The sequence below is a fragment of the Kribbella sp. NPDC050241 genome, assembly GCF_044459685.1.
Lineage (GTDB): Bacteria > Actinomycetota > Actinomycetes > Propionibacteriales > Kribbellaceae > Kribbella.
Map to the genome: position 1 here is coordinate 1 of NZ_JBITJE010000019.1, position 57,490 is coordinate 57,490.

Consider the following 57,490-nt stretch of genomic DNA (forward strand, 5'->3'; position numbering starts at 1 on the left):
AACGACCGATCACACCCGTTCGCCTGGACCAAGACCGCCGACCAGATCCTCAAGAAAGCCAACCGTCAGAAGACCTCAGACGCGCGGCACTAGGGTGACCTTCGTGTCGGTGTATGACGAACTGGAACGGCTGCTGCTCACCGGGTCCTGGGGTGAACTGGTGCCATATCTGCACGCCCCGGCCACCAGCCGAACCGGCAAGGAAACTCGGGCGTGGTACCGGTCGCGTCGGGCTCACTGGACCGCGGAAGTCCACTATCCCGAGTTCGATCTCGCCGCCTGTCTCCGCGCCCTCGCGGTCGGGCTGGCGAAGCCGGAGCAGGCGGCGAGGTGGCTGTCGAAGCTCGCTGCGGACTGGCGTGCCGGTCCCGCTGACGAGTTGCTGGTGGAGCTCGCTTCCCGTCGCGGCCGGGACTGGCGTGTGGCATTCCTCGAGACCGCGTCCACGGTGGCGAAGGGCGACGGGTTCCGTTCTGCGTGGATCGCACGGCTCGCGCGGCCGCTGATCGCGGCCGGTCTGGCCGAGCTGCCCACCGGCCCGGCCTTTGCCAGGTCCTGGGCCGAACTGCACGCGATGGCAGCGTCGGAGATGAGGTGGGCGTTGTGGCGGCGAGAGCGCCACGACGGTACGCCGGAACCGCTGCCCACCGGGTCACTCGTCGAGGAGTTGCGCGCTGACCCGGTCTTGCCGGACGCTCTGTCGGCCGCGCTGGCCGGCCCCGGCGTGATCGGGATTCTGGAGGGGCACGCCGTACCGTCGTGGGAGCTCGGTCCGGCCGTCGCCGAGCTGGTCGCCGAGGGCCACCTCGACCGGTCCCGCATTCTGGCCGACGCCTTTGTCGCATTGACTCGCCTGGACACTCCCAGCACCCAGAAGGGCATCGCGAAGCTGCTGGCAGCACTCGACCTGAAAGGTCCGGACCTCGCCGAGCGCATGCCGTTGGTCCAGGGGTTGCTGGCGACCAGCCACGGATCGGTGACCGCCGTGCTGTTGCCCGCAGCGGTCGAAACCGCCCACGCCGACGATCTCCCCGACCTCGCGGCCACGATCTTCGCGCGCCCGGAGAAGGCCCAGAAGACCGTGCTGCTCAAGGCGTTGACGGGGCCGCACGCGGTCGACCGGTGGGGATCCGACGCGGTGACGATCGCGCTCAAGGTCGCGGCCGACGTACCCGACCAGGCGTTCGCGGACCGAGCCACCAAAGCGCTTATCGCACTCGGAGTCGCCCACGAAGCCGACGCAGAGGCTCCGCTGTCTGAGCTGTGGGCCGCTCCCCTGCCGGTCGACGACACTGGGCCTGCCGCCAAGATCGAGCCGGATGAGCCTGGGCTGGCCACTGCTCTCTCCCGGATCATCAGGTCAACCACGGCCGCGGATGGCGCGGTCTTCTGGGACGCGATCGTCCGCTGGTCTGCCAGATCACCGCAAGAGGTGCGCTACTGGGCCTGGTCCGCAAACCAGAGCCTCGGCGACGGAGTGCGCCCGCCGTCGGCTCTGTGGGCGGTGGTCACAGCGGCCGAGGTGACCGCGAAGACCCACCAGACCCTATGCGGCAAGATCGCGAACGGCGTACCCGCGCCGACCGACTGGGAGATCGCCGGCCCGTCTCTGACCGGCGCGGTCCACGAGATCTTCGCGAGCGAGACAATCCTGAGACTCGGCACGATCCCGTACCTGCTGAGCACGCCGACACAATGGAACGGCCTACTCTCCTTCGACACGCTCGTGGACCGTCTCAAAGGCTACGGCCGTACGTCGGCAGGCCCGACGGATCTCTTCCTCGCACTACTCCGCCTCGAACCCACTCCACCCGAACGCACGACCCAACTCGACGGATTGTCACTCGACCTGTGGTCCCCGGGATCCAAGTGGCGTACGGCGAAACACACCGAAGACGCGGTCGACCTGGTGCGACAGTGGATCGAAGGCGGCGGACTCCCGAAGCTCGTGACTCGACATGACGGAGCATCCGTGACCGTCGAACCGGTCCGGCTTCCGATCGACATCAGCCTCATCCCAGGCATCCCGGCCGGGCTCGTCGCCGGTCACACGAGCGGTACCCATCGCGAGTACTACGAGTGGGCGATCAGGGCCGAAACCGGATTCGGGATCGTCCCGGCCTGGCCGGATCTGTTGGCCGCCAAGACGCAGACGCAGTACGACCAAGCCGCGCGGCGCCCACCTCGCTGGTTGCCGATGATGGCGCACGCACCCGGTCCCGGCCTCGCTGTCCAGCATGACATCGCGGCCACGCTGTGCCACGCCGACGAGGATCGACGGCTGCTCGCCGTGGAAGCAGCGCTGGCGCTGATGGGCCGTGGCCGGTGGGACAGCACGGCGTACACCGAGTGCTGTCTGCACCTCCTCACTGACGGCGTACTGCGTCTCGGTCGCCTTGGCCACTCGTGGGAGCAGCTGATTCTCGCGGGTGGGCTGCAACCACTCTGGCCGACCGCGACGACCGTGCTCGGCAAAGCTTCGGTGCTCGAGCGGAAGCCCGCTGGGCTGGCCGAATTGTTCGGCGTACTGCGTCGCTACGTCAGCGCGGTCCCCGATCCACAGATCCCCGAATCCGTTCTGGAGCTGGCAGCATCGAAGGGTAGTAGCAAGGCACGGGTGGAGGCAGCCGCCTTTGTGGCAGCAGCCGCACAGGGAGAAGGCAGAGCGTGACGATCGAGGCCGGTTATCGCACTGATTCGACGCTCGTACGGCGTACCGATCGCAGCGCACTGCTGGAACTCGAGACAGCGCTCGGTGCGACTCCCGCCGGACTCGTCGAGCAGCCGCGGTTCTTCAGCGGAATGCTGGCGCGGCCGGACGTGACCGCGGCCGGCATCCTGGCGGTCGCCGACGTGGCCAACAGCCGGTATTTCGACGCGGGTCTCGTCCACCGCCTCAGCAACCTCGATCCCGTGGTCACCGCCTCGGGCGACCGGTTGCGGTTCGAGGCGTTCTCACTCTGCAACGGAGTCCATGCCCGGCTCGATCTGCTTGCCGACGGCATCGACTCGGGCGAGGTCGCGCACGGGACCACCAACGTGGACATCAACCAGCCGCTGCGCACCGCACTCGCCGGAGTCGGCGGCGCCGAGCTCGTCCACCTCGACGTCGGAACCGAAGGCCTCTCGGTGGCGACGCTCGACGAGACCCACCACGAACGGAAGGTCGACCTCCCGGACCGATGGATCAGGGGCTTCGCCGAGACGCCCGTGCTCGCCGCACGGATGACGCAGCGGGCCGAGCTCGCCGGACCGGCGGCGGCTCGATGGCTCGCCTCACTGCCCAAGTCTGCGCCGGGTCCGTCGTACCACCTGCTCCCGGCGCCAGGCGGATTGCGACAGTCGACCCGACCATCAGGTGGGTCCGTGCATCTCGCCGGAGCCGCGCGGCTCGCAGCGTCGGCGCGGGTCGCGCGCTTCACGCACCGCCTGCGCGTGTTCGGTTCCGACGATCACGCCAGCGCGTGGGTGTTCGAACTGCCGGGCGTGCGGTTGACGCTGCTTCTTTCCCCGGAACCCTACCGAGGCTTCTCGGGTGAAGGCGGCCTGCTGACCACCTTGACGGCGTCTTCGGCCGGGTCCGCTGCCGCCCGCCTACTCGAACATCTCGCCTGGCAGCCGGTCATCGATCGCGATCAGCTGGCGGCGACGACGGACCTTCCCCTCGCGGACGTCGACGCGGGCATCGGCTACCTGGCCGTGTCCGGCAAGGTGGGCTACGACCTCCACGAGAACACCTGGTTCCATCGCGAGTTGCCGTGGAACAGCGAACGGATCGAGCGTGACAACCCTCGACTGAAAGACGCCCGCCAACTACTGCAGGACCGAGCGGTCACACCATCCGCCGACGGTTGGTCGATCACCTCCGGCAACCACCGCCACTGGGTCAAGGGCGATCCCTACACCTGCACCTGTCTGTGGTGGGCCAGGTACCACGGCCAACGCGGCCCCTGCAAACACGTTTTGGCAGTCACCCTGTACGTCCAGGCACAGCACTAGCAGGTCCCTCGGTACGGACGGTCGCCGAACGACTAGGCCCATTCCGTGGGGTCAGGTCGCGACCGGCCATGGTGCAGGCTTGGGCGAGGATGCGCTGGGTGCTGGTATCCCAGTGGCAGACCCTCCGTCGGGCCGCGAGTCCCGAGTCGGTCAAGTTCGGCTTGCGGATGCAAAGAGACCCATTGGTCCGGGGACGTGCTGAGGGTCCTGGTTGACGAATTGGGTCGCGAGCTCGTCGAGTGCGCGGCTGAGTTCTGGGTCCTCGGCGCCCCAGTCTGCGAGCTCGTCGGCCAACCACGCTTTGAGCGCGGTGACCAGCTTCTGCACCTCGAGCGCGCCAGCTTCGGTGACGGCGAGCTGGCCATCGTGCCTGGTGAGGTATCCGTTGGCGGCAGCCGTTTCGAACGCCGGCGCGAGGACCTCAGGTGGCAGGTGATACAGCGTGGCGATCTCCGCAAGCGTAGTGGTTCTGCCGAGCCTGGATCGCAGGTAGACCTGGCCGACGCTCCAGCCGTCAGACGCGCCGAACGATGCCGCTGAACGTTCTCTGACCTTGGGCAGCTCGGTGCGCCCCTTGTTTCGGACGAGGCGCGCGATCGCGGCCTGCAGCTGTTGGTTGGCGTCTGCTGCCTCGGGCACGCCAAAGCCTTCGCCGACGTCGGGTGCTGTGTCGCGGGCCGTGCCGCGCAGCGGTGTCTGCTTGAGGAAGAGCGCGACCACGAAGGCGATGAGGGCCACCGGTATCGCAGCCCGGAACACGACGTGGATGGCATGGGCGTACGCATCGACGATCGGCGCGATCTGCGCGTCCGGGTAGGCGTGAAGGGCTTGCGGGCTGGTCACCGCGGCTGGGTCGACTCCTGGTGAAGCGGCGACCGCTGCGGGCAGCCTGTCGTTGAGGACATTCGAGTAGACCGCCCCGAAGACTGCGGCGCCGAAGGAGCTGCCCAGCGTGCGGAAGAAGGTGACTCCGGAAGTGCCGACGCCGAGGTCTTGGTAGGCGACAGTGCTCTGCACCACGATCGTCAGGATCTGCATGCTCATGCCGATGCCGATGCCGAGCACCAGCATGGCGACGGCCAGCTGCCAGTACGGAGTATCCGCACCGACGCGGGACAGCAGGAACATACCGAGCGTAATGACGGCGGTGCCGACGACCGGGAAGATCTTGTACTGACCGGTCCTGCCCACCACAGTGCCGGAGACCATCGACATCACCAGCAAGCCGGCGACCAATGGCAGGGTCTGCAGGCCGGAATCGGTGGCAGACACGCCATTGACGTACTGCAGGTAGGTCGGCAAGAACGTGATCGCGCCGAGCATGGCGAACCCGACGATGAAGGACAGGATGACGCAGACGACGAAGACCGAGGATCGGAACAGCCGCAACGGGAGGATCGGGTCGGCTGCTCGGCCCTCCACGAGCACGAAGATCGCCAAGGAGACCAGGGAGCCGATGATCATGGCGATGATGGTCAGCGAGCTCCAGGGGTACTCGGTGCCACCCCAGGACAGAGCGAGGGTCAGACCGGCCGCGCCGATGGACACGAACACGATGCCGAGGTAGTCGATCACCGGATGCAGGCCCGGGCGGATACTCGGCATGGTGAAGGCGGCCAGGACAATAACGACGATGCCGACCGGCACATTGACGTAGAACGCCCACCGCCAGGACAGGTGATCTGTGAACAGGCCGCCGAGCAGCGGGCCGACCACCGTCGTGACTCCGAACACGGCGCCCAACGCGCCCTGGTACTTGCCGCGTTCACGCAGTGGGATGACGTCGGCGATGACCGCCATCGAGGTGACCATCAACAACCCAGCAGCGAAGCCTTGCACGGCACGCCAGGCGATCAGCCACTGCATGCCCTGCGCGAGCCCGCACAGTGCTGAAGCGACGACGAATGTCGCGGCAGCGACCTGGAACACCCGCTTGCGGCCGAACTGGTCACCGAACTTGCCGGCCAGCACGGTCGCGATGGTGTCGGCGAGCAGGTAGGACGAGACCACCCAGGACAGGTGCCCGGCCCCACCGAGGTCGCTCACGATCGACGGCAGTGCGGTCGACACGATCGTTTGATCGAGCGCCGCCAGCAGCATCCCGAGCGCCACCGTGATGAAGACCAAGAGCATCGTCCGCCGCTCGACCGTCCCCGGCCCTGCCGCCGACTGCGGCGCGGACTGCGTCTGTTCGACCGCCATGCGCACTCCAGGAGGATGGCTTCGGCGCGACGATCGCCGCACAGAGCACTCTATGAGCGCCTCAGACCACCGGCAAGGGTCGCGACAACGAGCCTCCGCCGCGGACTGGTCGGCGTCGCACCGGGGTTGGCCTCACAGAGTCGCCCGCTCATCGACCCCGCTCCGGACCGCTTCTTCACACAGAGGGGAGTCATGTGTGCCGCCGTCATCGGCGCGGTCGGCACGGTGATGGGCCGGAGTTCGGCGGCGGAGATCTGTTGTGTAGGCCCGTTCGCAGGCCGGACCGGTTAGGCTCCGGCTTAGGGAGCCGGGCGCAAGATGCTTTCGAGGAAAGTACCGCCCCTGGCTTTGCTGGACACCAAAGGGGGATCGCATGACGGAGCCGTCCGCTGGCTGGCAGCTCGACGCCATCACGTACTCCGGGGGCACGCAGGACGGGCCGCGCGCCAACGTGAGGCTCTCCCGGGCCGGGGAACAGGTACACGCTGAGGGTTCTGGCACCGGGCTCATCGACGCGGTGTGCCATTCGATCTCGCAGGCGACGGGAGTAGAGGCGCGGGTAGTCGCGTTCCGGGCGTACTCAGTCGGCCCGGGCAGCGAGGCTGTCGGAGAGGTCGAGCTCGAGGTGGAGCTGCCGGGCCGCAGGGTTGCAGTACGGGCGTCGTCCACGGATGTCGTCGAGGCCGCCGGGATTGCCCTCGTCGCGGCCCTCAACCAGTACAACGCGAAGCGGCTGGCACGAGGCTGAGTCCGATGAGATGACCGTGGTCCGATGAGCGCGAGCGCCCGCCGCGCCGCGGGTTCCGTCGCCCGCTGCGGTCGGTGATCCCAGGACTGTGACTCGTCGGTACCGGCGGAATGCGCAGAAGCGGTTGTCCGTCTCAGCGCCGACCAATAGCTCCGTTCTGCAGCAAGACGAGCGCCTCGGGAAGCGCATCTACGTTGTTCACGAAGTGAAGCTGGAGGTGAAGGTTGACGCGACTGCGGGGAACGAATGGGAATCACGATCGGCGTCGTCGCCCAACTGGTCTGCCAGATGCTCTGCCAGTGTCCGCTGTACGAGTTGCCGATTCCGGGCACCATCACGAACCGCATGAAAGCTCGCCCAACTCCCGAGGTCGAATCTTGCGCGCTATTCCGCACCTGTATCAGCCAGCTCCGCGAGTACGTGCGCATGGCAGGTAGCCGGCGTACCCCAGCAACCCAGCCGGCGCCCGCGCAACCCGGCAAGCCGAGCCAGCAGATGTCCAGGTGCCAATCACCTCGGTGCATCGCCCGGCCCATGTAGACGACGGCGGCGTACGCCGGATCGTCACGATGACCCTTCAGATTGACGATGGTGGTGGGCGACATAGTCATCGTCAAGCCAGAGCAGTGCAGCAGCCAGTTCAAATCTTGAACTGGCCTCCACTAAGCAGGAGAGATCTGCGCAAGAGCGCTGCGATTGAACGCATACCGAAGAAACCAGTGCTGTACCTGGCGTTGTACGGCGCGGTCGCCGTGCACCGTGACTCCGGCGCGCTGCCGCAACTGTGACCAGGTCAGCTCGCCAAGCCACCAGCGGGTGATATCGGCGGTCGGCGCCGTGAGCCAGAGGCTCACCGGCGCTCCGGTGTCCTCCCGACACAGGTTGACGTTCGTCTTGGACAGATGCAGCCAGAAGTACCGGTCGCGCGGTGATCGGTCGGTGAACTCGAGCGCGAGGACCACGGTGCGCTCGGGCAGAGCATCGACGTCGACTCTGCGTTGCATGTCCCACGTGAGCGCCGCGGTATCGAGATCATCATCGGACAAGGCAGCGCTCTCGGTTGTCATCGCCCAGCGGGCCAGTTCGCGGACCACCGGGGCGAGGGTTAGCCCGGATTCAGTGAGCTGGTAGAGCCGGTCGGACAGGTTGACGATGCCAGCGGTGCGAAGCGAGCGCAATCTGCTGGTCAGCGTGGCAGGCGGGATGCGGGGGATGCCGCGACGGATGTCGCTGAACGTGACCGGCCCGGAGAGCATTTCGCGCACGATCAGCAGGGTCCACCGCTCGCCGACCACATCCAGTGCTCGTCCGACCGCGCAGAACTGCCCATACCCGTTCATCGCTCCAGGCTACCGACACTGGGCGTCCGCATCGATGTCCGACCAGAAGGCCAGCTCGCCTGCAGTCCGCCATCCGTGACCGGCAGTCGCACCTTCTTCAATGCGTCGTCGACTCGGAACCCCGTGATCGCGACCCGGTTGATTTCCTTGCATGTGGCAACGAAAAATCTCCTGTGCATGGTGCGCCTCAGTGGGAGTCGCCGTATCAAATTCCTTTGCTGCGAAGTAGCTGCGGGTCCGAGGTCCTGCAGGTTTCGGCTGATCGCCGTACGTCGAGATGCCGATCAGCAGCTGAGGATGTCCGCAAGCTCTGTCAGGCTGCTCACTGCGAGGTCACACGTTGTGTCGGTTGCGCGGTCCGCGGTTCGGTCCGGTCCCTTTTCTTTTGGTCGTTCAAGGAAGGCAGTGCGTAGTCCTGCTCGCCGTGCCCCGTCGATGTCCCATGTGTGTGCGGCAACCATCAGCATCTGCTCAGGGCGGACCGCGAGAAGGTCGGCTGCTGCCCGATAGACATGCTCCTGCGGCTTGTAGGACTGGAACATCTCGGCCGACAGGACGCAGTCGAACGGTAGGTCGGCGCCCTTGAGCAGGCGCACCAGGAGAGCCAAGCCACCGTTGGACAGAGCCACGACCGTGAATCGGCGGCGAAGCCGGGCCAAGCCGTCGACGACATCCGGCCACGGTGTCAGGTGGTGCCATGCCAAAACCAGGTCTCGGCGGGCTGTGTCGTCGAAGTCGTCGCCGACGTCGTGGACCTCGAGAAGGTCGTCGAGAGCTTCCCGATGCAGCGCGTCGAGGTTCCGCCACGGCTGATCACCGCTGCTGATCGCATCCAGGGCCGGGAGGTAGCGATCTCGCCACTCGTCGGTGAAGCGGCCCGGCGACACCTTGGCGTTCGTTCGGCCGGCGATCTGCGCGACTTGCTCTGCAACACTGGTGCGCCAGTCCACGGTGGTGCCGAAAATGTCCAGCGCTATGACCGAGACACCAGACAGGTCTGCGTTCGCGGCGTAGGCGCTCATTTGCTCAAGTATTTCATGCCCGTGTCACACATCACCGTGACGATCGTCGAGTTCGGGGGAAGCCGTTCGGCCATGCGCAGTGCGACGAGGACGTTGGCTCCGGTCGACGTACCTGCGAACAGCCCTTCCTCCCGCGCGAGCCGCACCGCCATGGCCGATGCCTCCTCTGTCGACAGCAGCTCGATCGTGTCGGCCACTTCGTCGTGCCACAACGGTACGACGAAGCCGGCACCGACGCCGTCGATCTTGTGCGCGCCGGTCGGACGACCGGACAGGACAGCGGACTCGGTCGGTTCGATCGCGACGACGGCGATCGAACTGTCGTACTTCCGCAGCCGCTCGGCGTTGCCCCGCAGCGAGGCCCCGGTGCCGACGATCTGCACGAATGCGTCCAGCTCACCGTCAGTCTGTGCCCAGATTTCGTCCGCCATGGTGTGGTATGCCCGCAACTGGTCGGTGTTGTTCAGCTGATCGGTCCAGAAGCCGCCGTTGTCTGCCGTGATGATCCGGGCCGCTTCGATCATGTCACGCGTGAGTTTTTCCGTCATGCGGCCGTGATCGCTGGCGATCACGTGTACGTCGGCGCCGAGCGCCCGCATGTGGGCGAGTTTCTCGGCGGCGAAAGCGTCAGAGGTCACGATGTCGAGGTGGTATCCCTTGACAGCGCAGACCAGAGCCAGCGAGACACCTGTGCTGCCACCGGTGTACTCGACCACCCTGCCGTCCGGCTGCAGCCTGCCGTCGGCTTCCGCGGCCTCGATCATCGCGAGCGCCATCCGGTCCTTGATGCTTCCGGTGGGATTGCTGTCCTCCAGCTTGAGCAGGATCCGAGATCCGTTGCGCGGTCCGAGCCGACGCAGGGGTAGCAACGCGGTATTGCCGATTCGATCCAGAACGGTACGGGGCGCGGGATCTGACCTGTGCATGTCCGCAAGTGTCGACCTGTGAGCAGCGAACGTGCAGTTCAAAGTTTGAAGCACGCAAGTGGCGGGCGCGGACGTAACGTGCGGTTCGTCGTGCCGGTGAACCACTGTTGGGAGGATCAGTGATCATGGGAGCTGGAGAGCTGATATCGCCGGAGCCGACGGTTCAGGCCACAAGAGTCTCGTCTGGCTCTTGGGAACCTCTTCACGCGGGCATCCTTGCACATACCACGGAGGGCGCCGCGCTGTGTTTCCTGACCTTCTGTCAGGAGGGATTCCGCGTGATCGGCCCGCATCTCCATCCCGATGTGACCCTTGACTGTATCGCGATGGGACGCAGCCTCCCCGCCTGGGACCGTGGCGACTACGCCTCGATCCGGCCGGTGCTGGCGCAGAGCGTCGACCGGCTCGCTCGTGCCGGGGCGGACTTCTTCGTCTGCCCGTGCAACACGGCCCACCTGGCGCTGGAAGAGCCCGGCACAGAACTGGTGTTGCCCGGTCTGCACATTGCGGACGTCGTAGCCGATCGAGCGATGCGTGACGGGCGGCAGGTTGTCGGTGTCTTAGGCACGAAACTGACTATGGATGGCTCGATCTACCGGCGGGCGCTTGCAGACCGAGGACTAGGTTATGTCGTCCCGCCGTCGGATCAGCGCGAACAAATTGACCGGATCATCTATGAGGAGTTGGTGAACGGAGTCATCTCCGAGGCGTCCCGCGATGAGTGCCGGCAGGTGATCGAGGGGCTGGCGAAGCAGGGCTGTGATGTCGTGGCGATGGCCTGCACGGAGATCCCGTTGCTGATCACCGAGGACATCTCGTCGCTGCCCCTGCTCGACTCCACCAGGTTGCTTGGAGTCGCGGCCTTCGACATCGCCATCGGTCGGCAATCAATGCCTTTATGGCGCGGCGGGCCAGTACCGAAACATAGTCGATGAGCCCCCATGTCCCGACGCCCGACTGACTGAGCCCGTAGTTCCAGAAGGAGCTGACCTGGACTGTTCGGCAACAAGCTGTCCGCGCGCTGGAAGTCAATGGAGGCTGTGGACGATTTCCACAGTCCACCGGCACCCTGGAGTGGCACGATGGCGGCGTGCTTGTGTCCGATGCACTGGGCGGTAGCGACGAGGCTATGGGCTTGGCGGTTGCCCACGCGCTGGTGCGGCGTGCGTCCGTCGGCGAGGTGACGGAAGCGTTGCGGGTCTACCGGCCGGCGAAGCCGGTTCTGGTCTTCGGCCGACGCGATACGCTCCATCCCGGCTTCCGGGCCGCGGTGCGATCTGCCCGCTCAGCCGGTTTCGAGCCCTTGGTGCGCCGTGGGCGGCCGTCCAGTTGCCTACACCTCGGCGTCCCTGGTTGTTGACCACGTCAAGTCTGAGGGCATGGCGTCGGAGGGGCTGGAGACCCGCTTCAAGGAATTCGGAGCCATGTATGCCGAGGTGCTTCGAGAGTTGGGTATTGATGCACGAGTGGGGGCGGTGCCGGGTGAATATTGCCCTGGTGCCCACAGCGTCAATGCTCGCGGTCTGGTGAAGCTGGTGGGTACGGGACAGCGAATCGTTCGTGATGCCTGGCTATTCAGCGCGCTGATCGTGGTAGGTGACGACGCGAGGATCCAACCGCTGTTGGCGGATGTCTACCGCCACCTCGGGTTGCCGTTCGAAGTCGCATCGGTCGGGTCACTGTCGGGGGAGGTGCCGGGTCTGGATGTCGAAACCGTAGAGCGTCGGATCCTTGATGCGTACGCCGTGAAGGCACAGCTCGAGCCGTCAGCCCTGGACCAGGTCACCTGGGAGCTGGCGCTATCGCTAGTCATCGATCACAGGATCGGCCACATCCGCTGACCTGCGGCGCTGCTCGCGACCGTTCCCCTGCTCCGTCGCTGCTCGTGGGACGTTGGCAAGTGGCGATCAGCGCTGCGAGTCGATGAGGACAAAACCGCAGGTCAGAGGGCAGATCGGGGTGGAAGGCCGGTCTGCCCTCGCCTATACCCGGAAGATCCTCGACATCTTGGTGGGAGCAGCACACAGCGATTAGTTCTCAAACGAGGTCGCGGTCGTCGAAGGCTTGTTGCAGGGCTTCGGCTGCGGCGGGGTCTGCAGGTCGCCCTTTACTAACCTCTTTGCCAACTGATTGTCGGGCCGATCTGCCAGATTGTGCGTGTTGTCGCCCGAAACTTCTTTAATTCTTGGGCATTCGCCGCTCTGTGGTCGCTCGTCGCTGCTGCTCGACTCCTGACATCGCCCGTTGAAAGCCGACCCGTAAGTCGCACCGGATCTCCGTCGTGCGCTGCGGCTGGCTAGCCCACAGGTGACGGTTACGTGTCAAGCGCGTTCGGGTCGCCAGTCCCTCTGCACGGGCAATCGGCTTCGCTTGGTCTATCCGGCCGCGTCCGCTGCAGCGCGGAGTGTCGTAGCGTTCGCGCTTCGTGCAACGATCGCCGCCGTGTCTGGTCAGTGATCACGTGCCGTTGGTTCGGACAGCAACTCGATTCGGCGGAGGCTGCGTCTGGGCAAATACAAGTGACTAACCAGTATGAAGACAGGGGCAACGGCGAACAGCAGGTACCACGGCGAGTCGGCCACGCTCTGGATCACGCTGGCGGTCAGCACGAGCAGCGCCGTGCCGATGCGGACAGGCCTGGGCATCTGTCCGTCCTGCCGCAGTTGGTGAGTGGCGATTCGCAGAGCGGCCGCCCGGACCTCTGGATCCTCGGGGATTGGACCGCTCGCGGCAGCGCGATACGCGGACTTCCACGTTTCGGTCGGGATGTCGCCCGCGACCGCGCGCATCTGGCGCTGCTCTTTGTCGAACAAGAACGCCATGGGGATGCCGAAGGCGACGCTCAGGATGAGCCCACTGACGAGGGTCTCTGCCCAGCTCGAACCGTCGTTCTTGATGAAGATCCCCATACCAGCTCCGAAGCCGGTCCCCATGATCAGGGCTACAACCCACTTCGGGGCGGCCGAGAGGTTGTTACGCACCTGCTCATCATGACCCACAACGCCGCGCTCTTGCTGCGTGGCGCGCGCCGGCCGGCGCCTCGCCCACGAGGTATGAGCTTGAACTCCCTTGGTTCATGGGGGTTCACCTGTCTCCGATTGAGCGTCGAGTCACTGACTTGCGACCTGCTCGAACGGCTTCGGCCGTGGGTGAACTGCAACCAGCCGTGCAACCACGTCCTACCAGTTGCGGACTCGGTGTGGAGACGTTGGCAGGCGTCATCCAAGTGCAGTCGCTGGCTCATGTCGACCGCCCTGGTTGTCCTGGGTGCCGCACACCGCGGCTAGTGGTTCGTGATGCTGCCCGTTGAATCCCGAACCGTAGATCGTGCCGAACCGTCGTACTGGTGGGGTGGTCGGCCGAGCGATGGTTGACACTTACGTGTCAGCGTGGCGGGAACTCTCGCGGGCTCTGATGAAGGTGAAGACGAAGCAGCCGATTGCGAAAAGAGCGAACGGCCCGCTGTTTACAGCCAAGTTGCTCGCAAAGGATTGTCCGTTGTTCAGCTGGTCCGTGGGCATGCTCACGAGTAAGTCGCCTGGGTCGATTGTGACCTGGACGGGCTGCCCGACCTTGGTGCCGAGCTGGTTGCTCGCGGCGAAGTCGACATCGACTAGCCGGCCATCTGGCAGAGCGGCGCGAACCTCTAGCGACTCGTCTGACCTGTTGTACTCGAGGACTTCGGTCACGGTGGCCGTGACCTGTTGGCCTCTGGCTCTGAGCACTGATCGATCGCTGTACTCGTCTACGACGTTGATCATGAATGCACCGGCCAATGCGAGGGCTGCAACCCCGAGGAACACCGGGACCATCCATCTGCGCCGGGGAACTCGGAGCGACCATTTCATGAGACCAAGTGTGGCCGATCCTACGGCGACCCGCGTCACGGACTTACGCCTACGTCTGAACTACGCGGGCAGCCCTCCGCGTCACGCTGGTAGCCTGACCTCTTCCATCCCGTGGGCGGGGTCGCATTGATGGCCTGCGCGGGACGGCGCTCATTCCCTTACCTACAAGGCGTTTTCGCCTTCCTGGTTGTTGTGAGTTGGACCCGCTTCAAGACCGTTGTTACGTCTGGTTCGCTCCCAAAATCCTCCCACGGCGGTAGGCGGTCCGGTGGCCTGCCAACGCCTCGGCCAACATGCCGACTCATCGGGCGAACGTCTCATGCGGGCTACGCCCAGAAGCGACGCCACACCTCGCGCTTCATCTCGGCGAGGGCATCGATAACGTCCTGCTCAGTCTCGGCATTCTCGGCGACCCCGAGTACCCGACCAACATCTGGCCACGAGGCGCCCGCGCGAGCCTCACGGATCGCCTCACCAAGCGCCTTGTCGACAGCTATTGACGCTCGACAACACTCGCGTACAGCCTCTAGCGGCTCTTGGTGCCAGGGACCACGCTGCCGGAGCCGAAGCCGTTCACCGTGCCCCGACAGCCGCAGACGGGGGGCTTGTGCCAACACGGAGACCACCTCCTCGTTGAACTCCTTCGAGGATAGCGCGCAACGCCTCTCCTCGACCGCGGTTGACGGTTACGTGTCAACCAAGCGGGCAGACCTCCCGCATCGCCTCGATAGCTGCCGACCTTCGGTTCGGTGCGGTGCGGGTCAAGGGTCGAAGATCCCGGAGGTACGCCGTCGGCCCCCTTGACGCGTGCCGTGCCGGACCGCACTCCCCCATGATTGCTAGCGGGGCGATGCGGGAAACCACCTGCAGACGGGTGCATGGATCAGCCGGGGGCGGCCGATCGAAGATCTGGATCGCGTTGCCGGCAGGCGAGTTGGTCGCCTCGTAGACAACGACCTGCGCGCCGGTGGTTGGTGTCGGCGCCTGGGCGTTGACGATACCGGCGCTGCCGGTGGCGGCAGCCGCGACCGCAAGGATGGACTCCGCTCTGGACTTCACCGGCAAGGCGATCGGGGCTACCGGCTCGGATCGCAAGATCGGCCGGGCAGTTGCCAGCGAGTTCGCCGCCCGCGGCGTGAACGTCGTCGTCAAGCCCACGACCCCGACACCGCAGGCCTTCCACGCGAGGAAGGCCTGCGGTCACCGGGTGCGTCGGCGGTGCATTACGGATTGCGTGACAATCGGTCAGTACACCTTCGGCGGCGGATCGGCGACGCGAGTCGCGGCCTATCCAGCGAACGCAACGGAGTCGAACTGGTTGATTGCCGACTGGGTCACGTCGTGCGAGGTGGAGAAGATTCCTGCGTCCTGCTGCGCCGCGGCCGAGGTAAGGGTTACCGGTGCGCCGATCGGCACGTAGTTCTGGCCGTCGTAGGAGTAGGAGGCGCTGAACGACGTTCCGGAGCGGCTGAGCCGCACCCAAACCGGACGGTAGTTGTCGGTACTCGCGCGAGCGTCGGTGTCCAGGTAGCCGTCGCCGTTGGAGTCCCACTCGAACACGACACCGTTGCGAGCGGTGACCGCGACGACGGCATAGCCGGCCGAGGCTCCCGCCTTCGTCATGTCGTTGCGGACCATGACTCCGGACTTGGCCCAGACGTTGGCGTCGTTGACCGAAACGACCCGGGCGGAAACGCTCGACTGCGGTGCGAGCGAGCCGGCCCGGTAGATCGAACCGAACTGGTCGTCGTGCTGACCGCCGGCGCCCCAGACGTCGGCGCCGGCCGCTGCGATCCCGAAGGCTCCGCCGCTCTGGCCGAAGTACGAGCTGACAGCGGACGTCCCGGCGGTGGCCAGTCCGGGTGCGACGGCCGCGTCGACCGGGCAGCCGCTGAAACCGAACTGGTTCGCGTTGAGCGACGTCCGGTACTGCGGTGCGACGCCGGCAGCGCAGATCACGTCACGCGCGCCCGCGGGCCAGTTGGCGCCGCTGATCTTCACGTTGTTGATCAGCTGGTTGTTGTGTGCGGCGGCGTTGGGCGTGGAGGCGCCACCGGAGTTGTACCAGTTGTTCTGGATGACGTTGTCGCTGGTGTTGTTCCGCAGGCTGGAGGCGTTGGTGAACACGAACGAACCGCCCTGGACCACGTTGTTCTCGTACGTCATCGAGCGTGATCCCTCGTCGAGGTACAGGCCGACACCCGAGATGTTGAACAGGTAGTTCTTGCTGACCACCGTGCCGGGGCTCGCCGACAGGTTGTAGACCGATCCGCCGTCGGCGAAGCGCGCCTTCGTGTTGTGCACGAGGTTGCCCTCGACCTGGTTGTCCTTGAGCGTGGTCGGTGTCGTGTACAGGCTGTTCCAGTTGTAGTAGCCGCGGTCGACGTAGTCGTTCGACCCGCCGGCGTCGTTGATGCCCCAGCCGTAGCCGGTGTCGATGCCGTCGTACGGGACGTTGGAGACCTCGTTGTGGAGGATCCTGGCACCGGTGACGTAGGTGCTGAGGATGCCGCTGTTGTCCTTGTAGTCCACCCCGACCCGGTTGATCGTGTTGTTCTCGATCAGGATGTCCCGGTTGGTCATCCGCGGGTCGCTGGGGTGGTGTGCGTCGGGCAGTACGCCGCCGACCGCGACGCCGTGGCCGCTGTTCTCGGTGAACTGGTTGCCGACCACATCGATGTCGCTCGCTCCGAGCCCGAGTCCGGTCACGGTTGCGTTGGCATCGTTCCCGATCCCCAAGGCCGACTGGCCGAGGTTGGTGAACGTGTTCGCGGTGAAGGAGACACGGCTGGCGGCCGACACCTGCACCGCAGCCGGCTCCTGGAACCACGAGGTGCGTGCCCGCTCGAACATCTCGCAGCCGCGCGAGCAACTCGTGAACGCGTCGGCGGGGCGGTAGTCGTAGGCGCCCTTGATGAACAGTCCGTTCTGCTGGTCGGCGTACCCGTCGACCGACGGGCCGAGCCACGACGTCCCGGAGAACTGGATGCCCTCGAACGCGAGTCCGGTGACCGGCTTGTCGTAGGTGCCGCCAATGCTGATCAGGGACTGCAGCCGGGGGAGTTCCACGTCCAGCTGGTTCGGGTCCACGCCGGCGGCCGGCTTGTAGTAGAGCTTTCCGCCGGTCGGGTCGATGTACCACTGACCGACCTGGGTGAGGAAGCTCAGCGAGTTGTCGAGGTACCAGGACGGCCCGGCGAGGAACGACCTCTGGACCGTGTCCCAGCCCCAGGTGTTGTTGTTCCAGGCCGGCTGCGCCATCGTGATCTCGGTCGGGCTGATGCTCTGGACCGGCGAGTACCGGTTGGTGAAGTCCCCCAGTGATTCGAACTCGATCCGGCTCTGGTCGGGAAGCGTGGCGAGATAGCTGAGGGCGGGATTCTTGATGGTGATCCCCGTCGCCGTCGGGGTGACGTCCGCGTTGGCGAGGCGGATGGAGGCGCGCGGAGCGATCACGCCGTTCACGTACAGCTGACGGGTGTCCAGGCCGCTCGGGGTGTCGGCCACCCAGATCCCGGGGCCGGCGTCGGACTTGGACCAGCCGGTGACCTTGGACGCTCCCGTGATGACCGGGTGAGCGCCGGGCGCGGCGGTCCAGTGGATGGTATGGTCGCCGCCGCCGTCGTCGGCTCCGAACCGGAGCGGGGCGTCGAGGCGATAGTTGCCGTCAGCAAGTTGAATGGTGACGTCGCCGTGCTTCACGGCCGGGCGGATCACCTTCTGCGCCCGCTGCAGCGAGCACGGCTTCGCCTGGCTGCAGTGGGCGGAGTCCTTGCCGTCCGGCGCTGCGTAGTAGACCGTCGCGGGCGCGGCCTGCGCACTCACCGGGCTGAGCGCCGCGGCGATGACGGCGCCGGCGCCGAGCAGTGCGAGGACGGCCGCCCTGCGGCGTCTGGACGTGGTCATCGAGCGTCGCGATTCAGACCTCAATGTCATGTTCGATCGCTTCCTGTTCTAGGGGGCGTCGATACCCCGGAACAGAGTTAGCATACGTATGATGTTTGCGACAAGAGGTCGTACACCGTGGATGTGCTCAGCTCGTCCGGGCCGGATCTGGGGCGAGACCGCTCGAGTGCAGCTCCTCCCACAGCGATTCCGGGATCTCCTCCCGGTACCTCTTCGCCGTACTGCGCACGTGCTCCTCGGTGCGCATGCCGGTTACCACCGAGACGACCGCGGGATGACGTAGGGGGTATTGGACGGCGGCCGCGGGAAGGCTCACCCCGTGCCGTCCGCAGACCTCGGCGTCGCGGGTGGCCCGCTCGACGACGGCTCTCGGCGCCTGTCCGTAATCGAAGTGCGCGGAGCTGTCCACGGTCGCCGTGCTGAGCAGACCGGAGTTGTAGACCGCTGCGGCGACCACGCCGACGCCACGCTCGAGGGCAACAGGCAGCAGATCGTCCAGAGCTGACTGGTCGAGGACTGTGAGCCGCCCGGCGACCATGACGACATCGATGTCCGTCTGCCGGACGAACTCGGCCGGCATCGCCGACTGGTTCATGCCGGCGCCGATGGCGCCGACGACGCCCTGATCCCGTAGCTCCATCAGGGCTGCGATTCCGCTGGACGAGGCCTCCGCCCAGTGGTCGTCCGGATCATGCAGGTAGGCGATGTCGAGCCGGTCCGTGCCGAGGCGCGCGAGTGATTGCTCCACGGAACGGAGGATCCCGTCGCGACTGAAGTCCCAGACCCGCCGCTTCGTCGCAGGTACGACGAACCCGTCGTCGTCGAGCCGATCGGCCGTCTCCGGGCTCTCCATCAGCAGGCGCCCCACCTTCGACGAGACGAGGACATCGGCGTCGGTGTCGTCCAGGGCCTGTCCGAGCCGGCGTTCGGAAAGACCCAGGCCGTAGTGCGGTGCGGTGTCGAAGTAGCGGATCCCCTCTTCGAGTGCGGCCTTGACGGCGCGCGTCGATCGCTCGTCGGTCGTTTCCGTGAACAGGTTGCCGAACTGGGCGGCGCCCAGGCCCAGCTCTGTGAGGTGGTGGCCGGTGCGCAGGCTACGGGTCGGCATCGGCGGCGTCGATGCGCCGGGCAGTTGGTCGTTGTGCATGGACGCGGAGTGTATCGCGTTTCAGCATACGTATTATGTTTGCGTGGATTCTGGGTTAGGCTGCGCAAGCCCGTCGGCCGGTCCGGCCGCGGCGCCGAGCGGGAAGGAAGTGAGAGCGATGTTGGCCGTGAACTATGTGGGCGCCCGGACGATGGCGGTCGAGGAGCGCGAACCCGCCGAGCTTCGTCCGGGGGAGGTCCGGATCGCCGTGGCGTACGTCGGCATCTGTGGCACCGACCTGCACGTGTTCCACGGTGACATGGACGGCCGCGTCAGCAAGCCGGCAACCATCGGGCACGAGATGTCGGGCACGATCGTCGACCTGGGCCCCGGTATCGATGGCTGGTCGATCGGTGACGCGGTGACCGTCATGCCGCTCGTCTGGGACGGCACGTGTCCCGCCTGCCGGGCCGGGAACGAGCACATCTGCCAGCACCTGGACTTCATCGGCATCGACAGCCCTGGCGCCCTCCAGCAGTACTGGAACGTCCCGGCGTCGACGCTGGTGCGACTGCCGTCCGGGGTCTCGCTGCGAGACGCCGCGCTCGTGGAGCCGGTCGCAGTCGCGGTTCACGACGTACGCCGGTCGGAGCTCGGGGCCGGCGACAAGGCCGTCGTCATCGGAGCCGGCCCCATCGGGGTGTTGATCGCGACCGTTGCTGTCGCGTTCGGCGCCGAGGTCGTGATCGCTGAGATCGATCCGGCTCGCAGGGCTACCGCCGCTCGGCTGGGACTCGCGACGCTGGATCCCTCGTCCGTCGATCAGGCCGCCTGGGTGGAGGAGTGGACGGATGGCGCAGGCGCGGACGTCGTGTTCGAGGTCTCGGGCTCTGCCGCCGCAGTTCAGGGCGCCACTGATCTGGTCAAGGTCCGCGGGACTCTCGTTGTGGTCGCCATCCATCCGCAACCCCGCCCGCTGGACCTCCATCGGGTGTTCTGGCGGGAGCTGCGGATCCTCGGTGCGCGGGTCTACCAGCGACAGGACTTCGAACTCGCCGCCGAACTCATTGCCGAGGGCACCATACCGACGGAGCAGCTGGTGACCGGCATCGTGCCGCTGACCGAGGTCCAGTCGGCGTTCGGTGTCCTCGAAGCAGGGCAGGCGATGAAGCTGCTCGTCGAGCTGAGCGCGTCATGAGTCCGTTCGATCTGACCGGACGCCTCGCTGTGGTGACCGGCGCGAAGCGCGGGATCGGGTTCGCTGTCGCCGAGGCTCTGGCTGCCGCCGGTGCCGACATCGTCGGGGTGTCGGCCACTCTCGACCCCGCGTCGTCGGTGATCGGAGACCGCGTACGCCGGCTCGGCCGCGACTTCTCCGGGTACCGCGTGGACTTCGCACACCGCACAGCGGTGATCGAGTTCGCCGAATCGCTTGCAGCGGCCGATCGGCAGGTGGACATCCTGGTCAACAATGCCGGAACCATCCGCCGTGCCCCCGCTGCCGAGCACCCCCTCGACTGGTTCGACGAGGTGCTGGAGGTCGATCTCACCAGCACATTCGTGCTCAGCCAGATCCTGGGGCGGCGGATGCTGCAGGCAGAGTACGGCCGCATCGTCTTCACGGCCTCGCTGCTGTCGTTCCAGGGCGGCATCAACGTACCGGGCTACACGGCCGCCAAGTCCGGCGTGGCCGGGCTGGTCCGCGCGTTGTCCAACGAATGGGCGGGACGCGGCGTGACGGTGAACGGCATCGCTCCCGGTTACATCGCAACCGACAACACCCAGGCATTGCAGGATGATCCCGACCGCTCCCGGGGCATTCTCGAGCGGATACCGGCGGGGCGATGGGGTACGGCGGACGACATCGCGGGCGCTGCCGTCTTCCTGGCCTCGGATGCCGCCCGCTACGTCTCCGGGACGATCCTTCCGGTCGACGGCGGGTGGCTCGGCCGCTGACCCACTTCACCTCTGTTCAGGTGACGACCGCAATGGTAAAACGTCATACGTATGCCCTATAGTCGGGCCACGATCCACTCCGGTCGTCACCGGAGTCGACAAGACAAGGACATCTCATGGTCGGAATCCACACGGTGGCTCCTTCACGCCGTAGGTCGGCGTTGATCGTCGCCGGGGTCTGCGCCGCAACCGCACTCCTGGCCCTCGCCGGATGCGGCAGCGGTACCAGCTCGGCGAGCGGGTCGCGCGGCTTCCCCGAAGCCAAGCAGGACACCTCCTCGACGATCACGGTCTGGGTGGACGCCGACCGTCAGGCCGCTGCGAAGGCGTTCCAGAAGGCCAATCCGGACACCAAGATCCAGGTCGTCTCGTACGACGGCTCGGCGAACGGATCCAACTCGTTCCGTACGAAGATGCAGCTCTTCGACCGGGCCGGCAGCGGCTGGCCGGACGTCGTCTTCTCCAGTCAGAACAACGACGCGGCGTGGGCAAGTCAGAAGAGCGGCGGCAAGCAGGCATTCGCGGCCGTGCTGAACAAAGGTCTGGTCCCTGGTGACACGCTCGCGAAGTTCACGGAAGGATCGCTCAACCCCTGCACCGTGGACGGCCAGGTGTACTGCGTCCGCAACGATCTCGCGCAGGCTGTTCTCTGGTACAACAAGAAGCTGATGGACCAGTTCGGCTACGCCGTTCCAACCACCTGGGAGGAGTACCAGGCGCTCGGAGAGAAGGTGGCGAAGCAGCATCCCGGGTACATCATCGGAACCGCTGGTGACGCGTGGACGCCCGAGGTCTTCCTGTGGGCCAGCAAATGCCAGGCGAACGACGTCACCGGTCCCACGGCGGTCACGGTCAACACCGACACGACCGAGTGCAAGCGGGCGGCGTCGATGCTCGACACGCTCCGTGGGAACGGAACCGTTCCCGTCGTGAGTGTCTTCACCCCGGAGTTCGTGAAGAAGTACTCGGGCAAGGTGCTGATGATGCCCGGGCCGGCCTGGTACGCCGGGGCGATCTTCAACAACCCGCAGTCCCTGAATGTGCCCGCCGGGCAACTCGGCATCGCCGCGCCGCTGCCGTGGAAGGGCGAGGACAAGCCCGTCACCGGCAACGTCGGCGGCGGGACGTGGTTCATCTCCAGTCATTCCAAGAACCTCGCGGCTGCCGAGAAGTTCGTCCAGTTCGTCACCACTGCCGACGACTACCAGGTGAATGTCGCACCGGGTTATCCCGCCTATGCGCCGGCCGCCGAGAAGTGGGTGGCGAAGCAGGAGTCCAGCAAGTACTTCGCGACCTCGATGCAGCCGGTGGTCACCGCCGCCTCGCAGGTGTGGGACGGCTGGGGTTACGGCATCTTCAGCCAGGAAGCGATCTGGGCGAAGACGATCACCACGGCAGTCACCGGTGGCAAGTCGATCGTCGAACTGCTGCCGACGTGGCAGCAGGCAATCGCGAACCAGGCCAAGGTCAACGGATATTCGGTGAACTGAAATGACCATCGCTCCACCGAGCGACCAGCTGACCGCCGGCGCCTCCGAGCGCCGGCGACCAGCCCGGCCGGACGGCCGTGCACCCGGTCGCACGCCGATCGGCTACGCCTTCGTGTCGCTCTACGCACTGCTTGCGCTGGCCTTCGGGGTCGTTCCTTCGCTGTACGCGGTCGTGCTGGCGTTCACGAATGCTGACGGCGGATTCGCCGGCCTCGGCAACTTCACGAAGGTCGTCGGCGACTTCCGGTTCTGGCCGGCCGTGCTCCATGTGACGACCTATCTCCTCATCTGGCTCGTGGGGCTCGTCGTGTTCGTTGTGGGTCTGGCGTTGCTCGTCCACGCCGTGCGTCTCCGCTGGGCGAGCACGGGGCTGCGCTTCATCTTCTACCTCCCCGGCGCTCTCGCCGGCGCATCCAGTGTCCTGCTCTGGCTGTTCGTGCTCGACCCGACAGCCAGCCCGGTCAGCGGCCTGCTCCGAGCGCTTGGGTTCGACAGTTTCGTCGCGGTCATCCAGCCCGGGAACCTGCCGGCGATCTTCGCGATCATCGCGTTCTGGACCGGAGCCGGCGGGTGGATCGTGATCATGTACGGCGCGCTGAACAACATCAGCGCCGAGGTGATCGAGGCGGCCCAGGTCGACGGCGCGAGCGCAGTACAGATCGCGCTCCGGATCCAGCTGCCGATGCTCCGCAAGTGGATCGCCTACATGGGCGTCATGTCGCTGGCGGCCGGCACGCAACTGTTCGTCGAACCGCAACTGCTCAGCCAGGCCAGCAACGCGGTGGTCCCCAACGACTACTCGCTGAATCAGCTCGCCTATCAGTACGCGTTCCAGCAGAACGATTTCAACGGCGCAGCCGCCATCTCCCTCATCCTGCTGGTCGTCGCGCTCCTGCTGTCCTGGGTGTTCGTGACCCGCGGCGGCCTCTTCGATAAGGAATGAGTATGCCGGCACTCTCCACCGAACGCCGCCGCGCGAATCTCCGAGGATGGAGCGGACGAACCATCGCGGGTGTCGTGATGACCCTCTTCGTCCTGTTCTTCGCCATTCCGATCGTCTGGCTGCTCCTCTCGGTCACCAAGTCCGCCAAGGCGCTGACTGTCTCGAACCCGTTCTCCGTGGGGTCATGGCACGACCTCGTCGCCAACTGGCATCAGTTGTTCGGCTTCCAGGACGGCGCGGTCACGACCTGGATCGCCAACTCCGCTGTCTATGCGGTCGGCGCCCTGGTGATCACCCTCCTCGTGAGCATCCCCGCCGGATACGCGCTCGCGCTCACCGAGTTCAAACTGCGCAGGGCACTCCTGGTGCTGACCCTGGTCGTCATGCTCATCCCCAGCACCGCACTGGTGCTGCCGATCTTCCTGGAGCTGAACGGCATCGGCTTGATCGGGAGCCCGCTGTCGGTGATCCTGCCGATGTCCTTCTTTCCCTTCGGCGTATATCTCACCTACATCTACTTCTCGACGAGCATCCCGCGTGACCTGCTCGCGGCGGCCCGCATCGACGGCTGCACCGAGGTCCAGGTCTTCACCCGGATCGCCCTTCCGCTGGGCGCGCCGATCGTCGCCCTGGTCGCGTTCTTCAGCTTCGTGCAGAACTGGAACAACTTCTTCCTCCCGTTCGTGATGCTGCCCTCCAGTGACGGCTACCCCGTCCAGGTCGGCCTCACCTCGCTGTTGGCCGCGACCCCCGCGTTCAATCCCAGCTCGGCAGGATCAGACTCCATCCAGCTGCCCACCCTGGCGTTGGCGACGATCGTGTCGATCCTGCCGGTGTTGGTCGTCTTCCTCTTCTCCCAACGGTTCCTCGTCGCCGGAATGACAGCGGGAGGAACCAAGGAATGACCGCCCCGGCTCTCAAGGAGAACTACCTATGAAGATCACTGGATATCGCAGTCTGAGCACTGTTCACGACTGGGGGAGAGTCACCGGCGACGTCAACGGCGTACAGAGCGGCGACACGACGCCGGTCCCCGTCCTCATCATCGAGACCGACGCCGGCATCGAAGGAGTCGGCGTCGGCCCGCACGCCGACATCGAGCGTGTCTTCCCCGCCGTCGACGGCGAGGACCCGCGATCGGTCGTGGCCCTGTACGACCGGATGCTCGACTGGGTGTTCAAGACCGGTCATGCCGGGCCTGTGTTCGGCACCATCGGGGCCATCGACATGGCGCTGTGGGATCTCAAGGCCAAGGCGGCCGACGAGCCGCTCTGGCGGACTCTCGGTGCGCGTGAACGCTTCGTCCCCGGCTACGCGTCCGGCCTCGAGTACGGCCTGACCAACGAGGAGATCGCCGAACTCTACGGCCGGTTCGCGGATCGTGGGTTCAAGGCGGGCAAGGTCAAGGGCGGCCGCGACCTGGATCGTGACCTGCCTCGGCTGGAGATCGTCCGTGACGTGCTGAGCTGTAATTCCCGCCGGCCCGCGCTCATGTTCGATGCCAACGAGTCCTGGAACCAGGCACAGGCCGCCCGGTATGTGGCCGCTATCGAGGAGCGGCTCGACCTCACCTGGGTGGAGGAGCCGCTCCGCCGCTGGGATGCGGCCGGACTGGCCGCGTTGCGCGGAAAGGTGCGTGCCGCGATCGCCAGCGGCGAGAACCTGACCGGGCTCGAGCAGTATCGCCCGCTGCTCGACGCCAAGGCCGTCGACGTCGTCCAGGTGGGCAACGTGTGGGGGATCACCCACTTCCTCCGGGTGGCGATGCTGGCGCATGGACACGACCTGCCGGTGAGCCCCGTCGCGTACAACGCGAACCCGATCGCGCACGCGGCCGCCGCCGTACCGAACCTGCTGACCTACGAGGTCCAGGATCTCCATTTCCCTGTCGGTCTGGACGTCGACCAGGAGTTCGACGACGGCGGGATCATCCTGGGCGACCGCCCGGGCATCGGCATCCTGGTGGACGAATCCCAGTTGTCACCGGGCAACTCCGCGGCGACCGCTCCCGCATCGACAGGACCGCACATCCGCCCTGGGCGCGCCGCTCTGCGGCTGGTGGCCGAGCCGGACGTGATCGACGTGCCTGCTGTGCCGCTGAGGCCGGTCTCGTGACGCGCGAGCCGGAGCGCCGGGCCTTCGTAGTCGGTGTGCATCCCGAGAAGCGCGAGGAGTACCTGGCGCTGCACCGCGCCGTCTGGCCGGGCGTTGAGCAGAAGCTCGTCGAGTGCAATGTTCGCAATTACAGCATCTTCGTTTTCGGCGACATCTTGTTCGCGTACTACGAGTACGTCGGCGACGATCACGACACTGACATGCAACGGATCGCGGACGACCCGATCTCGCAGGAGTGGTGGACGCACACCGATCCGTGCCAGGTAAGGATTGCCGAGGAACGGAACCCCGGCGCGTTGTGGCAACCCGTGGACGAAGTGTGGCACCTCGGATGACCGTAGGCATCGACGCCCATGTGCACCTGTGGGATCGAGCTCTGGACCCGCAGGACTGGATCGATCCACAGACCATGGGCCCGATTGCCCGCGACTTCGGCTCATCGGACCTGGAAGCGATGCTCGCCTCGACCGGACTCGAGCGTGCGGTCGTCGTCCAGTCGAGCAACAGCTTGACGGAGAGCATCCGGCTCGCTCAGTTGGATCCGGCGGTGGTCGCGGGCGTGGTCGGGTGGGTCGACCTCACCGCGGAAGTCGGTCCCCAGCTCGAGCGGATCCGCGACAACGCGACCGTTCCCGTAGTCGGTGTGAGGCATCTGGTACACATCGATCCCGATCCCGAGTGGATGTTGCGGGCGGACGTCGACCTCGGCCTCGCCGCACTCGATCGAGAGGGCCTGTGCTTCGACCTCGTCGTCCGCGAGTGGCAGCTCCCTCAGGCGGCGCTCGTGAGTGGTCGTCACGAGAGGCTGCGCTGCGTGCTCGACCACCTGGGCGGTCCGCCGGGCCTCGCGGAGGACACGACCGACTGGGCAGCTGGGCTGCGCGAACTGGCTCGCCGTCCGAACGTCGCCGCGAAGGTGTCGGGCCTCGTTTCCGGCTTGGCACCGGGATCCTGGCGTGCGGAGGATCTGGCCGACCGCGTGTCGATCGCCCTCGAGGCGTTCGGACCCGATCGTCTCCTGTACGGCTCGGACTGGCCGCTGGCCGAACTCGGCGGAGGGGCGGCGGTCTGGAAGTCTGCCGTGGACAGCCTGTTGACGGACCTGTCCGAGGCTGAGCGTCGGCGGGTGCTCGGTGGCAGCGCCGCCGAGGTCTACGACCTCTTCTGACTCCGCTTGCGGCCGCGCGGCCGGGGAGCGTGGTCGGACAGCCGTCGGCGCTCCCACGACCCGTGGATGTGAGTATGCATCGCCTTCTGGGCGGCGGCCACGTCGTTTCGCGCGATGGCCTTGACGATCGCCTCGTGCTCCTTCAGGGTGACGGCCACCGCGTCGGGCGGGTTGATGCCCTGGTATCGGCTGGACTCCACGGCTCGTTTGTAAATGTGCTTGGCGATGTTCTCCGCCAGGCGGTTGCCAGAGATCTCCATGACCGCGTAATGGAAGATCACATCCGCCTGCCGGAACGAGTCCGTCTCCGACTCGCTCTCCCGCATGGCCGTCAACGCGTTCTCCAGGCGTCTCAGCTCGTCGGCGTTGTGGGACCCGGCCACCGCTCCTGCCATCGCCGACTCGAGGCTTGCGCGCACGACCGTCAGCTCGTCGAGGACGCCGAGACTCTCGTCGTTGTCGATCAGGGCCGAAAGCACGACCGGATCGAGCATGTTCCAGTACCCCGGCGCGCGCACCTGCGTACCCCGACCTTGCGAGACGGTCACCAGGCCCTTCTCCTCGAGCCGCTTCACCGACTCACGCAACACCGTCCGGCTCACCCCGAAATGTTCGCTCAGTGGGGCTTCCGGAGGCAGCAGATCGCCCTCCTTCAGCCGTCCCGTCACAATCAGATCCACGAGCTCGGCAACGACCGAAACCCCGAGCCGGCCCACAGGCAGACGTCGCGGGAGGAACTTCATCGCGGGAACCGGCTCCTTCACCATACGTATGATCTTACCGAGGCCCCGCTCGCGCGGCCGGTTGCCGGCCGGCCGCGCGTACGGAGGGGCGGGATTCGTTCCGCTCGGGTCAGGCTCGGGTAAAGGAACGGATCTCGACGCTGTACGGCGCTGCGGACAGGACGTTGGCGCGGGTGTCGAAGGCGAGCTCCGCGACCGTTACCTGCGGTGGCTGGCCGACCCTGTTGGTTGCGTCGAGGGTGGTGCCGGTGAGCCGCCACAGCTTGCCGTTCGGGCGGGCGTTGAAGCCGTTGAACGAGAGGTCGATGTCCTGGGCATCGGCGGTCGCGTTGACGGTTGCCACGGTCAACGTGCGGCCGTCGGCCGAGAGCGTCGCCATCATGTCGACCGGGTAGGTCGGACTTCCGGCATTGACGGTCGGCTGGTCGCCGCCCGGCGGGAAGTTGGGCGCGGGCTGCGGCGAGCTACCGGTGATGTCGACCGGCGTGACGCCGAACCTCTCCCGGTAGAGCTTGAACAGCACACCCGCAGCGCTGTAGGTCGAGTCGGTCTTGTTGTACGACAGCCATGACACCCCCATCGTGTACGCCGCCATCGTGATGAAGTCGCTCGCCCGGAACATCTCGTGCAGCATCATCGCCAGGCCGAACAGCTGCTTCATCCCGGAGGCCTTCTGGAACCCCCACTCGTCGATGCTGACCTTGATCTGGTTCTGCTCGAGCTCCGGGAAGTCGGGCTTGTAGAGCTCCCAGTTCTCGCGCACGGACTTGATGTAGTTGGCACCCCGGCGGCACGAGTCCACCATGGACTCCGCCGGGCTCACATCGACGTACTTGCCCTGGTCGAGGTCGAAACGCTGGGTGGTCCCGTAGCAGTGCTCGGAGATGACGTCGAACTTGCCCGAGCTGCTCGTCAGCAGCCGGTGGTTCCAGTCGGTCAGGGAGCCGTACTCGACCTTCACCGGCGTGGGTTGCACGATCTGCCGGCTGCTCGGGTCGATGTAGAAGGGCAGCCGGTGGACCGTCATGCTGGCCGGGAAGCCGCCGACCGCGACGATGGCGATCGAGGGGTCGACCTTCCGCATCGCGTCGGCGAACAGGTTGTGCTTGATCATGTAGTGGGCCGGTGTCATGTAGCCGAGCTGCCAGAAGCCGAACATCTCGTTGCCGACGGCCCAGTACTTGACCCCGTACGGCTTGTGGTGACCGTTCGCGGACCGCAGTGCACCCATCGGGGTGTCCGGGGCACCGTTGACGTACTCGACCATCAGCGCGGCCTCGCGCGCGGACCCGAAGCCGGTGTTCACGCAGGGGTACGGCTCGGTGTCGAGCAGGTCGCACATCGCCAGGAACTCGTCGGTGCCCACGTCGTTGGATTGCGCCTGGTTGCGGTCGGGGTCGAACGTCGTCGGTCGCAGGTCGGGGTCACCGATCGCGTTCTGCCAGTCGTGGCCCGAGACGAAGTTTCCACCAGGGAACCGCCAGAAGCCGCCGAGACCGCGGAGCAGGTCGATGGTGTCCTTCCGGAAGCCTTTGACGTTGTCGCCGGGCATCAGCGACACGGCGCCGACGCGGAACGTGCCAGTACCGGTGCCGGAGATCTCCAGGCTGCCGGTCGTCGTCGCGGCGCGGCAGACGAACCGCAGCGGAACCGTTGCCCAGCCCTTCTTGACCGTGACAGCCACGCTCTGGCTCTGTCCTGGTCCGTCGCCCCACGACAGCGTGGCGACGACGTGCGTGCCCGGGTCGCCTGCAATCACCACCCGGCCGACGTAGGCCTTGGCAGCGAGGCCCAGTCCGGTCTGCTTGATGCCCCGGGTCTCGGACCGGCTCAGCGCGACCTTCGGCGACTGCTCGCCGACGTACGGATCCTTCGTGTCCATGGTGACATCGGCGGCCGGGCCAACCGGCCGCCATTTCCTGGTGTTGGGACTCTGCGTGTCGACCGCGAGGTAGAACTTCCGGTCGGCCAGCACCTCCGACCAGAGACTGTCGTAGACGAGCGTGCCGATGTGCTCGATGAAGGCGCCGTAGACGTACGGGAGGATCGGGGCGGACTTCTTCGTGGCGTCGATGCCTGCGCTGATGGCCGGATCGGCCGCGTACGCGGTGGTGCCGGCGGTGGCCGACAGCCCGGTCAGCAGACCGGCTGCCATGGAGGCCTGGATCACGGTACGGCGAGAGATCCCGCTGCTTTCGGTAGACGTGCTGTCCATCTGGTCCTCAACCTTCCCTCAAAGCTGGTATGGACGGGTCAATCTGTGCTGCTCGGACCACGTGACTGCTCATTGGAGCCGTACCGCGGTGGCGAGCCGATCGCGGGTCAGGCAGCGATCGAGCCGAAACGAGTCGGCGAGCTCTTGGACCTGCTCGATTCCGAGGCCGGCGAACGAGCGGGCGAACTCGTCGACCAGCGGTTCGGCGAGCAGGATGTGCCGGACCAGCGTGGCGATCCACTGGCGCCGGCCGAACGGAACCGGATCGAAGTCCGGGAACTCCTCGTCGAAGGTCTGCTCGATCGGGTCGAGCAGGTGCCGGACATCGGTGTCCACGGATCCCCAGGCGTCGACGCCGAGTCGTGCCTTCTTGGCCAGCAGCGGCGCGATCTGCCGCAGATACGGCGATTCAGGCGCGGCGTACACGAGTCCCTGGAGCCCGATGTCCTTGTACGTCCACAGACTCCAGCCGGCGCCGTACCGATCGTAGACAGCCAGTTGGTCATGAAGCAGGCGGTACCGGGACTCGTCCCGCCCCTGGTTACCCGAGTAGACCGGGCCGAACTCTCCGACCCAGATCGGTGTTCCGGTCTCACGCATGTACTGCGTGCGCTCCAGGAACTTCGCCTCGACCGTGTCCTGGTCGACGTAGCGGCCGCGCGAGATCCCCGGGTAGTCGCCGGCGTCGGCGAAGCCGGCCAGGGCATAGTCGTGCACGCTGTACACGGTGTTCGGCCATGGCTCACCGAACAGACCGAACTCGGTCGCATGGCGGTTTCCGTCCAGGAACAGCACCGTCTCCGGGTCGATCGCGCGAATCGCCGTACGGAGTCGCGTGTAGAACGCGCCGACGACCTCGCCGCTCGGGTCGGCCGGTTCGTTGAGCAGGTTGTAACCGGCGACCCAGGGGCTGTCGCGGTACCTGTCCGCCAACGCTTCCCACAAGTGCACCACTCGGTCCTGGAAGTCGCGGTGACGCCAGAACAACGAGGTATGGGTCGGGTTGTCGCTGTGCCAGCGCTGGTTCTGGAAGCCAGGTGCGGCGTGCAGGTCGATGACGACGTACAGCCCGTGCCGCGTGCAGATGTCGACGGCACGGTCGAGCAGCCGGAATCCTTCGTCCTTGAGGTGCCTGGGCCGATCGTCGTCCTCGAAGTGCCGGTAGTTGATTGCCACGCGCACACAGTTGAGGCCCAGTGACGCCAGGTACGCCGCATCGGCGTCGGCGAAGAAGGTCTCGTAGAAGCGGTCGAAGAAGGCGTCGTACACCTTCTCGCCCAGCACCTCGCGCAGGGCCCGTCGCTGCAGTTCTTCGGTCGCGGGGTACCCGGTGATGAAGTTCTCCATACTGAGCCATCCGCCCAGACCCACGCCGCGAAGCCGAACTGCTTCCCCCGCCCGTGTCACCAACTCGCTGCCGGCCACCGTCAGTGCGACCTCGTCGCCGGGGCTCATCGGCTGAACCCTGCGGTCAGGCCGGTGACGAGGTAGCGCCGGCCGAGCACGTACAGGACGACCATCGGCAAGGTCGAGAGCACCACGGCGGCGAGCACGCCCGGAATCTGCACTGTGAACTCGCCCTGGAAGGCCCACAGCGACAAGGGGAGTACGCGTCGGGACTCGCTCTGCGTCAGGATCAGCGGGAAGAGGAAGCCGTTCCAGGCAGTCAATCCGTCGTAGATGGCCACCGTGACCAGGGCCGGCCGGACCAGCGGCAGCGCGAGGCGAATGAGCGTCTGCCATTCGGAGGCGCCGTCCATCCGCATCGACTCGAACAGTTCTTGCGGTACGTCGCGGAGAAAGTTGACCAGGATCAGAACGGTGACCGGGATCGCGAACGCGACCGACGGCAGGATCAGCCCGAGCAGGCTGTCGTAGAGCCGCAGGCGGGTGATCAGGTAGTACAGCGGGATGATCGTCGCGTGCAGCGGGATGGCCAGCCCGAGCAGGAAGACCGAGAACACGAACCGGACCGTCCGGCCGGCGCCCCGGACCACGGTGTACGCCGCCAGCAGCGATACCGCCAGCGTTACCGCGACCGCGGCCGCGGTGACGATCACGCTGTTCGCGACGTACCGGACGAAGTCGTGCTGGATCACCGCCGCGTAGTTGTCGAGAGTCGGGTCGGACGGCAGGGCCAGTGGATTGCCAGCGAAGAATCCGGCTTGCCTGCGGAAGCTCGTCACGACGATGAAGTAGATCGGGACGATGACGATCGCCAGCCAGACAAGTCCTCCGATCGCTCCCGGTACGTTGCCGCGATAGCGGCGTACTGCGGCCGGGCGGCCGGAATCGACGGGCAGGTCGACGGGCGTCGATGGTTGCGTCTCCAGGTCGAGCATCACAATCCCTCCTGCTGGCTCTGCATCCGGTTGAACCCGGACAAGCGCGTGAAACCGACGGCCAGCAGCAGCCCGGCGACCACGAGGATCGCGGCGAGCACGCTCGCTCCGCCCATGTCGTTGGCCGAGAAGCCGGTCAGATACATGTCCAGCGGCAACAGCCGGGTGCTGTAGCCCGGACCGCCTCCGGTGAGGACGAACACCACGTCGAAGTAGGTCAGCGAACCGACCACCATGAGCGTCGACGACGTCACCAGCGTGTACTTCAGTTGCGGCAACGTGATCCACCGGAACTGCTGCACAGGACCCGCGCCGTCGATCATCGACGCCTCGTAGAGTGACGCCGGGATCTGCCGGACACCGGCTTGGTACAGCAGCGTGTGGAACGGGATGAACTGCCAGGCGATCACGAAGACGACCGCAGCCAGGACCAGCTGCGGATCACCGAGCCAGTCCCGGGACAGGAAGCGCCAGCTGACCGCGCGGCTGATACCGAAGTTCGGGTCGAGGATCGCCTTGAAGGCGATCGCCACTGCTGCCGACGAGAACAGCAACGGTACGAAGTACAGCACTGCCAGGACGTTGCGATAGCGCTGCCGGCCCGCTGTGAAGATGCCGAGAAGCAGGCTCAGCGGAGTCTGGACGAGCCAGGACAGCACGATGATCTTCACGCTGAGCAGGGCCGCGTGGCCGGTGACCGGATCAGCGAGCACCCGGGTCCAGTTCCGCAGACCGGTCCAGTGCGGAGCGCTGAGACCGTCCCATGCCATCTGGCTCAGCACCGCGACACCGGCCAGGGGGACCAGGGCGAAGACCACGAAGAACGCGAGCGCAGGAAGGGTCCACCATGCACTCGGGCCGGCGCGGTAGCCCCGCGCCGCCCCGGTGCCGGTCCGGGGAGAGGTGTTGTTCACCCTGTCCTCACGACCCCAGCGTCTTGTTCATGTTGGCGGAGAACTGCGCGGGCGTGATCTGCTTGAGGAACACCTGCTGCAGGTTCGTCAGCAGTGCGTCGCCTTGCGCCGGTGACAACGCCTGATCCCAGGACAGCTGGAAGCTGGGGGCTTGCTGGGCGGAGTCGTAGATCGTGGTCAGGTACGGCGCGTCAGAAGCGGAGGCGAGCTTGGTCTGAACCCCTGTCGTCGGCGGGACGAGGCCGATCTTGAGGAGCGCGTCCGTGTAGGCGTCGGTCGTCAGGCCGCTGCGCAGATAGTCGAGTGCGATCTTTTTCTGCTGCTGTGAGGCCTTGGCCGACACCGACCAGTAGTTGCTCGGGTTGCCGACGACGTTCTTGGCGTTGCCCTTGCCACCGGCAACTGCTGGGAAGGGGAGGTATCCCAGCTTGCCGCCGGACAGGAACGCGGGATCGCCGGACTGGATCGTCTGGTAGGCGCTGGGCAGGTTCAGGTTCATGGCTGCCTTGCCGGTGTACAGCAGGGCGACGTCCGCTCCGGTCTTGGTGGAGATCGACGAGAAGCCGTTCACGAAGCCGCCGGCCTCGACCAGCTGCTGGATCATCGTGTTCGCCTGGACGAAGGCCGGATCGGACCACGCGTTCGGAGTATTGGCGAGGACTCGCCGCATGACATCCGGTCCACCGATGCGGTCGACCAGATACTCCTCCCACATCAGCAACGGCCATTTGTCCTGCCCGCTGACTGTGATCGGGGCGATGCCGGCCGCTTGGAACCGTGGGACAAGCTGCAGGAGCTGATCCCAGGTGGCCGGCGGCTGGGCCCCGATCCGCTGGAAGAGCTCTTTGTTGTAGTAGATGACGGCCGGCTTGACGCCGTTGTTCGGTACTGCGTAGAGCTTGTCGCCGATCTGGCCGACCTTCGTCACCGACGGGAGGAAATGTCCCGTGGTGTCCGGGCCGACGGCACCGGTCAGGTCGTCGACGGCGCCCGCGTCGACGTACGACTTCAGGACACCTCCGGCCCAGCCGAAGATCAGGGTCGGTGCCTGCCCGGCGCCGACGGCGCTGCGGACCTTCTGCTTGTAGGCGTCGTTCTCGAAGGACTGCACCTTGATCTGCTCATCCGGGTGGGCCTTGTTCCAGGCGTCGAACGACGACCTGAAGGTGGCCTCGGTCGGACCGGTCAGGATCCACGCGGTGGCGGTGTCAGTGCCACCGCTCGATCCTGGTCCGGACGAGCCACAGCCGGCGACGACGGCAAGGGCGGTGACGATGGATGCCACCGCGGACCGGCGGCGAAACGAACGATTCATGACAACCCTCTCCAACTGCGCACCGCGCTGCGGCACGGCCAACGGGAGAACTGCTGACGGCGGGCAGGCGGACATCGGTGGTGCGCCTGTGTGGCGGGGGCGCGGACGGAGGATGGGCCCGCGGAGCCGCGTGAAATGATGATCATGAAAGTTTCAGAATCTTTCGACTCGAACGCTAAGGTCCGGTTCGATCCACGTCAAGATCTCGGCCGCACCAAGGCACGCTCCGCGACGGAAATCCAGTCGCGGCTGGCGCGTGTAAAATGTCGGGGAGGGGTCCGAAAATTTCTGTTGGGAGTCACAGTGGCCAAGGCGGACCGCGTGAAGATCGCCGACATCGCCCGAGCCGCCGGCGTCTCGGCCCCGACCGTGTCGAAAGTTCTGAACGGCCGCTCGGAGGTGGCCCCGGAGACCCGCGAGCGGGTTCGCGAGGTGCTCCGGTCGCACAACTACCAGCGGCGGCCCAGCGGGAAGCAGCCTCGGGCCGGACTGGTCGACCTGGTGATCAAGGAGCTGGCGACGCCGTGGTCGGTCGAGATCATCCGGGGTGCGGAGGATGCCTGCCGGGAAGCCGGCATCGGCCTGGTGGTCTCTGCGGTGCACAGCGCTCAAGCCGATGCTCAGCGTTGGCTGGACAACCTTGCCGGGCGGCACTCGGACGGCGTCCTGCTGGCGGTCTCCGACCTGGGGAGCGCCGAGCGCGAGCGGCTGGACGCCTTGGGTGTTCCGCTGGTGCTGATCGATCCGATCGGCGATCCGGACCCGGACATCGCCTCGATCGGGTCGACCAACTGGGCCGGCGGCCTGGCCGCGACCGAGCACCTGGTCGAGCTGGGACATCGGCGGATCGCGATGATCGCCGGATTGCCGAACCTGCTGTGCACCCAGGCCCGGCTTGGTGGCTATCGCGCTGCGCTGGAACGCGCGGGGATCACCCCTGATCCCGAGCTCTTGCGCTTCGGCGACCACTTTCCGCCGAGTGGCCGGGCAGCGGCGCTCGAGTTGCTGGACCTGCCCGAGCCGCCCACCGCAATCTTCGCCGGAACGGACCTGCAAGCCTTCGGCGCCTACAAGGCCCTCCAGTCGCGCGGCGTGCGCATCCCCGACGACATCAGCGTCGTAGGGTTCGACGATCTGGCCGCCTGCGACTGGGTGACGCCGCCCCTGACAACCGTGCAGCAACGGCTGGTGGACATGGCGCGGATGGCGGTGCAGGTGATCATCGATGGTGGCAGCGACGCCGGCGAAGCCCGCCGCATCGAGCTGGCCACGTCGCTCACCGTCCGGGAGAGCACAGCGCCCCCTCGACGGTTATGACCGTGTCAGGCGCAGTACTCGGGCGGAGGACTCGGGGCGCGGTGCCAGAGAGCAGGTGAGAGACGTTGACGAGGTGAACCGCCGCGGGTCGTCGTGGCGGCATCCGTCGTTCCGCTGGATAGGTGAGGCCGATCGCCTGGCGCCATTGGTCAAGTGTCGCCATCGTGCCGAGGTGTCGTCCCAATTCATCTGTGGCGCTTGGCGTTCGGCGAGGTGGTCGGCCACGGCGTCGGCCTCGGCGGCGTAAAGGGGCGTGGGTTCGACCTCGACGTGTTCGACGTCAGTCTGCGATCTGTGCACGGTGATGCCGGCGCTGGAGCGGTCACAATCCCAGACGGTGGACACTGTTTGATCGCGAGACCGAACTCGATGCATCACCGGTCGGGCGCGCTCGCAAGAGCGATCGACTTCTTGTCCAGCCGGGTAACCCAAGGCGGTGTGGCTGCGGCCTTACGCTGAACGCGATGTCACCATCAAACGGCGAATTGGCAGAGGCGGAGAGAAGCCGCCGGCGCCGGGAAGTACGCTGCCCACAATGCCAGCCGGCCCACGTCTGTCGGGAGCCTCATGAACCTGCCGCTCATCCCCGCACCCGCCACGACAGCCACGGCCGACGAGACCTTCGTCGTCGGCGGCACGGTCGGCGTCGTCGTTCAGTCACCTGAGCTCGCCGGCCCCGCCGCGCGCTTCATTGAGGACGTTCGGCTCGACTCTGACGTCGTACTCTCCCGCGAAGCAACCGGTATCACGGTGCTGATCGACTCGACCGGTCTCGACGAGGTCGCCCCCGCCGCGGGTCTGCGGGCCGACAATGCGAACGCCGACGAACGATACCGACTCGAGATCACCGGCGAGGGCGTGCGCGTCTGGGGTCCGACGGCGGAGGCGGTGCATCGCGGGCTCACTTCGCTCCGGCAGCTCATCGCGGCCCACGCACAGGACGGTCTCGCGGCGTTGCCGACCGCCCGCGTCGTCGACGGGCCCCGGTTCGCGTGGCGAGGGTTGTCGATGGACGTCGTACGCACGTTCCACGCACCCGACGTGGTCCGCCGGGTCATCGACATGCTTTCGCTGTACAAGCTCAACGTGCTGCACCTGCACCTCACCGATGACCAGGGGTGGCGGGTCGAGGTGCCGTCACGACCGATGCTGACCGATGTCGGCGCGAAGGGCGCGATCGGCGACCGCCCGGGTGGCTACTACACCCAGGACGAGCTGGCGGAGCTGGTTGCGTACGCCGCCGAGCGGTTCGTGACGGTGGTTCCTGAGATCGATATGCCCGGGCACACCACCGCGGTGTTCAGCGCGTACCCCGAACTCGCGCCGGCCGAGCTGCGGTCGGTCGATCTCGGCAACGGAACCAGCATCCCGCTCAACACCCTCGATCCGGAGCGGCCGGAGATCTGGTCGTTCGTCGAGGACGTGCTGGATGGGGTCATTCCGCAGTTCCCGCAGAGCGCGTATGTGCACATCGGTGGGGACGAGGCGTGGGGCATGGCGGACGAGGCACACGCGGCGTTCGTGGAGCGGACCGCCGCGCTCGTTCGCGCTCGCGGGAAGCGGGTGGTCGGCTGGCAGGAGATCGCCCGGGCGTCGATCAGTTCCGACGACGTGGTGCAGTACTGGCTGGAGCCGCGCCAGCTCGACTCGATGGACGATGACGCCGTGAGCTCGACGCTGCCGCCGGATCTGTTGCCGGTCCTGGTCGAGCACATGAAGAAGGCCGAGCAGGACGTCCCGCGCGCCCTCGCCCACGGATCCCGCCTGCTCCTCTCGCCGGTGAGCCGCCTGTACTTCGACTCCCCACACGCCGCCGAATCATCGGATCCCGCCCAAGAGGAACTCCGCAAACGCGTGGGTCTGCCGTTCTACACCCCGATCTCGGTCCGCGACGGCATCGACTGGAACCCCACCGGCATCACACCCGGAGTCGACAGCGACGCCCAGATCGTCGGTGTGGAAGCAGCCATCTGGTGCGAAACCATCACTACCCCGGAGGAGCTGGAGTTCATGCTCCTGCCCCGCCTCCCCGGCGCCTCCGAAAAGGGCTGGTCCCGCACCCCCACCGACTGGCCCGACTACGCCAGCCGCCTGGCCCCGCACTCCACCACTTGGCGCCACCGCGATTGGACCTGGTTCCAGTCGTCAGAGATCGACTGGGCCTAGCCGGAGGCGCAGACCGATGACCGGTCTGCCCCCGCAGTGTGACTTCAGCAGCGGCCGGTGCCGCACATTCGGCGCGGTCGTTGTACCCGCCGTCGCCCACGACCAGGTCCAGAACGCGTCCGCCGGCCAGGTCCGCATCGACCTGTTCCGGGGCGAAGCGGTCGACGACCCCGCTGTCGAACAACACCTTGCCGTCGCCAACGACCTGGAACGTCGACGCAAACCTAAGTGCTGGACCGATCGAGCACTTGAGTTGTGCTGCGACTAGAACTCGTGGGCTGTTGTGATAATGGATTTGCGTAAGCGGGCGAGGGCGTCGATGCGAGCACCGACGAGCGATGCTTCAGTGGTGAGTTCAGCGGCCCGTATCGGAACTGGGCGGGGGAGATGGGTAGCCGCGGCGGTGATGGCGTCAAGGATGACGGGATGGCTTCCCCACGGACCGCCGATGATGACGGTTTCGGGATCGGTCAACGCGACGATGGCCGCAAGGACCCCGCTCATCGCTTGCCCCAGAGCCTGGCGCACTACAGCACCGGCCTGTTCATCGGTGGCTTCGGTCAGGAGGCGGTCGACGTCGATCGCAGTGGAGTCGGTTTGGCGTAGGCCGAGGTCACCGAAGATGTCGATGAGGCGGGTGGCGCGACCGTCGGGGCCGATGGTGATCAGGTGAGAGATCTCGCCCGCCGTGCCGGCGTACCCTTGCCGGATCTGCCCGTCGCTGACGACGGCACATCCAAGTCCCTCACCGAGGAAGACGTAGGCGAAGTCGCGTAGGTCGTGGTGGTGGTCGCGTTCGGCCTGGGCGGCCCAGTTCACGTCGTTGTCGACGACAATTGGTCCGCTCACCTGTGACGCCAGCAGGTCGGCCGGGTTGAGTTCGCCGAGCGGGAAGTGCTGGTCGGGGACCTTGATCAGCCGAGCGGTGGCGCGCTCGACCGGTCCTGCGGCGCTGACAACCGCGAGCCGAGCAGGCCGTGCAGCCTGCCGGCCCGCCCGCTTCACAGCCGCGTTCACAGCCACTGCAACGGCGTCCGGTTGCGCCGGTCTGTCGATCTTCTGCTCGGCCCGCGCAAGGTTGTCGCCGTACGCGTCCACGCATTCGGCGACGATGCCTTCGGGGGCGATGCTGACCGCCAACGCCACGCCGACGTCATCAGCGAGCGCGTAGTACGACGCGACCCGGCCGCGCCCGCGCCCGCCCACACTGCGCTCGCCGGTGTCGGCCACGACGCCCGCGTCTGTGAGCCGGCGCACGCTCTCACCCATCGTCGGCTTCGAGAGTCCGGTCTCGATGGCGAGCTCCGCCCGTGTCATGCGCCGGTGCCGCATCAAGGCCGTGAGCACATGCTCGTCGGTCAGGCTGCGCAGCAGTTCGAGTGACGGTTTGGCAGGATTCACCCGATCATTCTAGACAGGAGTCTTGGCTAGAAAGCCGCAGGCGCACTAAAGTTGCATTCAAGTAATGGGTCGTGACTAGAAGGAGCCGCCATGTCAGCAGATCCCGCCACATTGCCTGACCTGCCGCATTGGGATCGGACACCGGCCGACCTGCCGGCGGCGATCAAGGAGATCAAGGCCGCCCTGCGCGCCCGCATCGCAGCGTCCGGACGCACGGTCGAGGAGGTCTTCGCTGTCATCGAAGATGGCGTCCGTGCGGAGGTCGAGGAAATCAAGACAGCGCGGGGGAACGGCGTACCGGTCTGGCCTGTCATCGACTATGCGGACATCGCCGCGGGCACGGTCTCGGCAGAACAGCTGGCCCTGCTGCGTCGGCGGGGTTGCCTGGTCGTCCGCGGGCACTTCGAGCGGGATCAGGCGCTGGCGTGGGACCGTGATGTCGTCGAGTACGTCGACAGCAACGACTTCTTCACCAACTACCGCGGCCCCGGGGACGACTTCTTCGGCAGCGTCGGCTCCAAGCCCGAGATCTACCCGATCTATTGGTCACCAGCTCAGATGGAAGCCCGGCAGAGTGACCGGATGGCGCATGTACAGGCGTTTCTGAATCATCAGTGGGAGTACAGCTCTGACGGCGTCCAGTGGTTCGACCCGGACCAGGACTCGCTGTACCCGGACCGGATCCGGCGCCGTCCACCAGGCACGAACTCCGGCGGTCTGGGCGCGCACCTCGACCCCGGCACGCTGGATCTGTGGATGACAGAGTTCAACCAGAAGGCGTTCGCGCACCTCTTCGACGGCAGCGTCGAGCGGTACGACCCGTGGCAGGCCGCACACCGCACCTCCGGCCGGCAGTACCCCGGTACGACGATGTGCTCGGCGTTCCGCACCTTCCAGGGCTGGACCGCCTTGTCCGATATGGACCACGACCAAGGCGTCCTGCACACCGTGCCGATCGCCAAGGCGATGGCCTACCTGATGCTCCGGCCGCTACTGCCCGACGTACCGGAGGACGACTTGTGCGGCGTCACCGTCAACCAGGTCTTCCCCGTCAGCGAGAGATGGCACCCCTTGTTACTGGAGGCCCTCACTGGTATTCCCGACGTCAAAGCCGGCGACTCCGTCTGGTGGCACTGCGACATGATCCACAGCGTCGCCCCCGTCACCAACCAGCAAGGCTGGGGCAACGTCATCTACATCCCCGCCGCCCCCTGGTGCTCCCGCAACCAGAGCTACGCCACCGAAGTCCGCAACGCCTTCCTCACCGGTTCCAGCCCCAGCGACTTCCCCGCCGAACACTACGAACGCACCTGGCCCAACCGCTTCCAGGTCGACAACATCAACCCCACCGGCCGCCGTGGCCTCGGCCTGACCTGACGTGCTGGCGGACTGTGGGAGAGCGCGGGGCACCTTCCCCATCCATCACTCACGACCAAGGTCCGTTCGGTGCTGATGGCGACTCCAGGACCGTGCTGTCGTGACAGAAAAATGACAAGGAGCCGACCTTGCCGAAGAACGGCTACCTGCAGCACTACGAGGCCTCGTACAACGGGAGCCCGGTCGACCTGACGCCGCGGGAGTTCGAGTTCCTCGCGTTCCTGGCCCTGTACGTCGGCAAGGTGTGTACCCGGCGGATGATCCTCGAGCACGTGTGGGGACCGGCGTACGCCAAGCAATCCCACTACCTGAAGGTCTACGCCTACCGCATCCTAAGAAGCTCCACGACGAGCAGGGTCATTTTCTCCAAACAGACCCTTCCGTCGGCTACCGCCTGCCGGGACGAGCCCCAGCCATGACCCCAACGCGTTCATGAGCTGACGTCCGGAGTTCGCCGCGGACTGTGAACTGCTCCCACGCCGGTGTCGCGTTGGCTTCTCAGCCGGTGGGTGATGCTCCCGGCAGGTCCGGTCGAACAGGACCCCGACGGGCGGGTGGTTGAACCGGCCGGTGAGCACCTGCCCGCTGCCGGTGAGGATCTCCTCGGAGACGCCGTACAGGCGCATCGCTGCGGCCCGCCCTTCGCAGACGGCCGCCCGAACGGAGCGAACATCGTCATCCGCCGTGACTGTCTGAGTCCACACCCGGGACACCACCGTGTCAGTGCAGTGACTGTTCCGTGTCAGCGCGGTCGGCCACAGTCGTCGCCACGAGCAGTTCAGCGATCATCAAGCCGGACACCTCAGTCGCGACAGAGACGCTGCGACTGCGAAGAATCCTTGAAAGGGAGTAACTGCACGATGAACACGACGAGCGGTGCAGCCGTGCAAGGACACGTTGAGGACGGCTGGGGCAAGGTCGCGGATGCGTTCCGCGCGAACTTCGAGGGAAGCCCCGGCGAGGCGGGTGCGTCGTGTTGTGTCTACGCGGGGGGTCGCCCGGTCGTGGACCTGTGGGGCGGCTTCGCCGACAGCGAAGCCAAGCGGCCGTGGAACGAGGACACCATCGCCCAAGTCGCATCCACGACGAAGGGTGCCACCGCGATCTGTGCGCACATGCTGGCGCAGCGCGGTGAGCTGGATCTGGACGCCCCGGTGGTCAAGTACTGGCCGGAGTTCGGTGCTGGCGGCAAGGATCAGATCCCGGTGCGCTGGCTGTTGTCGCATCAGGTCGGTCTGCCGATCGTCGATGGGCCGTTGACGCTCGAGGAGGCGTACGCCTGGGACCCGGTGATCCGGGCGCTCGAGGCGCAGAAGCCGCTGTGGCGGCCAGGAACGGAGCACGTCTACCACGCGATGACGTTCGGTTATCTGGTCGGTGAGGTGGTGCGCCGGATCTCGGGCAAGTCGCTCGGTACGTTCTTCGCCGACGAGGTGGCTGGTCCGCTCGGTCTGCATGCCTGGATCGGGTTGCCCGAGGAGCAGGAGGAGAAGGTGGCGCGGATCGAGTACGCCGCTCCGTTCACCTTGGAGGAGATGACCGAGGGGATCATCGAGACCACCGGGCTGGACGCGGACACGGTCAACGCCTGGATGACCTCGGTGTGGGGCGAGGGCTCGGTCCAGGCCGGCGCCGGTGTGCTCGGCGGCGCCTTCGACCCGACCTCGGACTACTTCACCAAGCGTGCCTGGCGTGCCGCGGAGGTTCCGGCCGCGAACATGGTCGCTGACGCGCGTTCGGTGGCCCGGATGTATGCCGCCACGGTGAGCGACGTCGACGGCGTACGGCTGCTGGAGCCGGCCACGGTCGAGCGGGCGATCGAGGTGCAGACCGACAAAACCCGGATGCATGGGCTGCCACCGGGGCTGGACATCCCGGCCGACCGCTCCTTCTACATGTCGCTCGGGTTCTGGCGGTCCTGCCCGCCGCAGCCGATGCTCGGGCCGAGGTCGTTCGGCCACCCGGGCTCCGGCGGCTCGATCGGCTTTGCCGACCCCGATACCGGTGTCGGCTTCGGTTACGTGATGAATCTCTGGTCGTTCCGGATCGGCGAACCGCGGGCATCGAGCCTGGCCGACGCGGTCAAGGCCTGCCTCGGCTGAGGGAGTCGAAGACCGTAGGAGGTGCGCGGCCGCACCTCCTACGGCCCTGACCCCAGAAGGTATTCCAATGTTGGCCGAGGCAAATGCCTCGTGGCGGTCGAACGACGTACGTCCTCTGAGAGAGGCGCCGTCAACGGGCAAAGTGGTCGCTGGGTCTTGCGCGAATTGCAGACGTACCACCGTAGTGCTGCGAATTCCGCAGCCCGGTCCAAGCGGCGGTGGAAGACACGACGCGACGAAGGTGATGCTGACCGGCCGCCGGTCGGGCCGAACAGGCGGGGCTGGTTGGCGGAGGAATGCGGAATGAGGGGCCCGGTCGATCAGGTGCTTCCCAAGGTGGCCAAGGTGCTCACGTGACTGGGGTCGCGAGGTCGAGTGCGAGGGCGGCGGTCCAGCTGAAGGAGCGGGCGCCGTGCGGTTCGCCTGTGAAGGGGTCGACGTACTCGGCGAAGGTGGTCGCGTCGGCGAGGGCAACCAGGTCGGTTCGGAGCGCCGCGGCGGACTCGGTTTGACCCAGTTGGACCAGACCGCGGTGGATCAGCCAGGCCGTGTTGAACCAGCTGGGTCCTCGCCAGTAGCGGCCGGGGTCGAAGTCGTCGGCGGTCAGGGCGTAGCTGGGTACGAGCCGCACCTGACCGAGCCGGAAGCGTGGGCCGCGTGCGGTCGCGAGGAGGGCGTCGGCGACGGGCAGTCCGGGGACCATGAGTGGGATCAGGCCGGCCACGGTGTCGGACGCGACGAGATCGCCCGAGACCAGGTCGCGGGGCCGGAACATTCCCGCCGTGAACAGCCGCTCGACCAGAGCGTCGGTGAGCTCGGCGGCGTACTGACGATGAGGTGCCGGGTCGTGGCCGAGCGTCGCGGCGATGTCGGCGAGTGCATGTTCGGAGCAGATCAGCAGCGCGTTGAAGCAGGGGTCTTCGACAGCGAAGGCGTGGGGTGTCTCCCGGTCGTCGTACCCGTGGTCGCGGTACGTCGCGGCGAGCTGGACGTAGCGCCCGTAGTCGAGGTCGGTGGGGCGGTCGGCATCGGCGGCGTGGTCGGTGTCGCGCCGGGTGAACGACCCCGCGGGCGCGGGCGTGACCCGCGCGAGCGGCGAGTCCCAGGCAGGGCTGTTGTCCATCCCGGACTCCCACGGGTGGACGATCGCGACGAGTCCGCCCGGGCCGAGGGTACGGCGGTCGCGCAGGTAGTCGTGCCAGGCGACCAGGCCCGGGTAGACCCGCTGCAGAAATCCTGAATCCGCAGGGTCGGACTGGTGCGTGAGCCAGGCGGCCAGGGCGTGGATCGGCGGCTGGACGATGCCCGAGGTCTCGGTGCCGTTGGCCAGTCGCGCCCGCCAGAAGTCCGGGCCCGGGAAGTAGGCGTCGCGGGGGACACTTGGCGCGAACGCGATGTGCGGGATCCGGCCGTCGGGCCATTGGGCCCGCAGCAGCGACTCCAGCTCGGTCCGGGCGCGGCCGACGGACACGTGCCGCAGCCCGATCGCGATGAACGCCGAATCCCAGCTCCACTGGTGCGGATAGAGCGAGCGTGATGGGACCGTCGACTGCCCGGTCCAGTTCTGCTCCAGGACATGCACCGCGTCGTCTCTCATCGGACCCCCATCAGTACTGGCCGAGCGCCAGGCCTTTGGCAAAGTAACGCTGCGAGACCAGGAACAACAATGCCGTCGGCAACGAGACGAGAATCGCGGCCGCCAGGACCACGGTGTAGCTGGCGCCGCCGCCTTCGGTGGACTGCAACCCGGTGAGCACCGGCATGACCGGGCGAGTGGTGTCGCTCTGGGTCAGGATGAGGCCGAGCAGGAGGTCGTTCCACACCCAGGTCGCCTGCAGGATGAAGACGACGGCCAGCGCACTGGACGACATCGGCAGGTAGATCCTGGTGAAGATCCGCACGGTCTTCGCGCCGTCGACGACCGCTGCCTCGAAGACGGATTCAGCGATGCCGGCGAAGAAGTTGCGCATCACGAACGCCGAGAACGGCAGGCAGACGATGGAGTAGATCAGCACCATTCCGGTCAGAGAGTCGTACAGACCGAGCCGGGAGTAGCTGTCGAACAACGGGATCACCAGCATCTGCAGCGGGAACACCGACCCGCAGTAGATGACGAAGAACCAGAGGAAGCCGTGACGGAGCTTGAGAACGATCACGGCGAAGCCGACGGTCGCTCCCAGGATGACGGCGATCGCCGGCGCCACCACGCTGTAGATCGCCGTGTTCGCCAGCGCGCGAGGGATGTCGGTGCCCGTTGCCACCTGGCTGAGGTTGTCCCACAGGTCTCCGAGTGAGCCGGGTTGCCACAACGTGGAACCGGAGTAGTTCTGGACCGTCTTGCCGGCGTTGGCCAGCAGCAGGTACACCGGCACGAGCCACAGGGCGCCCAGCAGTGACAGGACTGTCACGCGGATGATGATTCCGGTGCGTGAAGGCGTCACTTGCCACCTCCGAGGCTGCTGCTGCTCAGGCTCAGTTGCCTGCGCAGATAGATGATGGAGGCGCCGACGGTCACGATGCTGAGGAAGATCGCCACCGCCGACCCCAGTCCGTAGTCGCTGTTCACGAAGGTGTCGCGGTACATGGTCAAGGCCAGCGTTTCGGACGAGCGCGCCGGTCCACCCTGGGTCATCGCCTGGACGACGTCGAAAGTCTTCAGGCCGTTGACGATCGACAGGCCCACGACCACCGTCGTGGACGGCCGGAGCAGCGGCCAAGTGATGTGGCTGAACAGCCGCAACCCGGTCGCGCCGTCGATCCTGGCCGCCTCCAGCGGCTCCTTCGGGATCGACTGCAGGCCGACGGTGAACAGCAGCGCGTTGACGCCGACGCCCTGCCAGGACGCGGCGATCACCATGACGATCGTGTTCAGCGGCGAGTCCTGGAGCCAGCGCAGCTCGGTGCCCGGCAGGTTCAGGAACTGCAGCGCCTGGGTGAGCGCGCCGCCCGACCCCAGCATGAAGCTCCAGATGACGCCGACGGCCACACCGGACAGCGCGTACGGGACCAGGAACGGCAGGCGAAGCCAGCCACTGCCCCGGAACCCGTACGCCAGAACCGCGACGAGCAGGCCGAGTCCGACCGGGAGGACGAGTGTGCCGACGACCCAGATCGCCGTGTTCCTGACCGCACCCAGGAACGCGGTGTCCGAGAACATCTCGGCGAAGTTGTGCCAGCCGACGAATTCCGGCGTACCGAGTCCGTTGTACTTCGTGAAGCTCAGGTAGAACGTGTAAAGGACCGGTAGATAGAAGACCAGCAGCACCAGGGCAAGGCTCGGGAGGAGGAAGCCCCGAGCCTGGCCCTGGTACGACGTCGCGCCCGACCGTGCCACGCCGCTATCGCCCGGCCCAGTACTCGTCGGCCGCGGCCTGGATCGCCTGCAGGTACTGCATCGGGTCGCCGCGGTTGGTCAGGAACGCACTGAACTGCTCCAGCGCAACCGTCCGGATCGGCACCGGCGTCGCCTCGAAGTACCGGTTGTAGTACTCGTACTTGCCCGCGGCAAGCGTCGTCTTCAGGGTCGTCATCTGCGGCGTCGGCGCTTCGGCGTCCGGGGTGAACGGCATGTTGCCCTGCTGCTTCACCCACGGCTGCTGACCCTGCGGCGACATCCACCACTGGGAGAACTTCAGTCCCAGGGCCTTCTGCTTCGAGCTCTCGCCGACGCAGACCGGTGCGGTCTCGATCGCGATCGGCGTGGCCGCACCGGGCTTGACCGCCGGGATGACGAACATGTCGACGTCCTTGCCCATCGTCATGCCGGCCAGGGCGGCGTCGGCGGTGAACCAGGTGCCTTCAGGCGCCATCGCGATCTTGCCCTCGCGCATCAGGTCGCGGGCGAAGTCGGTCTGGCCGGGGTCGTTGAAGTACCCCTTCTTCTGCAGGTCGAGCCAGCTGTTCATCACCGCGACCACCCGCGGGTCGGTGTACTTCGCCTTGCCGGTCGACAGGTCGTTGTACAGCTGCAGGTCGGTCCCGGCCAGCAGGGTCTGGAACCACACGAACGAGAAGTTCTTGGTCTGGTTCCAGAACGGCGTCACCCCGTGCTGCTTGAGGGTCGCCGCGACCTGCATCAGCTGGTCCCAGGTCGTCGGAACCTTGAGGTTGTACTTCGTGAACACCGACTTGTTGTAGAACATCACCCAGTCGTCGACGCTGATCGGCGTGCAGTACTGCTTGCCGTTCACCGTGTACAGCTGACGCACCGCATCGGTCACGTAGCCCTTGTCGACGGCCTCCGTCCACAGGTCCGTCGTCTCCGCGATGACCCCCTGCTCCGCGAGCTCGTCGAGCGCCGTACTGACCTCCCAGGTGAACAGCCCTGGGCTCTCCTTGGTCCGGAAGGACTGCCGGATGAAGGCCCGGTACGGATCACCGGAGTACTGCGTGCTCTTCAGGCTGATGCCGATGTCCTGCTTCGAGACCTTGGAGAAGGCGTCGAAGTTCCAGGGCTTGTTGTGGGCGAAGCCGAGCTCGCCGGTGGTGGCGCCACCGGTGTCCGACTTGCCGCCGCAGGCGGTGGCGACCAGGGCCGTGGCGACCACGGTCGCCAGCCCCGCCATGAACGTTCGCGCTCTCATCGTTGGGTCACTCCTTCGTGGGGGGACACGCGACCGATGCCTTGGGCAAGAATGGCAGGGTCGCGCTGGGCGATCACGAGTCCGGTCCAGGTCTGTGGCGCGGCACCGAGACCGGTTCCGTTCTCGGGGTTCCAGTACTCGGCCCACCCGCTGTGCAGCGCACCGCCGATGGAGCGGGTCACGAGCGTGTGCGCTGCGCCGTCCAGTTCCCACCGCTGCGCCGCCAGCCAGAACAGGTAGTTGAGCGGCGGCCAGGCGGGTCCACGCCAGTACGTCTGCGGGTCGTACGACGGATGGGTGCGGGCAACGTTCGCCGGCCCGTACGGCGCGCCGAACCGGTCGGGATTGTCGAGCTGGCGCAGCGATGCGAGAGCCTTGGCCGGGTCCTGGGTGACCAGGGCAGGCATCACGCCGTCGCTGGTCGGCACCCTGGCGGTGGCGCCGCCTCCCACAACCGGAAGATCGGACCACAGCTGCTCCTCCTCATCCCACAGGAGGTTGTCGATCGTCTCGCTCAGCAGCGCGGCCCTGTCGGCCAGTTCCTGGTCGCCGAGCAACTCCGCCAGTTCGGCCAGGTTGAAGGCTACGTAGGCGTTGAACGCGGCCGGGCAAACGACGAAGGTCGAGGACCACTGAGCGCTGCCGTCGTCGCCGAAGGTGATGTCGTGGACCCGTTCCTGGTTCCAGGCGGTGCGGGCCGGGCGGCTGTAGTTGTCCGGCGTCCGCCCAGGGGCACCGTGGTCGTCCCACCGAGGGCTGTGGTCGTTGCCGGCTTCCCAGGGATGGACCACGTAGATCAGGCCGTCATCAGTACGTCGGGTACGCCACAGCCAATCGAGTCCGTGTCTGGCGCGGTCCAGCGTCTCTTTCGACGGGTGGAAACCCTGCCGGGCAACGACGTTGGCCGCATGGCCGAACATCGGCGGCTGAGTGAGTGACGAGGTGTTCTCGAGTGGACCCAACCACGAATCGGGGCGCCGGCCGCCGTACTTCATGTGCGGGACGAGCCCGCTGGGCAGTTGCCCGGCCAGCGTGGCGTCGAGCTCACGAAGTGCGCGATCGTCACCGAGGTGGGCCCAGATGATCGCGTGGAAGCAGGAGTCCCACAGCCACAGATGCGGGTACGTCGTGGGGTTGGGGACGCAGTACCCGCGGGCGTCGTCCCAGTGGCTGTCCAGCAGCCGCCGGACCTGGAGCTCGAGATCCTGGCCTGTCATCGGGCATCGTCCTTCCGCACCGCAGAAGTCATCGCCCGGACCAGTGATCGCGCCAGGACGCTGTGTCCGCGATCGTTCGGATGGACGTGGTCGTCGGCAAGCATTGTCGTGGCGTCCCAGCCGTCGACGACCACCGCGCGCGCCGGGGGGAAGCGCGCGACGGTGGTCCGCAGGGTGGCGTTGTACTCGTCGACGATCGCGTCCGTCGCCTGGTCGTACGGTGGATGACCCGAGTAGTCCTGGACGTGGGGCTGCTCGATCGCCAGTGTCACGGCCCGCGGGTCCGCCTTGTGCAGGGCGTGCAACACGACCTCCAGTGATTCCTCGTACTGACGCCGGCCGGCCGGAGCCGCACCGTGCAGCCGCGCGTCGTTGAAACCGGTCATCAGCACGTAGACGTCGGCGGGACCGGGCGGCCGGGCGACGACGAGCCGGGCCGTCTCCGTGCTCAGGCTCCCGCTCTCGGCCTGGTTGTCCAGTCGGTGTCCGAGTTGTCGCGCGGCCAGTTGCACGAAACCCTCGCTGTGCCGCCGTGCCCCGGTCCCGAAGACCCAGGAGTGACCGTACGCAGTCAGCACCCGCGGCCCGCCTCGCCGGTCGGGAAGTGGTCGCCCGAACGAAAGGGAGGCGGCTCGAGGTAGGTGTTGACGCCCGGCACGCACTCGCCGCGCAGGTGGAACGGCGACGCCTCGTCCGGCCTGGTGATCCGTGTGCTGGTCGGGATGTAGCGGATGGTCAGAGCTCTGCGCCACCGGTCCGACCGGTTCGGCATCGAGCTGTGCACGATGTTCGGATGGTGCACTTCGACATCTCCGGCATGCATCACCAGGTCCACCGCGGAGCTCTCGTCGATGTCGGCGTCGATCCGGTGGCGGAGAACGCTGCCGGGATCGGACTGCTTCATCTGCTCCAGCTCCCAGCGGTGCGATCCCGGCAGGACGCGCAGGCACCCGTTGTCCGGATCGGAGTCGGTGAGGGCGAGCCAGAGAGTCACGACGTTCATCGGCTCGAGGGGCCAGAACGCTCCGTCCTGGTGCCACTCGACGCCCTTGCCGCGCCTCGGCGGCTTGCACAGGTAGTGCGTGGCGAACAAGGCGATGTCCGGGCCGACGAACTGTTGCGCGACGTCGAGCAGGCGGTGGTCGGAGACGAGCCGGATCCAGAACGGGTCGTCGCGGGCGAGCCGGTGTCCCAGCTGCTCCGGGGTGAGCTCGGGGTGCCGGGCGAGCAACCAGTCGACGTGCGCGTTGGCCGCCTCCACGACGCCCGGATCGATCACGTCGCGGAAGACCATGTAGCCGTCGGCGGCGTACTGCCGGGTGACCTCCCGGGTCACGGTCCGCATCGCGATCTCCTTCCGCCGCCGGTTCCCGTGGTTGACGCTATATGCTCGACAGTGATGCTTCTTCCTGGCGAAGGACCAAAAATTGCTCTCCGGTGACACTGACGTGACGCTGCTGCACCTGGAGGACTACGTCGCGGCCGGCGAGACGTACTACGTCGGCCGCCGTACGGAGGCCGTCCGGTTCGTCGGCCGGCTGCACACGCACGACGACTTCGCGGAGCTGACCTGGATCGAGTACGGCGTGCTCCAGCACGTGGTGGGTGGCACGCGCCAACTGCTCGAGGCGGGCGACGTGGTGTTCATCCGGCCCGACGACGTCCATCTGTTCCGGCCCGTGCCCGGCCGCTCGTTCGCGCAGGTGGCGGTGTCGTTCCCGAGCGAGACGCTCAGAGCACTCGAGGCCAGGTACTTCGACCCGGCGGACTGGGCGTGGTCGGCGGGCGGCCTGCCGACGACACATCGGCTCGACAGTGTCCGGCTGCAGCGGCTCACCGAGCTGTCGTCCGTCCTGGTGTCCGGCCCCGCCGGCCGGCTACAGCTGGAACGGTTCCTGCTCGAGTTGCTGTGCGACCTGATCGGCCGCCCGGCTGGGGACGGCGTGCCGCTGTGGCTGACCGAGGCGCTCAGCCGTTTCGTCGACGACCCGGTCGCCCTGAACGAGGGCGTCACCGGACTTGCGGGGCTCGCCGGCCGCAGCCGGGAGCACGTCAATCGCGTCATCCAGGCAGCCACGGGGCAGACGGCGACGGCAATGATCAACCAGGTCCGGCTGAACCGGGCGGCAGCACAGCTACGGATGACGGATCGCCCGATCGCGGCCGTGGCCGTCGACTGTGGCTTCCCCTCGCTCAGCCACTTCTACCGACTGTTCAACGAGCGCTTCAAGGCGACGCCGCGTCACTACCGAATGGTCTCGACCGTTTCAGGACTGCGCCCACCCGGCAACGGCCGCCAAGCAGAAACCTCAGACACCCGCTAATACCCGCCGACCGGGATCGCCGGTGGGGTCTGCCGACTCAGCCGTGCGCTCAATGACACGGTCCGATCGGTGGGGCGGGTCAAGACATTGGCGGGCCAGGTTCATCCGCCAGGTGGCGTCTTGGGTGGGTGTTGGAGACACGTCGTGGCGTGCAGTCAGCAGGCGATGATTCGCGTTGCGGTTGCCGAGTAGTGGGCACAGGTCGTAGAGGAAGTAGCCCCAGCCGCAGTCGTCGAAGTCGAAGACGCTGGCCCGCCATTGAGAGCCGGCCCGTTGCATGAAGCAGCTCCCGAGGTCGTAGTCGGCCTGGATGGTGCCGAAGGAGTCGCCAACGGAGTCGAGGGTGGTGAAGACGGCCCGGTTGCGGTCTGCTATCTCGGTGTACAGGTCGAGATCCTGCCGATCCAAGAGTTCTTCGATGCCGAACTCGGGTTGGTAGGGCGATGCCGATGGCACAACATCCCGTCGGCATCCCACCGGGGCAGAGAGAAGCCGCCCGGGCACCAGGACCTCGCCGTCTACCCAGGTCATCAGGTCGAAACTGAGTGCCGCATCCCCGGCGATTACCTCGACTACGAGGTCGCCGTGTCGATGGAAGGCCGGCGGCGGTTGCTGGAGGCAAATGTTGCGGCAGCACGGTTCCTTCGGTTGGAGTTGCTGCGAGCAGCTAGAAGTTGGCCTGTGGAGGGCGGACGACTGGGGGGCCGTGGCAGAACGGGCCCTCGCCTGGGTCCTGGAGCACGCGACGGCGAGCGACCCGGTCGCGTGATGGCGGCGGGCACTAGCTCGGTAGCAGAACCCGGACTTGGTCTCTGATCTCTTGCACGATGTCGTCGACGGGCTTGGCGATGTTGATTGTCGCGGCCATGCTGACGAACATGATCGCGGAGACGATGTGCGCGAGTGTCGCGGCGTCGCCGGAGTTGAAGCGCTCGTCTCGCTGCAGCACGTCGGCGATCGCCTTCTCGGTTTGCACGGTCAGGACGAGCGCGTCGCGGTGGTGGGGCTCCTGAGGGTCGCCGAAGACGATCTCCCGCAGGTAGGTCCGCCCGTTGTCGACCTGTTTGCGGTTGCACTCCACGACCGGGCGGACGATCGCCATCACCGCGTCGAGCAGGTCGGGGATGCTTTCGGCCGCCGACCTGCCTTGCGTGAGCGCTTCGGCGTAGGTGGAGTTCTGCACGAGCAGGAGGAGTTCGCCCTTGGTCTTGGCGTAGAGGAACAGTGTGCCCGCACCGATGTCGGCCTTGTCGGCGATCTCCTGGGTGGTGACCTCGTCGACACCGCGCTCGGCGAAGAGCTCTTGGGCGGCGGCGGTGATGCGGTCGAGCTTCTGCTGCTTGTTCCGCTCGCGCCGTCCGACTGGTTGGGAGTCGAGTGGCATGACTGCCGTCCTTCTCTGCTATGGCTCCTGCTGTGGGGGCTCTAATGTGCCGGCGCTCATTCTTCCACGGCGACGAGAGGAGCCCTCGTGTCGCGGAGTTCCGGATAGAGCGCCTCGACCGGGCCGCTCAGAGCCGCCTTGACCTGGGCGGTCAGCTGATCGGCGATGACCTCGTACTCACCGGCCTCGACGGCGTCGTAGACCTTGGTCACGAGCTCCGTCGGCTGCATCTTGGGCCCGTCGGCGTGTGCTGCCATGCGGGTCTCGACGTACCCCATGTGCACTCCCATCACATGGACGCCGTGGGGCGCGAGCTCAAGCCGCAGAGAGTTGGTGGCCGACCAGAGCGCGGCCTTGGCGGCGCTGTAGATGCCACCGAACCCATACCAGCTCGCAACCGAGTGCACGTCCACGAGAACCGCCTGCGGCATGGCGGCGAGGATCGGCGCGAACGCACGGGCGAGGAGGACAGGCCCGAAGAAGTTGGTCTCCAGGTTTGCCCGGATGTCCGCCTCGGTCACCTCGAGCAGGCTTGCGCTCGGCGGGTTGGCGCCCGCGTTGTTGATGAGAGCCGTCACGTCTGGCGCTGCGGTCACGGCCGCGGCGATGGACGCGGCGTCGGTGACGTCGAGGGTGAGGGTGACGATGCGCTCGTCGTCCCACGGGCGAGGAGTGCGGGCCGTGGCGTAGACCTTCGCCGCGCCGCGCGCGAGAGCTTGGTGAACGAAGTGGGTTCCGATGCCGCCGTTTGCCCCGGTGACCAGGACAACTGCTCCGTTGAGGGAAGGCATGTTGGGTCCTTTCTGTTGTGGGATCGCCGCGTGCGGGCGAGCGATGCCGCTATTGCTGGTAGCGCGGCAGGATGTCGCCGTTCTTGACGTAGGTGAGGGCGGCGGTGACGTCGTACGCGTGGATGGCGGAGGCAAGCGGCGTCAGCTGGTGGGACAGTTCCGCGATCACGTTGCTGGTGAAGAAGGCGTCCCGTGCCGCGGTGTCGGTGAACCCGAGGATGAGGGAGGCGTGGAAGTGCTGGTCGTCGGGGTTGTCGTGTGCGACGTTCGGGGTGTCCCACAGCTTTTCGATCCAGGGCAGGAACGTCTGCGTGCGCAGTTCCCTGAGCGATGTGGTGCCGGCGAGTGCGGGAACGAGCTGCCTCTTGATGAACCTCCGGAACTCACCGGCGCCGGCCCCGTCTCTGCGGCGGAGGTAGATCAGGGCGCGGGGACCGACCGTCTCTCCCGGGCCGGCGACGTCGTACCAGCGAGACGAGTTCGGTGGGCCGGTGTAGAGCAGAGTGCGGCGGAACACGTTGATCTCGTCCTGGTAGGCCAGCTGCGTTTGCTTGCGCCCTTGCAGGGGCGAGAGCGCCGAATGCAGGGTGACTTCCGCGACGCCGTCGATCTTCCGGTCGACGGGGATCGAGGTCTCTACCCCGTCGGTCACCGGCCAGCGGCCCGGATTGTGCTCGGCGAGGTGAATCTGCCGGTACTCCTCCAAGCCCGGAGTGGCGGAGATGATCTTTGAGTGCGGGCCCTTCCAGTGGTCCATTCCGGTCTGGCGGGGCTGGTCGGTGCGCACCCACAGCAGGATCGAGGAGGTGAAGTGCTTCTTGACGTCCAGTGCCGTGGCGGACAGTGACGTGCTCATGGTGTTGCCCTTCTGATGCGGTTGAAGTATTCGGGTGGTCATCGGGCGAGGAACTCGACCGCGATGGGGGCGAACTTCTGGTGGAACTGGAAGATGCCGCCGTGACCGGAGTCGGGGTAGATGATCAGCTCACTGTTCTTGATGCGTCGGTGCAGGTTCTCGGAGAGGATCGAGGGCACCATGCGGTCGTTGTCGCCGTTGGCGATCAGGGTGGGCTGGGTGATCGTCGACAGGTCGTCGGGGGCGGAGCGCCCCCACCTCTGGATCGCCTTCAGTTGGGTCTGGAACGCCTTGACTTTGATCGGTGCGTCGCGGTCGACGGTGCGCTCCTTGAGCCGGTTGACAAACGCGCGCGCGGCGGGCTTGCCGGTGGCGTTGCGGTTGAAGAACAGGAACTCTTTGGGGTCGGACCTGGTCAGGGCCGCGCGCAGCATGTCCCAGTACGTGGTGCCGACAACCTTGTCGATGTCCTTGCCGCCCTTCGGCCCGGTGCCGGTGAGGACGAGCTTGCCGACGAGCTCGGGGTGCTTCACCATCAGCGCCTGGGCGACGAAACCGCCGAGAGAGAAGGAGAAGACATCGATCTTGTCGAACCCGAGCGCCGTGACGAAGGTGTAGGCGTCGTCGGCCATCGCCTCGACACTGTCCGGAACTTGGCCCGTGGACGCACCCACACCGCGGTTGTCGAACGTGATGACGTGACGGCCCTTCGCGATGGGGTCGACGATGCGGGGGTCCCAGTTGTCCAGGGTCGCGGCGAGGTGGACGAAGAAGACGACGGGGATCCCGCCCTTCGGTCCCAGCTCGCGGTAAGCGTAGGTGACGCCGCCGGCCTCGACGGTGCGGGCCGGCGCGTCCTTGTAGGTAGTGATGACGTCGTCCTGTGCGTGCCTGTTCGTGCTCATGGTGTTCTCTTTCCTGGTTGAAGCATGCTGAGATGGGTTTGTTCAGGTCCTGCTGATGACGGCCTTGCCGCGGATGCCTCCCGTTTCCAGTGCCTGCACTGCCTGCACGGTCTGGTCGAAGTCGAAGACCCGTCCGACGACGGGACGCAGCGCGCCGCTGTCGACGAGGCCAGTGATCTCGCGAAGCTGGCCGCCATTGGCGCGCATGAAGAGGAACTCGTACCTCACGCCGAGGCGCCGGGCCTGGCGGCGGATGCGGCTGCTGAGGGCGGTCATCACCAGCCGGAGCACCGGGTTCGCGCCGAGCTCGCGGGCGAACGCCGGGTCGGGCGGCCCGGCGATCCCGATCGCCTTGCCGCCGGGGCGCAGTACGCGCAGCGACTTCTCGAGGTTCTTCCCGCCGAGGCTGTCCAGCACCAGGTCGTACCCGTCGAGGAGCTGTTCGAAGTCCTGGCTGCGGTAGTCGATGACGAGATCCGCACCGAGCTCGCGCACGAAGTCGACGTTGCCAGTGCTGACCGTGGTGGCGACCGTGGCCCCGAGGTGCTTGGCGAGCTGGACCGCAATCGTTCCGACTCCGCCGGCGCCACCGTGGATGAGGACCCGTTGCCCCGGCTGCAGGTTGCCCCGCTCGACGAGTGCCTGCCATGCGGTCAAGGCCACCAGCGGTAGCGAGGCCGCTTCCTCGAGGCTGATCGATGCCGGCTTGAGCGCCAGGTCGGCCTCGGCGACCGCGATGCGCTCCGCGAATGTTCCGATGCGGTCCTTGTCGGGCCGGGCATACACCTCGTCGCCGAGCCTGAATCCCTGCACCTTCGCGCCGACGCCGATCACCGTTCCGGCGACGTCGTTGCCGAGGATCTGCGGCAACTTGTACCGGAGGACCTGCTTGAACTCGCCCGCCCGGATCTTCTCGTCGAGCATGTTGAGCCCGGCAGCCTGAACCTGTACGAGCACGTCGTGCTCTCCGACCACAGGCTCGGTGACATCCGCTTGCTGTAACGGCCCCTTGTACTGCTTGACGACGAACGCCCGCATGAAGACTTCCCTCCTCGTTCCGATGACTTGTCCTGGATCAGTCAATCTGAGTTGCCTCAATAATGAGCTTACTCAGTTAACTTGTCAAGGAAGCCGTCATGAGAGGCGGACTCCGCTTGGACCGCTGCGCGGGTACGCCCCGGCCTCGGGTCGGCGACCGCGATCCGGACAGTCGCTACAGCGCTGAGCCGACGGTCAGAGGAAGCGCTGCGGAACGAGCCGCGCGGTGTTCCGGTGGAGGAGGGGCTATCGGGCAGGGCTGGCTGCCGCGATCCGGGCGTCTCTCCCGCGGCGTGTCGCGATCATTGGCCATGATCAATTGCGGCGGCAGATCGAGTTCCGCTCGGAACCAGACCAGATGGTGCAGACATCTTCAGGCGGAGTTCCTGCGACGGTCCGAGTGGCCGCAGCAAGCGCTGGACCTTGGATTGAGCCCCTCGTTCCGGTCGGACGTCGTTCGGCCACAGCGGCACGACAGTGATCGAACTCGTCTATCGACACAGCTGCGACCACCGACCCAAGACCGGCGCAGCATCACGAATGACTTTGTTCGGGACGGCGTCCAGTGACTCGAGATCGCCAACGAACGTCTCCCAGAACCAGACCTGAGACGACGTCAAAGGAGTATTTCCCTTGTCAGATGGGTGGTCCCTGGTTCCAACAATACGAACCGCGCGCCGATCATCACCCGGTGCCGTGATTGACCTTGGATGATGGTTGCTCATGGGCGGCCCCTTACGGCGTGCTCTTCGGATGCCAATCCGACGATGATCCAGGGACCGAAGGTTCGGACTGCTGCACGATCCGGTGACTACGCCGTGAGGCGATCCGCTTCGGCCAGCAGCAGCTGAGTGTTATGGGGTTTCAGACGGCCGGAGTCGGCGCGGCGCGGGCGCGTTCCGGACGTAGAAGATGTGGTTCCGCATGGACCCGACCGGCGGAGCCGAACCGCCCTGTTCGCAAGAGAGATCGAGTGAGCGAGCGAACCCGAAGACGAGGGCCAAGATCATCCCGGGCACGTGCGGGCGATGTGCGGCGCAGGTGACCGATCTCTTTCTGCACGCTCAGTGGCACAAAGAGTTGGACGCTCAGATGGACGCCAAGTTCGATGCGCCGCAAGACCGATGAAGCCGACACGCCCCCGCGTTCCCCTTGATTTGCAGCCGACAAACAGGGCTGGCGCTCGCCGAAGTCACGCCCGAATGCTGCCTAGGCAGGTGGATGGCGGGAGGGGGATTGGGGGCGGGCCTTGACCAGGCCGTCCCTGATTCTGGTGAGCAGCGCGAGGGCAGCGTCGAGGTGCGTGTCGTCACCGCCGGCAGCTTCGCCAACGGCGGTCGCCCACTCGTGCCTCACCGTGACATGGTTGACACGGCCGCGTTCGGTGCGGCTGACGGTGACTCCGCGGCCGTCGGACGGGTTGGCCCGCCGCTGGATCAGGCCCTTGTGCTCCAGGCCGCGCAGCGTTGTTGAGAGGTTGGTGCGCTGGAGCCCCGTCGCGGCAGCGATCTGGCTGGGGGCGGCGGGTTCACCCTCGAGCAGGTAACGCATCACCATCCCCTCGGACTGGGTCAGCCCCACAGCCCGCGTGTCGGTGTAGCCGCGGTACTGGATCTCGCGGCTGATGATCAGCGCCAGGTCGGCCAGCTCGGCCCAGCCCTCCTCGGCGGCTGATCGGCGCGCCTGCCGGGGGCTGCGCCGCGGCGATGGGTTCTTCGTCACATCTCCAGCATAGATGGTTGTCGGCAGA

Annotated in this window: 49 protein-coding genes and 1 pseudogene; 19 read left to right on the forward strand and 31 right to left on the reverse strand. The window is 66.5% G+C overall.

Features of this window, described 5'->3' with window-relative positions; translation table 11 throughout:
- Positions 1-103 precede the first annotated feature (103 nt).
- A complete protein-coding gene (locus ACIBG5_RS41880; RefSeq protein WP_396397670.1) occupies positions 104-2,671 on the forward strand; it encodes a hypothetical protein in 2,568 nt (855 codons plus the stop codon).
- The gene (locus tag ACIBG5_RS41885; RefSeq protein ID WP_396397671.1) at positions 2,668-3,999 is read left to right on the forward strand and encodes an SWIM zinc finger family protein; all 1,332 of its coding nucleotides are present in this window, start codon (positions 2,668-2,670) and stop codon (positions 3,997-3,999) included. Before ACIBG5_RS41880 ends, ACIBG5_RS41885 begins: the two co-directional genes overlap by 4 nt.
- A 150-nt stretch (positions 4,000-4,149) precedes the next feature.
- Here ACIBG5_RS41885 and ACIBG5_RS41890 read toward each other — a convergent pair whose 3' ends face one another.
- Positions 4,150-6,201 (reverse strand): MDR family MFS transporter, encoded by a 2,052-nt coding sequence (locus tag ACIBG5_RS41890; RefSeq protein ID WP_396397672.1) that lies wholly within the window; start codon positions 6,199-6,201, stop codon positions 4,150-4,152.
- A 373-nt stretch (positions 6,202-6,574) separates the two neighbouring features.
- Here ACIBG5_RS41890 and ACIBG5_RS41895 point away from each other — a divergent pair, with 373 nt between their 5' ends.
- The gene (locus ACIBG5_RS41895; protein WP_396397673.1) at positions 6,575-6,949 is read left to right on the forward strand and encodes an alpha-isopropylmalate synthase regulatory domain-containing protein; all 375 of its coding nucleotides are present in this window, start codon (positions 6,575-6,577) and stop codon (positions 6,947-6,949) included.
- Positions 6,950-7,333: 384 nt separating this feature from the next.
- Here ACIBG5_RS41895 and ACIBG5_RS41900 read toward each other — a convergent pair whose 3' ends face one another.
- The 4 genes from ACIBG5_RS41900 to ACIBG5_RS41915 all read right to left on the reverse strand — a co-directional run bounded on the left by ACIBG5_RS41900 (position 7,334) and on the right by ACIBG5_RS41915 (position 10,237).
- Complete coding sequence (locus ACIBG5_RS41900) at positions 7,334-7,459, reverse strand: DUF4326 domain-containing protein (RefSeq protein WP_396397674.1); 126 nt, start codon at positions 7,457-7,459, stop codon at positions 7,334-7,336.
- Between the two features lie 152 nt (positions 7,460-7,611).
- On the reverse strand, positions 7,612-8,244 hold the full coding sequence (locus ACIBG5_RS41905) for a winged helix-turn-helix transcriptional regulator (RefSeq protein WP_396397675.1): 633 nt from the start codon (positions 8,242-8,244) through the stop codon (positions 7,612-7,614).
- 329 nt (positions 8,245-8,573) lie between these two features.
- Positions 8,574-9,311 carry a haloacid dehalogenase type II gene (locus tag ACIBG5_RS41910; protein WP_396397676.1) on the reverse strand — a complete coding sequence of 246 codons (738 nt, stop codon included), beginning with the start codon at positions 9,309-9,311 and terminating at the stop codon, positions 8,574-8,576.
- Positions 9,308-10,237, reverse strand: coding sequence for a PLP-dependent cysteine synthase family protein (locus ACIBG5_RS41915; RefSeq protein WP_396397677.1), 930 nt, complete (start codon positions 10,235-10,237; stop codon positions 9,308-9,310). Before ACIBG5_RS41915 ends, ACIBG5_RS41910 begins: the two co-directional genes overlap by 4 nt.
- A gap of 125 nt (positions 10,238-10,362) precedes the next feature.
- Between ACIBG5_RS41915 and ACIBG5_RS41920 the strand changes: the two genes are divergently transcribed.
- Positions 10,363-11,172, forward strand: a complete 810-nt coding sequence (locus tag ACIBG5_RS41920; protein ID WP_396397678.1) for an aspartate/glutamate racemase family protein — start codon at positions 10,363-10,365, stop codon at positions 11,170-11,172.
- Between the two features lie 444 nt (positions 11,173-11,616).
- Positions 11,617-12,078 carry a hypothetical protein gene (locus ACIBG5_RS41925; protein WP_396397679.1) on the forward strand — a complete coding sequence of 154 codons (462 nt, stop codon included), beginning with the start codon at positions 11,617-11,619 and terminating at the stop codon, positions 12,076-12,078.
- A 609-nt stretch (positions 12,079-12,687) separates the two neighbouring features.
- Here the strand turns inward: ACIBG5_RS41925 and ACIBG5_RS41930 are convergent.
- The 4 genes from ACIBG5_RS41930 to ACIBG5_RS41945 form a co-directional block, all read right to left on the reverse strand.
- Positions 12,688-13,218 (reverse strand): hypothetical protein, encoded by a 531-nt coding sequence (locus tag ACIBG5_RS41930; protein WP_396397680.1) that lies wholly within the window; start codon positions 13,216-13,218, stop codon positions 12,688-12,690.
- 396 nt (positions 13,219-13,614) lie between these two features.
- A complete protein-coding gene (locus ACIBG5_RS41935) occupies positions 13,615-14,085 on the reverse strand; it encodes a hypothetical protein (RefSeq protein WP_396397681.1) in 471 nt (156 codons plus the stop codon).
- Positions 14,086-15,372: 1,287 nt separating this feature from the next.
- Positions 15,373-17,991, reverse strand: coding sequence for a hypothetical protein (locus ACIBG5_RS41940; protein ID WP_396397682.1), 2,619 nt, complete (start codon positions 17,989-17,991; stop codon positions 15,373-15,375).
- Between the two features lie 127 nt (positions 17,992-18,118).
- Positions 18,119-19,138, reverse strand: coding sequence for an aldo/keto reductase (locus ACIBG5_RS41945; RefSeq protein WP_396397683.1), 1,020 nt, complete (start codon positions 19,136-19,138; stop codon positions 18,119-18,121).
- Positions 19,139-19,256: 118 nt separating this feature from the next.
- On the opposite strand from ACIBG5_RS41945, the gene ACIBG5_RS41950 reads away from it, so the two are divergent.
- From ACIBG5_RS41950 to ACIBG5_RS41985, 8 genes are all read left to right on the forward strand, one after another.
- The gene (locus ACIBG5_RS41950) at positions 19,257-20,276 is read left to right on the forward strand and encodes a zinc-binding dehydrogenase (RefSeq protein ID WP_396397684.1); all 1,020 of its coding nucleotides are present in this window, start codon (positions 19,257-19,259) and stop codon (positions 20,274-20,276) included.
- The gene (locus tag ACIBG5_RS41955; RefSeq protein WP_396397685.1) at positions 20,273-21,034 is read left to right on the forward strand and encodes an SDR family oxidoreductase; all 762 of its coding nucleotides are present in this window, start codon (positions 20,273-20,275) and stop codon (positions 21,032-21,034) included. Before ACIBG5_RS41950 ends, ACIBG5_RS41955 begins: the two co-directional genes overlap by 4 nt.
- A gap of 116 nt (positions 21,035-21,150) precedes the next feature.
- On the forward strand, positions 21,151-22,524 hold the full coding sequence (locus tag ACIBG5_RS41960; RefSeq protein ID WP_396397686.1) for an ABC transporter substrate-binding protein: 1,374 nt from the start codon (positions 21,151-21,153) through the stop codon (positions 22,522-22,524).
- Position 22,525: 1 nt separating this feature from the next.
- Positions 22,526-23,467 (forward strand): carbohydrate ABC transporter permease, encoded by a 942-nt coding sequence (locus tag ACIBG5_RS41965; RefSeq protein WP_396397687.1) that lies wholly within the window; start codon positions 22,526-22,528, stop codon positions 23,465-23,467.
- 2 nt (positions 23,468-23,469) lie between these two features.
- Positions 23,470-24,372 (forward strand): carbohydrate ABC transporter permease, encoded by a 903-nt coding sequence (locus tag ACIBG5_RS41970; protein WP_396397688.1) that lies wholly within the window; start codon positions 23,470-23,472, stop codon positions 24,370-24,372.
- 28 nt (positions 24,373-24,400) lie between these two features.
- Positions 24,401-25,582 carry a mandelate racemase/muconate lactonizing enzyme family protein gene (locus tag ACIBG5_RS41975; RefSeq protein WP_396397689.1) on the forward strand — a complete coding sequence of 394 codons (1,182 nt, stop codon included), beginning with the start codon at positions 24,401-24,403 and terminating at the stop codon, positions 25,580-25,582.
- Positions 25,579-25,917, forward strand: a complete 339-nt coding sequence (locus ACIBG5_RS41980) for an L-rhamnose mutarotase (RefSeq protein WP_396397690.1) — start codon at positions 25,579-25,581, stop codon at positions 25,915-25,917. The genes ACIBG5_RS41975 and ACIBG5_RS41980 overlap by 4 nt, the downstream gene beginning before the upstream one ends.
- The gene (locus ACIBG5_RS41985) at positions 25,914-26,750 is read left to right on the forward strand and encodes an amidohydrolase family protein (protein ID WP_396397691.1); all 837 of its coding nucleotides are present in this window, start codon (positions 25,914-25,916) and stop codon (positions 26,748-26,750) included. The genes ACIBG5_RS41980 and ACIBG5_RS41985 overlap by 4 nt, the downstream gene beginning before the upstream one ends.
- On the opposite strand, the gene ACIBG5_RS41990 is transcribed toward ACIBG5_RS41985, so the two are convergent.
- From ACIBG5_RS41990 to ACIBG5_RS42015, 6 genes are all read right to left on the reverse strand, one after another.
- A complete protein-coding gene (locus ACIBG5_RS41990) occupies positions 26,735-27,517 on the reverse strand; it encodes a FadR/GntR family transcriptional regulator (RefSeq protein WP_396397692.1) in 783 nt (260 codons plus the stop codon). The genes ACIBG5_RS41985 and ACIBG5_RS41990 overlap by 16 nt on opposite strands.
- 85 nt (positions 27,518-27,602) lie before the next feature.
- Positions 27,603-29,708, reverse strand: a complete 2,106-nt coding sequence (locus ACIBG5_RS41995; RefSeq protein WP_396397693.1) for a hypothetical protein — start codon at positions 29,706-29,708, stop codon at positions 27,603-27,605.
- 69 nt (positions 29,709-29,777) lie between these two features.
- Positions 29,778-31,163: a cellulase family glycosylhydrolase gene (locus ACIBG5_RS42000; protein ID WP_396397694.1), complete on the reverse strand. Its 1,386-nt coding sequence runs from the start codon at positions 31,161-31,163 to the stop codon at positions 29,778-29,780.
- Positions 31,160-32,050, reverse strand: coding sequence for a carbohydrate ABC transporter permease (locus ACIBG5_RS42005; protein WP_396397695.1), 891 nt, complete (start codon positions 32,048-32,050; stop codon positions 31,160-31,162). Before ACIBG5_RS42005 ends, ACIBG5_RS42000 begins: the two co-directional genes overlap by 4 nt.
- Positions 32,050-32,964 (reverse strand): carbohydrate ABC transporter permease, encoded by a 915-nt coding sequence (locus ACIBG5_RS42010; RefSeq protein ID WP_396397696.1) that lies wholly within the window; start codon positions 32,962-32,964, stop codon positions 32,050-32,052. Before ACIBG5_RS42010 ends, ACIBG5_RS42005 begins: the two co-directional genes overlap by 1 nt.
- 7 nt (positions 32,965-32,971) lie before the next feature.
- A complete protein-coding gene (locus ACIBG5_RS42015; RefSeq protein ID WP_396397697.1) occupies positions 32,972-34,279 on the reverse strand; it encodes an extracellular solute-binding protein in 1,308 nt (435 codons plus the stop codon).
- A 135-nt stretch (positions 34,280-34,414) separates the two neighbouring features.
- Here ACIBG5_RS42015 and ACIBG5_RS42020 point away from each other — a divergent pair, with 135 nt between their 5' ends.
- Positions 34,415-35,596: a LacI family DNA-binding transcriptional regulator gene (locus ACIBG5_RS42020; RefSeq protein WP_396397698.1), complete on the forward strand. Its 1,182-nt coding sequence runs from the start codon at positions 34,415-34,417 to the stop codon at positions 35,594-35,596.
- 567 nt (positions 35,597-36,163) lie between these two features.
- Positions 36,164-37,762, forward strand: coding sequence for a beta-N-acetylhexosaminidase (locus ACIBG5_RS42025; protein ID WP_396397699.1), 1,599 nt, complete (start codon positions 36,164-36,166; stop codon positions 37,760-37,762).
- Between the two features lie 118 nt (positions 37,763-37,880).
- Here ACIBG5_RS42025 and ACIBG5_RS42030 read toward each other — a convergent pair.
- Both ACIBG5_RS42030 and ACIBG5_RS42035 read right to left on the reverse strand, forming a co-directional pair.
- Positions 37,881-37,949: pseudogene (locus ACIBG5_RS42030) on the reverse strand (hypothetical protein); the annotation flags it as partial.
- 77 nt (positions 37,950-38,026) lie between these two features.
- Entirely contained in the window at positions 38,027-39,163 is a 1,137-nt protein-coding gene (locus ACIBG5_RS42035) for an ROK family transcriptional regulator (protein ID WP_396397700.1), read from the reverse strand.
- 90 nt (positions 39,164-39,253) lie between these two features.
- Here ACIBG5_RS42035 and ACIBG5_RS42040 point away from each other — a divergent pair, with 90 nt between their 5' ends.
- The 3 genes from ACIBG5_RS42040 (at position 39,254) to ACIBG5_RS42050 (ending at position 42,642) form a co-directional block, all read left to right on the forward strand.
- The gene (locus ACIBG5_RS42040) at positions 39,254-40,540 is read left to right on the forward strand and encodes a DUF1479 domain-containing protein (protein WP_396397701.1); all 1,287 of its coding nucleotides are present in this window, start codon (positions 39,254-39,256) and stop codon (positions 40,538-40,540) included.
- Positions 40,541-40,668: 128 nt separating this feature from the next.
- Positions 40,669-40,959 carry a winged helix-turn-helix domain-containing protein gene (locus tag ACIBG5_RS42045; RefSeq protein ID WP_396397702.1) on the forward strand — a complete coding sequence of 97 codons (291 nt, stop codon included), beginning with the start codon at positions 40,669-40,671 and terminating at the stop codon, positions 40,957-40,959.
- A 441-nt stretch (positions 40,960-41,400) separates the two neighbouring features.
- Positions 41,401-42,642: a serine hydrolase domain-containing protein gene (locus ACIBG5_RS42050; protein ID WP_396397703.1), complete on the forward strand. Its 1,242-nt coding sequence runs from the start codon at positions 41,401-41,403 to the stop codon at positions 42,640-42,642.
- 349 nt (positions 42,643-42,991) lie between these two features.
- On the opposite strand, the gene ACIBG5_RS42055 is transcribed toward ACIBG5_RS42050, so the two are convergent.
- Genes ACIBG5_RS42055 through ACIBG5_RS42085 form a run of 7 tightly spaced genes read right to left on the reverse strand, consistent with a single transcriptional unit; the run spans position 42,992 to position 49,787 of the window.
- A complete protein-coding gene (locus ACIBG5_RS42055) occupies positions 42,992-44,239 on the reverse strand; it encodes an MGH1-like glycoside hydrolase domain-containing protein (RefSeq protein ID WP_396397704.1) in 1,248 nt (415 codons plus the stop codon).
- Positions 44,240-44,249: 10 nt separating this feature from the next.
- Positions 44,250-45,083 carry a carbohydrate ABC transporter permease gene (locus tag ACIBG5_RS42060; RefSeq protein WP_396397705.1) on the reverse strand — a complete coding sequence of 278 codons (834 nt, stop codon included), beginning with the start codon at positions 45,081-45,083 and terminating at the stop codon, positions 44,250-44,252.
- Positions 45,080-45,976, reverse strand: a complete 897-nt coding sequence (locus tag ACIBG5_RS42065) for a carbohydrate ABC transporter permease (protein ID WP_396397706.1) — start codon at positions 45,974-45,976, stop codon at positions 45,080-45,082. Before ACIBG5_RS42065 ends, ACIBG5_RS42060 begins: the two co-directional genes overlap by 4 nt.
- 4 nt (positions 45,977-45,980) lie before the next feature.
- Positions 45,981-47,225 carry an ABC transporter substrate-binding protein gene (locus ACIBG5_RS42070; protein ID WP_396397707.1) on the reverse strand — a complete coding sequence of 415 codons (1,245 nt, stop codon included), beginning with the start codon at positions 47,223-47,225 and terminating at the stop codon, positions 45,981-45,983.
- The gene (locus ACIBG5_RS42075) at positions 47,222-48,442 is read right to left on the reverse strand and encodes an MGH1-like glycoside hydrolase domain-containing protein (RefSeq protein WP_396397708.1); all 1,221 of its coding nucleotides are present in this window, start codon (positions 48,440-48,442) and stop codon (positions 47,222-47,224) included. Before ACIBG5_RS42075 ends, ACIBG5_RS42070 begins: the two co-directional genes overlap by 4 nt.
- Positions 48,439-49,020: an SGNH/GDSL hydrolase family protein gene (locus ACIBG5_RS42080; RefSeq protein WP_396397709.1), complete on the reverse strand. Its 582-nt coding sequence runs from the start codon at positions 49,018-49,020 to the stop codon at positions 48,439-48,441. Before ACIBG5_RS42080 ends, ACIBG5_RS42075 begins: the two co-directional genes overlap by 4 nt.
- Positions 49,014-49,787, reverse strand: a complete 774-nt coding sequence (locus ACIBG5_RS42085; protein ID WP_396397710.1) for a phytanoyl-CoA dioxygenase family protein — start codon at positions 49,785-49,787, stop codon at positions 49,014-49,016. The genes ACIBG5_RS42080 and ACIBG5_RS42085 overlap by 7 nt, the downstream gene beginning before the upstream one ends.
- A gap of 103 nt (positions 49,788-49,890) precedes the next feature.
- On the opposite strand from ACIBG5_RS42085, the gene ACIBG5_RS42090 reads away from it, so the two are divergent.
- Positions 49,891-50,766: an AraC family transcriptional regulator gene (locus tag ACIBG5_RS42090; protein WP_396397711.1), complete on the forward strand. Its 876-nt coding sequence runs from the start codon at positions 49,891-49,893 to the stop codon at positions 50,764-50,766.
- Here the strand turns inward: ACIBG5_RS42090 and ACIBG5_RS42095 are convergent.
- From ACIBG5_RS42095 to ACIBG5_RS42125, 7 genes are all read right to left on the reverse strand, one after another.
- Positions 50,752-51,297, reverse strand: a complete 546-nt coding sequence (locus ACIBG5_RS42095) for a hypothetical protein (protein ID WP_396397712.1) — start codon at positions 51,295-51,297, stop codon at positions 50,752-50,754. The genes ACIBG5_RS42090 and ACIBG5_RS42095 overlap by 15 nt on opposite strands.
- Before the next feature lie 250 nt (positions 51,298-51,547).
- Positions 51,548-52,150 carry a TetR/AcrR family transcriptional regulator gene (locus tag ACIBG5_RS42100; RefSeq protein WP_396397713.1) on the reverse strand — a complete coding sequence of 201 codons (603 nt, stop codon included), beginning with the start codon at positions 52,148-52,150 and terminating at the stop codon, positions 51,548-51,550.
- A 56-nt stretch (positions 52,151-52,206) separates the two neighbouring features.
- Positions 52,207-52,941, reverse strand: coding sequence for an SDR family oxidoreductase (locus ACIBG5_RS42105; RefSeq protein WP_396397714.1), 735 nt, complete (start codon positions 52,939-52,941; stop codon positions 52,207-52,209).
- A 49-nt stretch (positions 52,942-52,990) separates the two neighbouring features.
- Entirely contained in the window at positions 52,991-53,797 is an 807-nt protein-coding gene (locus tag ACIBG5_RS42110; RefSeq protein WP_396397715.1) for a hypothetical protein, read from the reverse strand.
- 38 nt (positions 53,798-53,835) lie between these two features.
- Positions 53,836-54,702, reverse strand: coding sequence for an alpha/beta fold hydrolase (locus tag ACIBG5_RS42115; RefSeq protein ID WP_396397716.1), 867 nt, complete (start codon positions 54,700-54,702; stop codon positions 53,836-53,838).
- A 42-nt stretch (positions 54,703-54,744) separates the two neighbouring features.
- Positions 54,745-55,740, reverse strand: coding sequence for an NADP-dependent oxidoreductase (locus tag ACIBG5_RS42120; RefSeq protein ID WP_396397717.1), 996 nt, complete (start codon positions 55,738-55,740; stop codon positions 54,745-54,747).
- A 1,209-nt stretch (positions 55,741-56,949) separates the two neighbouring features.
- A complete protein-coding gene (locus tag ACIBG5_RS42125; RefSeq protein WP_396397718.1) occupies positions 56,950-57,462 on the reverse strand; it encodes a MarR family winged helix-turn-helix transcriptional regulator in 513 nt (170 codons plus the stop codon).
- Positions 57,463-57,490 lie beyond the last annotated feature (28 nt).

Bases quoted from the DNA above. Each gene is read 5' to 3' on its own strand.
- ACIBG5_RS41890 (WP_396397672.1), bottom strand. From the start codon at position 6,201: ATGGCGGTCGAACAGACGCAGTCCGCGCCGCAGTCGGCGGCAGGGCCG.
- ACIBG5_RS41895 (WP_396397673.1), top strand. From the start codon at position 6,575: ATGACGGAGCCGTCCGCTGGCTGGCAGCTCGACGCCATCACGTACTCC.
- ACIBG5_RS41910 (WP_396397676.1), bottom strand. From the start codon at position 9,311: ATGAGCGCCTACGCCGCGAACGCAGACCTGTCTGGTGTCTCGGTCATA.
- ACIBG5_RS41915 (WP_396397677.1), bottom strand. From the start codon at position 10,237: ATGCACAGGTCAGATCCCGCGCCCCGTACCGTTCTGGATCGAATCGGC.
- ACIBG5_RS41920 (WP_396397678.1), top strand. From the start codon at position 10,363: ATGGGAGCTGGAGAGCTGATATCGCCGGAGCCGACGGTTCAGGCCACA.
- ACIBG5_RS41925 (WP_396397679.1), top strand. From the start codon at position 11,617: ATGGCGTCGGAGGGGCTGGAGACCCGCTTCAAGGAATTCGGAGCCATG.
- ACIBG5_RS41935 (WP_396397681.1), bottom strand. From the start codon at position 14,085: ATGAAATGGTCGCTCCGAGTTCCCCGGCGCAGATGGATGGTCCCGGTG.
- ACIBG5_RS41940 (WP_396397682.1), bottom strand. From the start codon at position 17,991: ATGACCACGTCCAGACGCCGCAGGGCGGCCGTCCTCGCACTGCTCGGC.
- ACIBG5_RS41945 (WP_396397683.1), bottom strand. From the start codon at position 19,138: ATGCACAACGACCAACTGCCCGGCGCATCGACGCCGCCGATGCCGACC.
- ACIBG5_RS41950 (WP_396397684.1), top strand. From the start codon at position 19,257: ATGTTGGCCGTGAACTATGTGGGCGCCCGGACGATGGCGGTCGAGGAG.
- ACIBG5_RS41955 (WP_396397685.1), top strand. From the start codon at position 20,273: ATGAGTCCGTTCGATCTGACCGGACGCCTCGCTGTGGTGACCGGCGCG.
- ACIBG5_RS41960 (WP_396397686.1), top strand. From the start codon at position 21,151: ATGGTCGGAATCCACACGGTGGCTCCTTCACGCCGTAGGTCGGCGTTG.
- ACIBG5_RS41965 (WP_396397687.1), top strand. From the start codon at position 22,526: ATGACCATCGCTCCACCGAGCGACCAGCTGACCGCCGGCGCCTCCGAG.
- ACIBG5_RS41970 (WP_396397688.1), top strand. From the start codon at position 23,470: ATGCCGGCACTCTCCACCGAACGCCGCCGCGCGAATCTCCGAGGATGG.
- ACIBG5_RS41975 (WP_396397689.1), top strand. From the start codon at position 24,401: ATGAAGATCACTGGATATCGCAGTCTGAGCACTGTTCACGACTGGGGG.
- ACIBG5_RS41985 (WP_396397691.1), top strand. From the start codon at position 25,914: ATGACCGTAGGCATCGACGCCCATGTGCACCTGTGGGATCGAGCTCTG.
- ACIBG5_RS41990 (WP_396397692.1), bottom strand. From the start codon at position 27,517: ATGGTGAAGGAGCCGGTTCCCGCGATGAAGTTCCTCCCGCGACGTCTG.
- ACIBG5_RS41995 (WP_396397693.1), bottom strand. From the start codon at position 29,708: ATGGACAGCACGTCTACCGAAAGCAGCGGGATCTCTCGCCGTACCGTG.
- ACIBG5_RS42000 (WP_396397694.1), bottom strand. From the start codon at position 31,163: ATGAGCCCCGGCGACGAGGTCGCACTGACGGTGGCCGGCAGCGAGTTG.
- ACIBG5_RS42005 (WP_396397695.1), bottom strand. From the start codon at position 32,050: ATGCTCGACCTGGAGACGCAACCATCGACGCCCGTCGACCTGCCCGTC.
- ACIBG5_RS42015 (WP_396397697.1), bottom strand. From the start codon at position 34,279: ATGAATCGTTCGTTTCGCCGCCGGTCCGCGGTGGCATCCATCGTCACC.
- ACIBG5_RS42020 (WP_396397698.1), top strand. From the start codon at position 34,415: ATGATGATCATGAAAGTTTCAGAATCTTTCGACTCGAACGCTAAGGTC.
- ACIBG5_RS42025 (WP_396397699.1), top strand. From the start codon at position 36,164: ATGAACCTGCCGCTCATCCCCGCACCCGCCACGACAGCCACGGCCGAC.
- ACIBG5_RS42040 (WP_396397701.1), top strand. From the start codon at position 39,254: ATGTCAGCAGATCCCGCCACATTGCCTGACCTGCCGCATTGGGATCGG.
- ACIBG5_RS42050 (WP_396397703.1), top strand. From the start codon at position 41,401: ATGAACACGACGAGCGGTGCAGCCGTGCAAGGACACGTTGAGGACGGC.
- ACIBG5_RS42055 (WP_396397704.1), bottom strand. From the start codon at position 44,239: ATGAGAGACGACGCGGTGCATGTCCTGGAGCAGAACTGGACCGGGCAG.
- ACIBG5_RS42070 (WP_396397707.1), bottom strand. From the start codon at position 47,225: ATGAGAGCGCGAACGTTCATGGCGGGGCTGGCGACCGTGGTCGCCACG.
- ACIBG5_RS42075 (WP_396397708.1), bottom strand. From the start codon at position 48,442: ATGACAGGCCAGGATCTCGAGCTCCAGGTCCGGCGGCTGCTGGACAGC.
- ACIBG5_RS42085 (WP_396397710.1), bottom strand. From the start codon at position 49,787: ATGCGGACCGTGACCCGGGAGGTCACCCGGCAGTACGCCGCCGACGGC.
- ACIBG5_RS42095 (WP_396397712.1), bottom strand. From the start codon at position 51,297: ATGACCTGGGTAGACGGCGAGGTCCTGGTGCCCGGGCGGCTTCTCTCT.
- ACIBG5_RS42100 (WP_396397713.1), bottom strand. From the start codon at position 52,150: ATGCCACTCGACTCCCAACCAGTCGGACGGCGCGAGCGGAACAAGCAG.
- ACIBG5_RS42105 (WP_396397714.1), bottom strand. From the start codon at position 52,941: ATGCCTTCCCTCAACGGAGCAGTTGTCCTGGTCACCGGGGCAAACGGC.
- ACIBG5_RS42110 (WP_396397715.1), bottom strand. From the start codon at position 53,797: ATGAGCACGTCACTGTCCGCCACGGCACTGGACGTCAAGAAGCACTTC.
- ACIBG5_RS42115 (WP_396397716.1), bottom strand. From the start codon at position 54,702: ATGAGCACGAACAGGCACGCACAGGACGACGTCATCACTACCTACAAG.
- ACIBG5_RS42120 (WP_396397717.1), bottom strand. From the start codon at position 55,740: ATGCGGGCGTTCGTCGTCAAGCAGTACAAGGGGCCGTTACAGCAAGCG.